Source organism: Vibrio sp. 10N.286.51.E5 (assembly GCF_041469125.1).
Lineage (GTDB): Bacteria > Pseudomonadota > Gammaproteobacteria > Enterobacterales > Vibrionaceae > Vibrio > Vibrio crassostreae_C.
Genome location: NZ_JBFRJZ010000002.1, coordinates 1 through 57,671 on the forward strand (window position 1 = coordinate 1; position 57,671 = coordinate 57,671).

Annotated in this window: 40 protein-coding genes, 2 pseudogenes and 1 riboswitch; of the genes and pseudogenes, 22 read left to right on the forward strand and 20 right to left on the reverse strand. The window is 45.5% G+C overall.

Annotated features, from left to right (window positions below):
• Positions 1–81: 81 nt before the first annotated feature.
• From bamE to nadK, 3 genes are all read right to left on the reverse strand, one after another.
• Positions 82–441, reverse strand: coding sequence for an outer membrane protein assembly factor BamE (gene bamE, locus AB4161_RS00120; RefSeq protein ID WP_010438918.1), 360 nt, complete (start codon positions 439–441; stop codon positions 82–84).
• Positions 442–608: 167 nt separating this feature from the next.
• Positions 609–2,273 (reverse strand): DNA repair protein RecN, encoded by a 1,665-nt coding sequence (gene recN / locus AB4161_RS00125; protein ID WP_017059862.1) that lies wholly within the window; start codon positions 2,271–2,273, stop codon positions 609–611.
• Positions 2,274–2,552: 279 nt separating this feature from the next.
• Complete coding sequence (nadK, locus tag AB4161_RS00130; protein WP_017059863.1) at positions 2,553–3,437, reverse strand: NAD(+) kinase; 885 nt, start codon at positions 3,435–3,437, stop codon at positions 2,553–2,555.
• A 143-nt stretch (positions 3,438–3,580) separates the two neighbouring features.
• Between nadK and grpE the strand changes: the two genes are divergently transcribed.
• From grpE to dnaJ, 5 genes are all read left to right on the forward strand, one after another.
• Positions 3,581–4,162: a nucleotide exchange factor GrpE gene (grpE, locus tag AB4161_RS00135; RefSeq protein WP_017059864.1), complete on the forward strand. Its 582-nt coding sequence runs from the start codon at positions 3,581–3,583 to the stop codon at positions 4,160–4,162.
• A 392-nt stretch (positions 4,163–4,554) separates the two neighbouring features.
• Complete coding sequence (locus AB4161_RS00140; RefSeq protein ID WP_372082504.1) at positions 4,555–5,829, forward strand: dicarboxylate/amino acid:cation symporter; 1,275 nt, start codon at positions 4,555–4,557, stop codon at positions 5,827–5,829.
• A 257-nt stretch (positions 5,830–6,086) separates the two neighbouring features.
• Positions 6,087–7,124, forward strand: a complete 1,038-nt coding sequence (locus AB4161_RS00145; protein ID WP_017059866.1) for a polysaccharide lyase family 7 protein — start codon at positions 6,087–6,089, stop codon at positions 7,122–7,124.
• Positions 7,125–7,516: 392 nt separating this feature from the next.
• Entirely contained in the window at positions 7,517–9,430 is a 1,914-nt protein-coding gene (dnaK, locus tag AB4161_RS00150; protein ID WP_017059868.1) for a molecular chaperone DnaK, read from the forward strand.
• Between the two features lie 284 nt (positions 9,431–9,714).
• Positions 9,715–10,863: a molecular chaperone DnaJ gene (dnaJ, locus tag AB4161_RS00155; protein ID WP_017059869.1), complete on the forward strand. Its 1,149-nt coding sequence runs from the start codon at positions 9,715–9,717 to the stop codon at positions 10,861–10,863.
• A gap of 124 nt (positions 10,864–10,987) precedes the next feature.
• Here the strand turns inward: dnaJ and AB4161_RS00160 are convergent, their stop codons facing one another.
• Positions 10,988–11,425, reverse strand: coding sequence for a type IV pilin protein (locus AB4161_RS00160; RefSeq protein ID WP_017059870.1), 438 nt, complete (start codon positions 11,423–11,425; stop codon positions 10,988–10,990).
• 102 nt (positions 11,426–11,527) lie between these two features.
• Between AB4161_RS00160 and AB4161_RS00165 the strand changes: the two genes are divergently transcribed.
• The 7 genes and pseudogenes from AB4161_RS00165 (at position 11,528) to tadA (ending at position 18,488) form a co-directional block, all read left to right on the forward strand.
• Positions 11,528–12,076, forward strand: a complete 549-nt coding sequence (locus AB4161_RS00165) for a GspH/FimT family pseudopilin (protein WP_017059871.1) — start codon at positions 11,528–11,530, stop codon at positions 12,074–12,076.
• Positions 12,060–12,686, forward strand: coding sequence for a PilW family protein (locus AB4161_RS00170; protein ID WP_029236419.1), 627 nt, complete (start codon positions 12,060–12,062; stop codon positions 12,684–12,686). The genes AB4161_RS00165 and AB4161_RS00170 overlap by 17 nt, the downstream gene beginning before the upstream one ends.
• Positions 12,683–13,993, forward strand: coding sequence for a hypothetical protein (locus AB4161_RS00175; RefSeq protein WP_372082507.1), 1,311 nt, complete (start codon positions 12,683–12,685; stop codon positions 13,991–13,993). Before AB4161_RS00170 ends, AB4161_RS00175 begins: the two co-directional genes overlap by 4 nt.
• Positions 13,983–14,432: a prepilin-type N-terminal cleavage/methylation domain-containing protein gene (locus AB4161_RS00180; protein WP_017059874.1), complete on the forward strand. Its 450-nt coding sequence runs from the start codon at positions 13,983–13,985 to the stop codon at positions 14,430–14,432. Before AB4161_RS00175 ends, AB4161_RS00180 begins: the two co-directional genes overlap by 11 nt.
• A 298-nt stretch (positions 14,433–14,730) precedes the next feature.
• Positions 14,731–16,293, forward strand: a complete 1,563-nt coding sequence (locus tag AB4161_RS00185) for an AbgT family transporter (RefSeq protein ID WP_017059875.1) — start codon at positions 14,731–14,733, stop codon at positions 16,291–16,293.
• A gap of 214 nt (positions 16,294–16,507) precedes the next feature.
• Positions 16,508–17,797 carry a hemolysin family protein gene (locus AB4161_RS00190; RefSeq protein WP_372082508.1) on the forward strand — a complete coding sequence of 430 codons (1,290 nt, stop codon included), beginning with the start codon at positions 16,508–16,510 and terminating at the stop codon, positions 17,795–17,797.
• A gap of 86 nt (positions 17,798–17,883) precedes the next feature.
• A pseudogene (tadA, locus tag AB4161_RS00195) lies at positions 17,884–18,488 on the forward strand (tRNA adenosine(34) deaminase TadA).
• Between the two features lie 61 nt (positions 18,489–18,549).
• Here the strand turns inward: tadA and AB4161_RS00200 are convergent.
• Together AB4161_RS00200 and mltF are read right to left on the reverse strand one after the other, a co-directional pair.
• Positions 18,550–18,681: a hypothetical protein gene (locus AB4161_RS00200; RefSeq protein WP_017059878.1), complete on the reverse strand. Its 132-nt coding sequence runs from the start codon at positions 18,679–18,681 to the stop codon at positions 18,550–18,552.
• 316 nt (positions 18,682–18,997) lie between these two features.
• Complete coding sequence (mltF, locus tag AB4161_RS00205) at positions 18,998–20,566, reverse strand: membrane-bound lytic murein transglycosylase MltF (RefSeq protein ID WP_372082509.1); 1,569 nt, start codon at positions 20,564–20,566, stop codon at positions 18,998–19,000.
• 329 nt (positions 20,567–20,895) lie between these two features.
• Between mltF and purL the strand changes: the two genes are divergently transcribed.
• A complete protein-coding gene (purL, locus tag AB4161_RS00210) occupies positions 20,896–24,819 on the forward strand; it encodes a phosphoribosylformylglycinamidine synthase (RefSeq protein ID WP_372082510.1) in 3,924 nt (1,307 codons plus the stop codon).
• 372 nt (positions 24,820–25,191) lie between these two features.
• Here the strand turns inward: purL and AB4161_RS00215 are convergent, their stop codons facing one another.
• The 9 genes and pseudogenes from AB4161_RS00215 to AB4161_RS00255 all read right to left on the reverse strand — a co-directional run bounded on the left by AB4161_RS00215 (position 25,192) and on the right by AB4161_RS00255 (position 36,183).
• Positions 25,192–28,296, reverse strand: coding sequence for an efflux RND transporter permease subunit (locus AB4161_RS00215; RefSeq protein ID WP_372082511.1), 3,105 nt, complete (start codon positions 28,294–28,296; stop codon positions 25,192–25,194).
• Positions 28,293–29,615: an efflux RND transporter periplasmic adaptor subunit gene (locus tag AB4161_RS00220; protein ID WP_032545691.1), complete on the reverse strand. Its 1,323-nt coding sequence runs from the start codon at positions 29,613–29,615 to the stop codon at positions 28,293–28,295. The genes AB4161_RS00215 and AB4161_RS00220 overlap by 4 nt, the downstream gene beginning before the upstream one ends.
• A 124-nt stretch (positions 29,616–29,739) precedes the next feature.
• Positions 29,740–30,090, reverse strand: a complete 351-nt coding sequence (locus tag AB4161_RS00225) for an EF-hand domain-containing protein (RefSeq protein ID WP_017059884.1) — start codon at positions 30,088–30,090, stop codon at positions 29,740–29,742.
• 523 nt (positions 30,091–30,613) lie between these two features.
• The gene (gene dapD / locus AB4161_RS00230; RefSeq protein ID WP_017059885.1) at positions 30,614–31,645 is read right to left on the reverse strand and encodes a 2,3,4,5-tetrahydropyridine-2,6-dicarboxylate N-succinyltransferase; all 1,032 of its coding nucleotides are present in this window, start codon (positions 31,643–31,645) and stop codon (positions 30,614–30,616) included.
• 258 nt (positions 31,646–31,903) lie between these two features.
• Positions 31,904–32,536: pseudogene (locus tag AB4161_RS00235) on the reverse strand (MarC family protein).
• Between the two features lie 228 nt (positions 32,537–32,764).
• Entirely contained in the window at positions 32,765–33,754 is a 990-nt protein-coding gene (locus AB4161_RS00240) for a GGGtGRT protein (protein ID WP_372082513.1), read from the reverse strand.
• A 24-nt stretch (positions 33,755–33,778) separates the two neighbouring features.
• Positions 33,779–34,471 (reverse strand): iron-sulfur cluster assembly scaffold protein, encoded by a 693-nt coding sequence (locus AB4161_RS00245; RefSeq protein ID WP_017079913.1) that lies wholly within the window; start codon positions 34,469–34,471, stop codon positions 33,779–33,781.
• Positions 34,472–34,665: 194 nt separating this feature from the next.
• Positions 34,666–34,749: riboswitch (Fluoride riboswitch) on the reverse strand.
• A 155-nt stretch (positions 34,750–34,904) separates the two neighbouring features.
• Positions 34,905–35,198: a YebG family protein gene (locus AB4161_RS00250; RefSeq protein ID WP_004735185.1), complete on the reverse strand. Its 294-nt coding sequence runs from the start codon at positions 35,196–35,198 to the stop codon at positions 34,905–34,907.
• An 88-nt stretch (positions 35,199–35,286) separates the two neighbouring features.
• Positions 35,287–36,183 (reverse strand): LysR family transcriptional regulator, encoded by an 897-nt coding sequence (locus AB4161_RS00255; protein WP_048608012.1) that lies wholly within the window; start codon positions 36,181–36,183, stop codon positions 35,287–35,289.
• A gap of 208 nt (positions 36,184–36,391) precedes the next feature.
• On the opposite strand from AB4161_RS00255, the gene AB4161_RS00260 reads away from it, so the two are divergent.
• From AB4161_RS00260 to recD, 4 genes are all read left to right on the forward strand, one after another.
• Positions 36,392–37,342 (forward strand): TDT family transporter, encoded by a 951-nt coding sequence (locus AB4161_RS00260; RefSeq protein ID WP_017071043.1) that lies wholly within the window; start codon positions 36,392–36,394, stop codon positions 37,340–37,342.
• Between the two features lie 127 nt (positions 37,343–37,469).
• Positions 37,470–40,946: an exodeoxyribonuclease V subunit gamma gene (gene recC, locus AB4161_RS00265; RefSeq protein ID WP_372082514.1), complete on the forward strand. Its 3,477-nt coding sequence runs from the start codon at positions 37,470–37,472 to the stop codon at positions 40,944–40,946.
• A gap of 409 nt (positions 40,947–41,355) precedes the next feature.
• Positions 41,356–45,030 (forward strand): exodeoxyribonuclease V subunit beta, encoded by a 3,675-nt coding sequence (gene recB / locus AB4161_RS00270; protein WP_372082515.1) that lies wholly within the window; start codon positions 41,356–41,358, stop codon positions 45,028–45,030.
• Positions 45,030–47,240 carry an exodeoxyribonuclease V subunit alpha gene (gene recD / locus AB4161_RS00275; RefSeq protein WP_017064195.1) on the forward strand — a complete coding sequence of 737 codons (2,211 nt, stop codon included), beginning with the start codon at positions 45,030–45,032 and terminating at the stop codon, positions 47,238–47,240. The genes recB and recD overlap by 1 nt, the downstream gene beginning before the upstream one ends.
• Positions 47,241–47,321: 81 nt before the next feature.
• Here recD and AB4161_RS00280 read toward each other — a convergent pair whose 3' ends face one another.
• Both AB4161_RS00280 and argA read right to left on the reverse strand, forming a co-directional pair.
• Positions 47,322–47,513, reverse strand: coding sequence for a hypothetical protein (locus AB4161_RS00280; RefSeq protein ID WP_046224581.1), 192 nt, complete (start codon positions 47,511–47,513; stop codon positions 47,322–47,324).
• 283 nt (positions 47,514–47,796) lie between these two features.
• Positions 47,797–49,134, reverse strand: coding sequence for an amino-acid N-acetyltransferase (gene argA, locus AB4161_RS00285; protein WP_017065782.1), 1,338 nt, complete (start codon positions 49,132–49,134; stop codon positions 47,797–47,799).
• A 161-nt stretch (positions 49,135–49,295) separates the two neighbouring features.
• On the opposite strand from argA, the gene AB4161_RS00290 reads away from it, so the two are divergent.
• From AB4161_RS00290 to csdE, 4 genes are all read left to right on the forward strand, one after another.
• Positions 49,296–49,769, forward strand: a complete 474-nt coding sequence (locus AB4161_RS00290) for a DUF2850 domain-containing protein (protein WP_372082521.1) — start codon at positions 49,296–49,298, stop codon at positions 49,767–49,769.
• An 81-nt stretch (positions 49,770–49,850) separates the two neighbouring features.
• Entirely contained in the window at positions 49,851–50,963 is a 1,113-nt protein-coding gene (gene mltA / locus AB4161_RS00295; protein ID WP_017059898.1) for a murein transglycosylase A, read from the forward strand.
• Between the two features lie 113 nt (positions 50,964–51,076).
• Complete coding sequence (tcdA, locus tag AB4161_RS00300) at positions 51,077–51,886, forward strand: tRNA cyclic N6-threonylcarbamoyladenosine(37) synthase TcdA (RefSeq protein ID WP_372082517.1); 810 nt, start codon at positions 51,077–51,079, stop codon at positions 51,884–51,886.
• A 37-nt stretch (positions 51,887–51,923) separates the two neighbouring features.
• Positions 51,924–52,352: a cysteine desulfurase sulfur acceptor subunit CsdE gene (gene csdE / locus AB4161_RS00305; RefSeq protein WP_017059900.1), complete on the forward strand. Its 429-nt coding sequence runs from the start codon at positions 51,924–51,926 to the stop codon at positions 52,350–52,352.
• 68 nt (positions 52,353–52,420) lie between these two features.
• On the opposite strand, the gene csdA is transcribed toward csdE, so the two are convergent.
• The 3 genes from csdA to AB4161_RS00320 all read right to left on the reverse strand — a co-directional run bounded on the left by csdA (position 52,421) and on the right by AB4161_RS00320 (position 55,606).
• Entirely contained in the window at positions 52,421–53,632 is a 1,212-nt protein-coding gene (gene csdA, locus AB4161_RS00310; protein ID WP_372082518.1) for a cysteine desulfurase CsdA, read from the reverse strand.
• Positions 53,633–53,691: 59 nt separating this feature from the next.
• A complete protein-coding gene (panE, locus tag AB4161_RS00315) occupies positions 53,692–54,612 on the reverse strand; it encodes a 2-dehydropantoate 2-reductase (RefSeq protein ID WP_372082522.1) in 921 nt (306 codons plus the stop codon).
• A gap of 109 nt (positions 54,613–54,721) precedes the next feature.
• Positions 54,722–55,606, reverse strand: a complete 885-nt coding sequence (locus AB4161_RS00320) for an outer membrane protein OmpK (RefSeq protein ID WP_372082524.1) — start codon at positions 55,604–55,606, stop codon at positions 54,722–54,724.
• A gap of 513 nt (positions 55,607–56,119) precedes the next feature.
• Here AB4161_RS00320 and AB4161_RS00325 point away from each other — a divergent pair.
• Positions 56,120–57,466, forward strand: a complete 1,347-nt coding sequence (locus AB4161_RS00325) for a DUF4397 domain-containing protein (RefSeq protein ID WP_372082520.1) — start codon at positions 56,120–56,122, stop codon at positions 57,464–57,466.
• Positions 57,467–57,671: the final 205 nt, after the last annotated feature.

Here is a 57,671-nt window from a genome sequence, read left to right on the forward strand (position 1 = left end):
GATTTGTGTATAAGAGACAGGCTCATATGAGCAGGCTTTTGCGATTCTTGCTTTTGACTGGAAAGCTTTGTTAGTTGAAAGCTAGCGAAGGCTTTCGAAGAATTCATCACTGGCTTCAAAATCACCATTGATCGTCACTAAGGTGCCCGTTGCATCAAAGTTAACAACAAGATTTTTTTGAATCGAGTCTTCATGGCCTTTTGTGTGGTGGTAAATGTAGTACCACGTATCTGGGTAGCCATTTTCGATAAGCATAGGTGAGCCCATAACGTAACGAACTTGTGTTTTTGTCATGCCAAACTTGAGCTGATCGACAGCTTCCTGTTCAACATAGTTACCCTGATTGATGTCAATTCGATAAACCAACTTCTCTAATAGAGAGCAACCGGTCAACATTGTTAGTGCAAGTGGAACTGCAACTAACCACTTTTTAATTCGCATAGTTTGAGATCTTTCTTCGCTAAAATACTGCCTGATAATAAACAAGCTCCAGCAAGAAGTAAAAAGCTCCTTGCGCTTTGAGCTTGTTATGACTGGCAATTTTGAATTAAGTTGCAAAATTGCCAAGAATTTTCGGTAAATTATCAGAAAGTTGCTGAATATGTAACCTATGCTGCGATTAATAACTCTTTTGCATTGGCAAGCGTCGATTCGGTAATCTGGCTGCCACCAAGCAGTCGAGCAAGCTCTGAAACGCGTTGTTGCTCATCAAGCGTGTGCATTTGAGTCTCGGTTTTACCTGATTTAGTGTTCTTCGCTACAAAAAGTTGTTGGTGACCGCAACCGGCAACTTGAGGTAAGTGAGTCACGCACATAACTTGTGTCGATTCGCCTAGCTTACGTAGCATTTTTCCGACAACCGCAGCGGTTGGTCCACTGATACCCACATCGACTTCATCGAAAATCAGGCTTGGTGTATCCACTTTTTGCGCTGTGATCACCTGAATCGCTAATGAGATTCGTGATAACTCACCACCAGAGGCCACTTTCGCAATCGGCTGCATCGGTTGGCCTGGGTTGGTCGAAACAATGAAGGTCACGTTATCCATACCCAATGGAGAAGGGTGTGTGTTGGTGTTGTTCACTTCAATGGCAAACTGCGCTTTTTCCATGCTCAGTTCGTGCATGCTTTGCGTGATCAGCTTGTTGAGCTCTTTTGCGTAACGAGTTCGAGATTTATGAAGCTTTTCTGATTTAGCAACGAACGATTGGTATTGGTTTTCCACCTCGTTGGCCAGTTCTTCTAATTTTTCATCAGAGCAATCAAGCGCTTCAACTTGTTGTAGTAAGTCTTGATGGTGCTTATACAGCTCTTCAGGTAACACGTGGTGTTTACGAGACATCGACATCACTTTAGAGAAACGCTCCTCAACGTAAGCCATACGACCGGGATCAACATCAATGCTGTCTAGGTAGGTTCTTAACTCGTTGTTGGTCTCTTCGATCTGAATAATGGCTTCAGAAAGCAAGTTCGGTAACTCGGCCAATCTTTCATCTAGCTCAGCTAGCTGAATTAAGGAGTTATTGGCCGATTGCAGAATACCAAGCGCATTAACTTCTTCGCCTTCATAAATAAGCTCGATAGCTTGCTGACAGGTTGTGGCCAGTTCTCCGCTATTGGAGAGGCGCTTATGCTCTTGTTCGAGGTCTTCATATTCTTCCTCCCCAATAGACAGCTCATTTAACTCTTTGATTTGGTATTCAAGAAGTTGTTTTTGAGCTTGGTTTTGCTGGCTATTTTCACGTAACTCTTTTAAGTGGTTATCCGCTTGTCGCCATGCTTGGTAAGCATTACGTGTCGATTTCAATAGGTTCAAGTGGCCTGCGTATTGATCAAGCATGGCCATTTGATAATCGCTTTTCATCAACTGGTGATGCGCGTGTTGACCATGGATGTTGATCAACAGTTGTCCAAGTGATTTCAATTGCGAAAGAGGGACAGGGCTACCGTTGATGAATGCACGAGAACGACCTTCTTTTGAGATGGTTCTGCGCAGGATGCACTCACTGCCATCAAGCAATTCGTTGTCTTCTAACCAGCGGGTTGCATGCAGATTGTTCTCAAGTAAAAAAGCGGCACTGACTTCGGTTTTTTCTTCACCTTGTCGAACCATTCCTGCATCGGATCTTCCCCCAAGACATAAGCCTAAAGCATCGATAGCGATAGATTTACCCGCACCAGTTTCCCCGGTGATTGTTGTCATGCCTTTAGATAGTTCTAGCTGTAAAGACTTAACAATAGCGAAATTATTAACACTTAAATGAGCCAGCATTTTTATTTACCTGTATAACTGAACAATACTGTATATAAGTTCAGTATATACTGTTTCTTTATACAGTAAAGTCGACAGGTGAAAATTTTTTGCGACCGTTATCAGAATTGAGGTTGTTCGTAGATCACTGAAACCGCTATAGATTCCCAACTCAGTCGTTCCTCCCTCTTGGGAGTGGAGGTATAAGGAACTGCAGAGAAGCTAGAGCCGACGGGCTTTTACTGGCAATAAAAAGGCTGACGAATGTCGTCAGCCTTTTTAAAATCGTTCGCTTTTCACTTAGAACAGCTTGCTCGACCAGCCTAGCTTGTTACGTAGAACGTGGTAGTAGTTGTAGTCTTTAGGGTGGATCAGTTTGAGCACATTTGGGCTTTGGTAAATGTGGATCTCATCACCAGGAGAAACCGGTAGCGAGATTTGACCATCACAGCTCACTTCCTGAGTTCCACGGTTATCAGGCGATACGATAAGCTTAATACGACGCTTGCCATCCACCACTAATGGGCGGCTTGAAAGGGTGTGCGGGAACATTGGCACGAGTGAGATAGCATTTAGGCTTGATGACAGGATAGGGCCGCCGCCGGAAAGCGAGTAGGCGGTAGAACCTGTCGGTGTTGAGACGATTAAGCCATCAGAGCGCTGTGAGAAGGCGAAGCTGTCATCGATATACACTTCGAACTCGATCATGTGAGCAACTTGGCCGGGGTGCAGTACAGCCTCATTAAGTGCTGCATTGTGGCTTTTTACCTGGCCGTGACGATGAATTTCCGTTTCAAGTAAGAAGCGCTCTTCTTCCATGAACTCGCCTTTGAGTACATCAGTAAGCGCACTCTGGAAGTTTTCAGGGTTGAGATCGGTTAGGAAACCAAGATTGCCTCGGTTAACACCAATCACTGAAATGTCGAAACGTGACAAAATTCTAGCCGCACCGAGCATATTTCCATCACCACCCACAACAATTGCGAGATCGGCACGTTTACCCAATTCAATCAGGCTAGAAAAATGTTCTTGTGGGATATCGTCCAAAATGCTGGAGAGCCTATCATCAACAAACACTTGATAACCCTCAGTACTTAACCACTGATAGAGCTCTCTATGAGTCTGAATTGCTTGCTGATCTCGAGGTTTACCAATAATTGCGATGACTTCAAATGGCTTTTTCATAACGTTTCCAAACGAATTAGGCTTGAATCAAAATTCTTCATCCCCATAATAAAGGCAAGTTGAACGTCTATGCGAGTGTTTTATATCAATTTGAGGCGCAAACACGCCTGTCACTGGCATTGAAAACGAATTCTGGAGATATCATGAGCAACGAAGAAAACAAAGTAACCGAAGAAGAACTAGATCAGATCATTGCTGAAGCTGAGAAAGTTGAAGAAGCTGAACTGAATGAAGACGCGGCTGATGAGCAGGAATCAAAAATTGCTCAACTAGAAGCCGCACTGCTTTCTAGTGAGTCTAAAGTGAAAGAGCAGCAAGATTCTGTTCTTCGCGCAAAGGCTGAAGTTGAGAATATGCGTCGTCGTACTGAGCAAGAAGTGGATAAAGCACGTAAATACGCGCTAAACAAATTCGCTGAAGGCCTACTACCTGTTATCGATAACCTAGAGCGTGCAGTACAAGCTGCAGATGCTGAGAACGAAGCGGTTAAGCCGATTCTTGAAGGTGTTGAGCTAACTCACAAAACGTTCGTAGATACAGTGGCTAAATTTGGTCTTACAGAGATCAACCCTGAAGGTGAAGCATTCAACCCTGAATTCCACCAAGCCATGTCTATTCAAGAAAGCCCAGACCACGAGTCAAACACTGTGATGTTTGTTATGCAGAAAGGCTACGAGCTTAACGGCCGTGTTATTCGCCCTGCAATGGTAATGGTTGCTAAGTAATTGAGTGGCCGCTTGCTAAGCAGTTGATTATTGCAGTTGTGAAGTAAGACAATAGCGGCGACAAAACAATTCACTGGTTAACGTGAAATGAAAAGAGAGGCATATGCCTCTCTTTTTTTATGCCTGTAACTTGAGAGTCCACGTGAATAGTCACCAAAATCGCATTAAGAATGTCGTTCTTTTTATTTTATCCAGAACAGTAATTTAGAGTTTTATATTATGAAACTGGTTGTTAATGAAGAAATGTTTTGATGTCACACTTGTAATGCTTTTGTAAATAAATGCTTTTAATTGTTACCTTTGTATGTAAAATCCACTGCAATATAGCGATTTGGGTCGCATATATAACTATAAAAGTACAATTTTTAAACACAACAAACTGGAGAAGAACGATGGATAAATCGCTCTCAAGTAAGATTTTTGTAGGCTTGTTTGCCGGCCTTATTATTGGTACTGCTATTCAGTACCTATTCAGCGGCATTGCTATTTTTGATACGTACCTACTCGGCGCAGCTGAAGGTGCTGGTGGTATGTTCGTATCACTTATCAAGTTGCTTGTAGTACCTCTTGTATACGTATCTATTGTTTGCGGTATCGTTGAGCTAAAAGATATTCGTTCATTTGGTCGTCTTGGTGGTAAAACCTTTGGTCTTTACATTATTAACACCATCATCGCGATTTCAGCAGCGCTAACGATTGGTCTTATTTTCCAACCAGGTGCAGGTGCGAACCTTGCGGGTACGGTTTCTGAGACAATTGCGCTTACAACAACTGAAACACCAGACATCTTCTCTCTTGTTGTTAACATCGTTCCTAGCAACCCTGTAGAAGCGTTCGCAAGCGGCGACATGCTACAAATCATCTTCATGGCAATTTTGACAGGTCTTGCTATTCAAGCGCTTGATTCTCGTGGTGGCCCAGCTATCAAGACATTCAAGATGGCTAACGAAATCATGATGAAGCTTATCGGCCTAGTAATGAGCTTGGCGCCTTACGGTGTATTTGCTCTGATGATTCAACTGGGCGCAACACTGGATGCAGACACGCTAATGTCAGTTGCTGGCTATGTGGCGCTTGTGGTTGCAATGCTTGTGTTCTGGATTTTCTTCTTCTATCCAATGATGGTTGGTTCATTCACTGGTATTTCTCCAAAGCAGTTCCTACGTGCAACTCGTGAGCAAGTTCTATTCTCACTATCTACAGCAAGTTCGAATGCAACAATCCCAGTAACAATGCGTACTCTTACTGACAAACTAAACGTATCTAAGTCAGTAGCAGGTTTCGGTGTACCACTAGGTGCAACAATGAACATGTCTGGTGTATCTATCTACATCGCACTAGCAACTATGTTCGTAGCAAACGCGTTTGGTCAGCCAATCAACACTGCTGATATCTTCACTCTTGGTCTAACTATCCTGCTACTGTCTATCGGTGCTGGTGGTGTTCCTGGTGGCGGTGTTGTGATGGTAGGTGTTCTATTGCACCAACTAGGTTTACCACCAGAAGGTCTAGCGATTGTTGCTGCTGTTGACCGTATCTGTGACATGTTCTGTACTTCTTCAAACGTAGTGGGTGACACAGCGGTGAACACTATCGTTGCTAAATCTGAAAACGAAATTGGCGTTGAAGCTAACGAAGAAGCTGAGCTGCAAAAAGCAGAAGTTTAATTCTTAATTAAGACTCAATAACTGCGAAGCCCCGCTCAACCAGAGCGGGGCTTTTTTGTTTCTGATGATAAGTGCTTTGGGCTATCTGATAACCTGGCTAAAAATATCTTTGATTGGTGTTAAGTCTCATTTTTTCTTTTTACTCGTGCCGAATTGGCCATCAGTTTTCAATCTTTAATATAGATCACATATAATAATACAATATTATTTTATTGTTCTGACAACCTACATTATGACGACATAAAGGAAACCCAATAATGAAGCTGTCTTACCTTAGCCTACTGACTGCCAGCCTTTTAGCCGCTCCCGCTCTTGCTTCTAATCACGATATTGGTCAACAGTTCAATCTTGACCCTGCAAAAGCACCAGCACAAAACTTCGATTTATCTAAATGGAAAATTAACTTACCGGAGCTGACGACTGAAGGGTCTAGAAAAGGTAAAACGCTGGAGATTGGTAAAAAGGAACTGTCGAATGTAGACACGCCTTACGTTCACCCTAAATGGTTCTACACGGATGCTGAATCTGGTGCGATGGTGTTTGTGGCTCCGAATACAGCTCCAACGACGCCAAACAGTAAAAACACGCGTAGTGAGCTAAGAGCGATGCTAGCGGATAGCTACTCTGCGCCGAGCAACAACTTCGCGATTTCAAGCCATAAGAACGCGGAAGAGTTTGGCTCTATCGGTGGCCAGATGACGGCAACACTTTCTGTTGATCAGGTGAGCACCAGCGGTAATTATAAGAAAACCGGTGCATTCTCTGTGGTTATTGGTCAAATCCATGGGTCGGATAATGAGCCACTGAAAATTGTTTACCGCAAGTTGCCAGAACATGAGCATGGTTCGTTAACGTGGAACTATGAGTTAAACCCGCCGACAGAGATGAAAAACGCGAAGGATGAAAACGGAAAGAAACTTCGTAAAGACATTCGCCATGATGTATTTGGTCAATACAATCTGAAAAAAGGCAGCTCGGACCCTGCTGATGGCATCAAGCTAGGTGAAGTGTTCTCATATGATGTGAATATCAAAGATAACATCATGCACTTAACCTTTACTAAAAATCCAAATTCAGCCGATCCTATTGTGAAGACCTATGATGTTGACTTGGCAAAGGGCAAATATCAGGGACACGATATCGATCTTGGTTACGGTCAAGACTGGATGTACTTCAAAGCGGGTGCGTATAACCAGTGTAATACTAAGAAGTCGAGTTCTGCCTGTGAGTGGCGTGGTATGGAAGCGGGTGACTACACCCAAGCAAGCTTCTACCAGTTAGTTCTTAATCAATAATATTGCCGAATCAAAAATAGTGCAGAATCAATAACGGTTCGACTCGCTGTTAGTTGAAAAAAGACCTTCCATATGAAGGTCTTTTTTTATGGCATCTGGAATAGGGTTGAGGTTTCAATGTGGCGACAAATGCGAGAGTTTCTCAACATTGGAGCCTTAATTGGCAAGGGATCGGTCACTTTTTACCTTTATGTAAAAAGATACGGGAAAAAATAGATTTTTTTTACTTATTCCCTTGAAAACCAGTTTGCAGCCCTTATCTATGGTGCATACGAAAGCAAATTACATTTGCACTTAAATTTTGTGTATTAGGGTTGAATCCCTGATTACCGCCCCCCACATATGTGGGTATAGCAAAAAACTAATATAGATTATATTTCGGAGATAGCCTGATGGGTCGAATCATTGGTATTGATTTAGGTACTACTAACTCTTGTGTTGCTGTTTTAGACGGCGACAAACCACGCGTACTAGAAAATGCTGAAGGCGAACGCACAACAGCATCGGTAATCGCATACACTGACGGCGAGACGCTAGTTGGTCAACCTGCGAAACGTCAAGCAGTTACTAACCCTCAAAACACGCTATACGCAATTAAGCGTCTAATCGGTCGTCGTTTTGAAGATGAAGAAGTTCAACGCGATATCGAAATCATGCCTTTCAACATTGTTAAGGCTGACAACGGTGATGCATGGGTTGAAGCGCAAGGCCAAAAAATGGCTGCTCCTCAAGTATCTGCTGAAGTTCTTAAGAAAATGAAGAAAACAGCTGAAGACTTCCTAGGCGAAGAAGTAACTGGCGCAGTTGTTACTGTTCCTGCTTACTTCAACGATGCTCAACGTCAAGCAACGAAAGATGCTGGCCGTATCGCTGGTCTAGATGTTAAACGTATCATCAACGAACCAACAGCTGCTGCTCTAGCTTACGGCCTAGACAAGCAAGGTGGTGATCGCACTATCGCTGTATACGACCTTGGTGGTGGTACATTCGATATCTCTATCATCGAAATCGATGAAGTAGAAGGCGAGAAAACTTTCGAAGTTCTTTCAACTAACGGTGACACTCACCTTGGTGGTGAAGATTTCGATAACCGCATGATCAACTACCTAGTAGATGAGTTCAAGAAAGAGCAAGGTATCGACCTTAAAGCTGATCCACTAGCAATGCAGCGTGTTAAAGAAGCAGCAGAAAAAGCGAAAATCGAGCTTTCTTCTACTACTCAAACTGACGTAAACCTACCTTACGTTACTGCTGATGCGACTGGTCCTAAGCACATGAACATCAAAGTGACTCGTGCGAAGCTTGAGTCTCTAGTTGAAGACCTAGTTCAACGTTCTCTTGAGCCACTAAAAGTAGCTCTAGCAGATGCTGACCTATCTGTAGGCGAAATCACTGACGTTATCCTAGTTGGTGGTCAAACTCGTATGCCTATGGTTCAAGCTAAAGTAACTGAATTCTTCGGTAAAGAGCCACGTAAAGACGTGAACCCTGACGAAGCTGTTGCAATGGGTGCTGCTGTTCAAGGTGGTGTACTAGCTGGTGACGTTAAAGACGTTCTACTACTAGACGTTACTCCTCTATCTTTCGGTATCGAAACGATGGGCGGCGTGATGACTAAGCTTATCGAGAAAAACACAACTATCCCTACTAAAGCGGATCAAGTGTTCTCTACAGCTGAAGACAACCAAAACGCAGTAACTATCCACGTTCTTCAAGGTGAGCGTAAGCAAGCGACTTACAACAAGTCTCTTGGTCAGTTTAACCTAGAAGGTATCCAACCAGCACCACGTGGCATGCCACAAATCGAAGTAACATTCGACCTAGATGCTGATGGTATCCTGAACGTATCTGCTAAAGATAAAGCAACAGGTAAAGAGCAGAAGATCACTATCCAAGCATCAGGCGGCCTGTCTGAGGAAGAGATCGAAGCAATGGTACAAGAAGCAGAAGCTAACAAAGAAGCGGACAAAAAGTTCGAAGAGCTAGTAACTGCACGTAACCAAGCTGACCAAATGATTCACGGCACTAAGAAGCAAGTAGAAGAAGCTGGTGAAGCTCTACCTGCAGACGAGAAAGCTAAAATCGAAGCGGCTATCACTGCACTAGAAGAAGTTAAGTCTGGTAACGATAAAGAAGCTATCGACGCTAAAGTTCAAGAACTTATGCAAGCAGCTCAAAAGCTAATGGAAATTGCTCAACAGAAAGCTCAAGCTGAACAAGCTGGTGCTGACGCTGGTGAACAACCTAAGCAAGACGACGATGTTGTAGACGCTGAGTTTGAAGAAGTTAAAGAAGACAAAAAATAATTTCGTCGCAGAGTAGCCTGATTTCGTTATCGGAAGTGTCCACCTACTAACGTAGGCTCCGCGCTTCCACTTAGGACTCAAGCTATCTGCTTAGAAATTTGTCTCAAAGACTTATTATTGCGGGCGTCAGAGGTAACTCTCACGCCCGTAAATTTGTATTTAGACTTGTCGATCTAGATAATAGCTTTATTCGGCATTTCAGCCGGCAGAACTTTTATCTAGATTGATACACAGACTACTGAAGTGATCATTCGGTAGTAGCAATTATTTTGGTGACCTAGAACATGTCAAAACGTGATTTTTACGAAGTATTAGGCGTAAGCCGCGATGCATCAGAGCGCGATATTAAAAAAGCGTACAAACGCTTAGCGATGAAATTCCACCCGGACCGTAACCAGGGTGATGAGACCGCAGCAGATAAGTTTAAAGAAGTAAAAGTAGCGTACGAGATCCTAACCGATTCTCAAAAGAAAGCAGCTTACGACCAATACGGTCATGCAGCCTTTGAACAAGGTGGCATGGGCGGCGGCGGTGGTTTCGGCGGCGGTGGCCAAGGTGACTTCGGCGATATCTTCGGTGACGTATTTGGCGACATCTTCGGCGGCGGTCGTCGTGGTGGCGGTCAACAGCGTGCACAACGTGGTTCAGATCTACGTTACAACATGGAACTTTCTCTAGAAGAAGCGGTTCGTGGTGTTTCTAAAGAAATCGAAGTACCAACACTTGTAGAGTGTGATACTTGTGACGGCAGCGGCGCGAAAGCGGGTTCTTCTGCACAAACGTGTGGCACTTGTCATGGCCACGGCCAAGTACAAATGCGCCAAGGTTTCTTTGCGGTTCAACAGACTTGTCCTACTTGTAACGGTAAAGGCAAGATCATCAAAGACCCATGTAACTCATGTCATGGTCAAGGTCGCAAACAGAAGACGAAAACACTTAACGTTAAGATCCCTGCTGGTGTTGATACTGGCGATCGTATTCGTCTATCAGGCGAAGGCGAAGCGGGAGAGCAAGGCGCTCCAGCTGGCGATCTGTACGTACAAGTACACGTAAAAGAACACAACATCTTTGAACGTGACGGCAACAACCTTTACTGCGAAGTACCAGTAAGCTTCTCTATGGCTGCTCTAGGCGGTGAAGTTGAAGTTCCAACACTGGATGGTCGTGTAAACCTTAAGGTACCAGAAGAGACACAAACGGGCCGTATGTTCCGTATGCGTGGCAAGGGCGTGAAAGGCGTTCGTGGTGGCGGTGTGGGCGATCTAATCGTTAAGCTAGTGGTTGAGACTCCAGTTAAGCTAAGCGCTCGCCAGAAAGAATTACTGCGTGAATTCGAAGAAACCTGTGGTGGTGAAGCGGCAAGCAAGCATAAGCCAAAGTCTGAAGGTTTCTTTAGCGGCGTTAAAAACTTCTTCGATGACCTAACTAAGTAATTAGATTGTTGATACTTTAAGTTGTTGATAAAATTAAAAAACCTGCTCATGTAGCAGGTTTTTTTTGTATCTCAAACCTGGTTCTTTCTCTTTCTCTTTCTCTTCACCTGAAACCCTCATCACACTACATCCAGCAGGCTTCTGGGTATTCGACATTAGCACTGTCGAGAGTGAGCACTTTATGGTTTTGTCCATCGAAGCAGTTGTCTTTATCTTGACCTACTCCCGACTGAGGTGTTGCTGTAATCGTATAGGCAGCAGAAGCCGAACTGGTGACACTGAAAACAAAACGACTCGCTTCGGTATCGCAGATCAAACAATCGCTTCCCGAAACAATACCACTCCAGTCATAACCGCTGTCATAGGCTGCTTCTAGTTCTAATTGAATTCGAGCTATGTCAGCGAGTGCGCTAGTTCGATGTCCAGTCACTACGTGGTTGGTATAGCTCGGATAGGCGATAGCCCCCAAAATCCCAATGATGGCAACCACAATCAATAACTCGATCAATGTCATCCCTTTTACGCGCGTGTTGTTGCTGTTGCATTTATTTTTTCGAATCATCACGAGGACTTCCTTTTCACTTATCTGGCTATTTTTCCTTAGTGTTAGCATGTGCGCAAGGTTGAGTACGGTTGCTCAAGTTATTACATAGGAATTTGGGAAATGACTCGCGGGTTTACGCTATTAGAGCTGCTGATTACTGTAGTGGTGCTTTCAGTGCTACTGGCTGCGGCTGCCCCTAGTTTTAGTTCTTTGTTGGCTTCTTCTAAACTGCAGCGCTTAGCCCCTGAGGTTCATAGTTTTCTTATTACTGCCCGATCAGAAGCGGTCACTCGTAACCAAGAGCTTTATGTTTTGTTCTTGGTTTCAGGTGCCTTAGGTGGAACCGAAAGTTCTGATGGTGATTGGGATATGGTGTTGAGCAGTTCAACATTTTACGTTTCTGATAATGTACTTATGCATCTTGATGGTTCGGCATATAGAGGTATAAAAGTAGACTTTAATTTCTCCAATAGTACTTCAATTGCGATCGATAACGTCAGGGGACGTTTTCGAGACGGTAATGTTTCACTCGCCTCCACGAATGCGCTGTCGGATGTACTTTCAATCATCGCATCGAAAACGACAGGGCGGATCCGAATTTGCAGCAGTGACCCAAACAGCGATGGGCGCAATAGCATAGGTCATTATGGTTATGAGATCTGTGGCTAGGAGTGTTCAAGGTAGTACCTTGGTCGAAATGTTAGTGGCCTCTGTGATCGGTGTGATTGTTATCGGTACTATCGGCTCGGTATTTGTTACCAACCAACGTTTGAGTTCAGAAAAGAGCTTGGAGCTGCTCTTATCTCAGAACCTATTCGCTACTACTCAAATGATGAAAGAGGAGCTCTGGCGAGCCGGTTATGATGCAGACTCTGGACAATCAGTGAAGCTATCGGGCGCTGCCAATACGATTTATACCTTTCAATCCAGTGCCAGTGAATCTTACGTTGGTTTTGTTTATCGACAAAACAGCGCATCTTCGGCCTATCGAAACATTGTCTATCAATTTAAGGGTAATAAGCTGAACTATTGCCAAGAAGAATCTTCTTATTTATTAGATATCACTCAGATTACGTCATCTGGTTTGGGAGCAATGACATGTGAAAGTTTGTTTTTCGAAAAGCAAATAGAAGTAGAACTTTTTTTGGTTTCTGTAACTGAGTTATCTAACAGTCTGGCAACCTCGCAAAGAGTCGATATCGCTCTAGAAGCTTCTCTTGTGAATGCAGATGAAAGTCAGAGAGTAGTGACTTCAGTGGTACAAAGGAATTGGCAATGATGCGATTAAAGCAAAATGGAGCGGTAACACTACTTCTAGTCAGTATTCTATTGATTGGTGTGCTGATCGTTTCTCTTGGTAGCTTTAAAACCACTTTTTACCAAATAAAGCGTGCTCAAAACGAGGTTCAAGCTCGCAAAGAACATTGGACCGCCGAGGGGGGATTGGAGTGTGGTCTAAGCGTTATTATTGAAAACAGCAGTACCGCGATCCCAGGTGATCTCCTGGATTCCTGTAGCAACAAGCTTTCTTCATTAGATAAATCATCCGATAACGCTAATATCCTTGTCTCAACCGCCAACAGAACATCGATTAATAAAGAAATTCGATTTTCTAATGATTCGGGTTTGGGGGCCATACAAGCAATATCGGCTCTCGAAATTATTTCCGAGGACATCATGGATATCGACCCTGAACTCAGTGAAACCAGTAACAACGGTGTATATGAGTGTGTGGCAGTTCGGTTTTTCGACTCTGTTATACACACCAAAGGTACAGGGGGGAGCTTAACCACCGTTTCTAATCCTGAGAATGCACCTGCAGATTTTAGCGCTTGTAAAGATGCGGTAACTGACTTGAGTGAGAGCGCAACGATTACCGCATCGGGTAGTGATCCTAGCGGTGCTTTTATGAGTGATTACGTTCATGACACCAATCTAAATGGTTTCGAAAACTACTTCGGGGTAAAGAAAACAACGGACAATATCAACGCCCTTAAAAGTAATGAATATGAGGTAATAAACCTATTAGAGACGGATTCTCACGGGAATACCGTGCATGTAGATTTCGATTCAAACACAAATAAATACGTGGGCAAGGAGTGCAGTACTCGAATCAATGATGCCTTTTCAGCTGGTAAAACTAAGGTGTGGGTCATTGGGGACTGTGTAGTTTGGCACCCAGCCATTAATATTGTGGATAGTGCAGGAACGATCACACCACGATCTTTAGTGGTCGAAAATGGGATTTTCGCAAATGGAAACGCCAGTGTACTTGATGGTGCTTTTTATCACTTGAATGACATGAGTGTCTTCAAGGACGCTTCAGGTGCTGAAAAAAACACGGACTTTCTTGCTGATAGTTGGGATAAGTTACCAGCAACGATGGATTACTCTTTATTGGTTGAAGAAAATAGTACCTATATAGCTAACGCTTCCTTCTTCCCTAAAGGAGGCATATTTTTGGATTCAATCGGGGGGCTTTCTACGATTAAAGGCTCGATGAATCTAGATTATCGAGGAGAATACAACCCGCATGATGAACCTGTCGAAATACAGTGGAAAAAGGGCTCATGGAGTGATTTCTAACCAGCGTGGTTTTAGTTTACTTGAAGTACTTATCTCTTTTCTACTGGTGGGCGTGGCCGCGTTAGGCATGGTCAAGCTGCAGACCTACACTGAGCAGAAAGCCGACTATGCGATTCAGAGTATCGAAGCGCTGCATTTTGCAGAAAGGCAGATGGAGTATTATCGAACTCGGGCGTCTAATGCGAGTGGGGCGGTAGGTTTAATTCCTTTTTCAGAACTAAATCAGGCGAGTCATTGTCTCAACACAGCAAGTTCAGATCCTTTATCCGGTTTGTCGGGGTCTGCCTATGCCATGACTTGTGAAGTGACTAATGCAAACGGTGCTCTGTCTAGCGCATTAAAAAGCATTACTGTCACAATTGCATGGCAAGATCGTATGAACCACGCACAAAGTATTTACCTCGAAACTATGCTCTCCAAATACAGTGAGTTTGATTGACCCTCAAGCAAACGTTTACTGCATGCCAAGGCTCATGCTACCCCTTTTACTGATAATTTTCACTCCTCGGACATTGTTTACGTGCTAGTTAAAACTCTGTATATGGAATGGTGTTTTTTATGTTTTTATATTGTTGTGGTTGTATGGTATTTTTGCAAAATATGTCTCCATTTATGGAAAATTAGGTGGAATCTTGTGCTTTTTAACAACGACTTTAATAGAATATGTGCTGTACCAATAGGCCGTGGTCAAAACTTATATTAGGCCTAAACAAAACAACATCACATATGGAGTTACAATGAGTAACCAAGCCGTAAAAAAAGCACCATCGACTGAGAAGATCAGTGGTATGGACCGCTTTCTAAACTTCATTGAACGCGCCGGCAACAAAATTCCAGATCCAGCAATCCTGTTCTTCTGGGCTCTAGTTATTGTATGGGTAGCATCTGCACTTTTATCGAATCTTTCATTCGACTTAATCAACCCTCAAACGGGTGCTGCTCTTGAAGTAAACAACCTACTAACTGGTGAAGCGCTTGCTAGCTTCCTAGCGAATATGGTTACCACGTTCACAGGCTTCGCACCTCTAGGCATCGTACTTGTTGCTATGCTAGGTGTTGGCGTTGCAGACTCTTCAGGCTTCATTACGACTGGCCTTAAGAAGATGCTTAACTTCACGCCAGCTAAGCTACTAACGCCGATGCTAATCTTGGTTGCTATCGTGTCTCACACAGCAGCTGATGCAGGTTACGTTCTAGTAATCCCTCTTGGCGGTATCATCTTCCACGCTGCGGGTCGTCACCCTCTAGCGGGTATTGCAGCAGCGTTTGCTGGTGTATCAGGTGGTTTCTCAGCGAACTTTATCCCTTCAGGTATTGATCCGCTACTAGCTGGTTTCACTCAAACAGCGGCAAACGTTCTTGACCCTGCATATGTGATCAACCCTCTAGCGAACATCTTCTTTACTGGTTTGTCTTCAATTCTAATTGTGGCAATTGGTTGGTACGTTACAGAGAAAATTATCGAGCCTCGTCTTGCTAATACGCCTGTAGATGAAGATGCAGAACAAGCACCTGATCTAGGTACGTTCACAGCCATTGAATCTAAAGCATTCAAATTCGCTGGTTGGGCAATGGTTGCCGGTATTGGTCTGCTTATCGCGGCTCTAATGCCTGAAAACTCAGCACTTCGTTCACCTGAAGGCGAATTAACGGCGTTCTCAGCACCAGTAATGAAGTCTATCGTTCCTCTGATCTTCATCCTGTTTATTATTCCGGGTATCGTCTACGGCCGTGTAGCGGGTACATTCAAGAATAGTAATGATGTTATCAAAGCAATGTCTGAGACGATGGCAACGATGGGCGCATACATTGTAATGTCGTTCTTCTGTGCTCAGTTCCTATCTGCATTCGCTCAATCAAACATCGGTACTATGCTGGCACTTTACGGTGCTGAAGGCTTGAAAGCGATGGACCTTCCAGGTGAAGCAACGGTTGTTGGTATGATTCTACTAACGGCTGCAGTTAACCTTCTTGTTGGTTCTGCTTCAGCTAAGTGGGCACTGATTGGTCCTATCCTAGTTCCAATGCTAATGGTTGTGGGTATCTCTCCTGAGCTATCTCAAGCGGCTTACCGTGTAGGTGACTCAGTGTCTAACATCATCTCTCCACTAATGGTGTTCTTCCCACTGGTTGTTGTTTACTGTCAGCGCTACGTTAAGTCGACAGGTATCGGTACTCTAGCTTCTCTAATGATGCCATTCTCGATTGCGATGTTAATCGGTTGGTCTATCTTCTTGCTAGCTTACTGGGCTCTTGGTATCCCACTAGGTATCCAAGCACCTTATACTTACACAATGTAAGATTGAACTAAGCAAAACTAAGCTTTATTCATTGCTAAGCCCGCACCGAAATGTGCGGGCTTTTTTTCGCTATTTTTTCCGTTTTTTATATCCAAGGTTTTTATATCCAAAACTTTCTATATCCAAAACTTTTTATATTCAAAATAAAGGCACTCAGCTTATACTCCGGATTACGGCTAATTGTTGGCCGGTAAATTTAGGAAATCCAAGCCACATGAAAATTCTGCTTTTAGTAGGGTTAATTGTTTTAAATGGTCTGTTTGCCATGTCTGAGATTGCATTGGTAGCAGCAAAAAATAGTCGGCTGAAACGCTTAGCCAAAAAACACCGCTCCGCTCAGGTTGCTCTTGATCTCAAAGAAAACCCAACCCGCTTCCTCTCTACAATCCAAATCGGTATCACGGTAATCGGCCTACTCAGCGGGATTGTGGGTGAGGCGACGCTATCGGCTCCACTAGCCGTTCAACTTGAACTGTGGGGAGTAGACCCAACACAAGCGAACATCTTGTCTACTGCGGTTGTGGTGGTAGGTATTACTTATTTCGCTATCGTTGTCGGTGAGTTGGTACCAAAGCGTTTTGCTCAGTCTCAAGCTGAAAACATTGCTGTGTTAGTCGCGCTGCCAATCTTCTGGTTATCTAAAATCGCGACGCCGTTTGTGTTTGCGTTGTCGGCTTCAACGGAAGGTATTCTTAAGTTGATGGGCCGAGGCGGTGAAGAAGATAGCGTTACCGAAGATGATATCCATGCACTTGTGAAAGAGGGCTCAGAATCGGGTGTGATTGAACGCGGCGAACAAGAGATGATTCGTAATATCTTGCAGCTTGATGATCGTCTTGTGAGCTCATTGATGACTCCGCGTCGAGACATCGACTTTCTGGATGTCGACCAACCCGTTGAGCAGATATTAAAGAAACTGCGTTCATCAAAACACAGTGTGTTTCCATTGTGCCAAGATCACCTCAATAAAGTGGTGGGTACAGTGTCAGCCAAAGCCTTGCTGAATCAGGCGGGCAATCTAAGCATTCAAGTGATCATGGGGCTGTCTCGCTCGCCGATCTATGTTCCAGAATCGATGAAAGCTCTGCGTCTACTTGGCTACTTTAAAGAGTCGGGCACCGAGATGGCATTCATTGTCGACGAGTATGGCGATGTTCAAGGTCTTGTGACTCATTACGATATTCTTGAGGCGATTGCTGGCGAGCTATCGAATAATCCGAACGATCTTTGGACCGAGCAAGTGGAAGACGGTTTGTTGGTGGATGGATTGATTCCTATCAGTGAACTGAAAAACCGTTTAGAGCTATCGGATTTTGAGGGCGAAAGCGAGAGCTTCCAAACGCTGAATGGCCTTGTGACATGGTTAATAGGGCGCTTACCGGATGCAGGCGAAGTTGTTCAATACCAGCAGTGGCAGTTTGAAATTATCTCTGTTGAGAACAATCGCATTGTGAGTATCAAAGCGACGCCAATAGCTGATGACATAGAAGACGCTAATAGCTAACAGTTCGACCAACCAGCAAGCGGCAATGGTTCATTGTCTGTTGTTGTCTATTACCTCTTTATTGTTCATTATCTCTAAGATTAGGTATGCTTCACCGCATACTTATTTTCGTTTTTATCCTTTGTTTCTGGAGTTCCCTTTGTCAGACCATCAATTCACCCCTCAAGATGAAATCTTCATGCGACGCGCCATTGAGGTAGCTAAGCAAGCAGAGAGCGAGGGAGAGGTTCCTGTTGGTGCAGTATTAGTAAAAGATGGGGAGATTATCTCTGAAGGATGGAACCGTTCGATTGGCAGCCACGATGCTACGGCACACGCAGAAATTGAAACCTTGCGTAAAGCCGGTCAAACCTTAGAAAACTATCGGCTACTCGATACCACTTTATACGTTACGCTAGAGCCTTGCCCAATGTGCGCAGGTGCCTTGCTACACAGCCGAGTAAAGCGCATTGTGTTTGGTGCTCCAGACTTAAAAGCAGGCGCTGCAGGTACAGTGTTGAATTTGTTTGAAAGCCAAGCCTCATACCACTATGCCGACGTTGAACATGGTTTGTTAGAGGAAGAGTGCCGTGAGCAATTACAAGCGTTTTTCAAGCGTCGTAGAAAAGAGATAAAAGAGAAGCGAAAGCAAGAACGTCTGTTGGAAGAGCAGCGTTTAGAAGCAGAGATGAAGGCTGGCAATAAGAAATAGCAGCGTACTTTCGGCACTCTCTATCGCAAGAGTGCCAAGCAAACTGACTGAGTAACTACATTTACTCAGCAATCATCTGCATGAAAGCGCGATTGCGCCAAATGATCTTCTTCTTATTATTTGAAAGCATACGCTTACGACGGTTTGCAGCAACGGTCTTATCAAGGCGTTTCGATTTCAGTTTCTTCATCATTTCAATGATTTCCTATTTGTCGTCTGACTTTTTAGTTTGGACTAACGATTTAATTATAGTGTTATTCGTTTGTTTGGCCTGTCGCACGCTTGGCTTAAATAGAAGAGCAGTTCTAGTCTAAAGCCAGCATTGCAGTGCAACAGAGCATAATCTTGATTGTGGTGTGCCGTTGTAAGGTTCGATTGTTACTGCAATATGACACTCTAGATCTCATCATCATTTTCTTGCCTGCTTCCCTTATCCCTTAGTGACGAAAGAAGAGTCGAAAAAAGACAATAAAAAAGAGCAATGCTAGATGGCATTGCTCTTTTGGGTTTTACTGTGAAGGCTCAGAACTGCTTACTGTCGACTGAGCTGCGCTGATACTCGATTCAGCACCTGAGGTTTCTAAAGGTGGGATCACCACCAAACCTTCAAGGGTCGCTTCTTGTTCTTTATTGCGCTTATTTACATGGCCAATAATGCTTTGGTAATAACGGCGAATGTTTTCAACGTAGTTTCTCGCTTCATCACCACGCGCATACCCATATCGAGTTTGGCTGTAGTACTTCTTCTGTCTTAACAGAGGTAATCTGTCTTTCACATCGCCCCAAGCATCAGGATCTCCTCCTTGTGCCTTCGTGAGGCGACGCGCGTCCATCATGTGCCCGTAACCGACATTGTATGAAGCAAGTGCAAACCAGATCTTTTCGTGTTGAGTGATTGAATCTGGTACTCGGTTCACGATACGACGCAGGTACTCAACACCGCCTTGTACCGACTGGTTCGGGTCGAGACGGTTGGTTACCCCAACACTCTTCGCGGTGGGCAGTGTCAACATCATCATGCCACGAACACCCGTTGGTGAGCGCGCAACAGGGTTCCAGTGTGATTCTTGGTAGGCCAAAGCGGCAATCAAGCGCCAATCAAATTCTTGAGAGTACCTTTGAAATAGCGGCGACCATTTTGGCAACTTGCTGTCCAGTGCGCGGATAAAGGCACGAGTATCAACGTAGTCAAAAGTGCCGATGTGGCCGATGTATTTCTCTTCTAGTGAAGCCAGTTCACCAGACTGTTTTAGGTTACCGAAGAACTCAATCAGCAAAGCATACAGGCTTTCATCTTCCGATCTATTTAGGTACCAAGAGATAGGTTGGTCTTCTGTCAGCTCAAATGCCAAGGCAACATCTGGGTACAAACGTTGCGCCAGTGATAGCTCGATAGAGTCGGCCACTGTGAATAAACGTTCGCCTGTTGATACTTCTTTTAGCAGGTCATTGATGTCTGCATTGCCAACCGCGTCATAGATGAAGTCATCGTGCGTTTTCTGCAGCAGTTTGAGTGTTGGTTCAAAGTGTGAGTCTTTCACCACAACCAAAGATGGCGTTAATGTGTCAGTAGACGCCGCCTCTTCTGATTCAGTTTGTGCTTTAACAAAGTCAGCCTGACGCTCATTCTCGAAATTGATCAGTTGTTCAAGGTTTCTCGGTCGCCACTGGCCTTTTTTGTATACGACCTGTTGGCTTACGTAGTAATAAGCAGGTGCGGCGCGATAAGCTCGTGTCAGTTTGTTGTTTTGCGTTAAGCCGGTCGCGATAAGATCGATTTCGCCTTTCTGCAGTGCAGGGAACAAGCCAGACAAACGGTAAGCGGGTTTAACCTCAAGCTTTACACCAAGCTCCTGCGCAAATTCACGAGCTAATTCGTAATCCAAGCCAGCAGGACCATCAGGACCGATGTAATAAGAGAGTTGGTTATTTAGGGTGCCGACACGAAGAACGCCACGATCTCGTATCTGCTCAAGGACACTTTTAGGTTCAGATTCAATCTGGCATCCAGCCAACCCAAATAGGGCGATGGCGAGCAGAAGGAACTTAGACGAAAAGATGAGCGTAAATTTAGGCATCAAAATGAAATCTCGAAAAGTGGAAGCTCCTTTATACCAAACCCCGCAAGGCTGGCAAAGCAGGTTTAATTAAACAGTTGTAAAAGTGGTGATAAATGCAGCAAAAGTACCATTTACGCAGAAAGTTAAAAAAAATCACGCAAACGGTTGCTTTTGGTGTTACGTCACAAAAAGAAATGCTTTATAATGCGCTCGCATTGAAGAGGTGGGATCGGCATAGGTTTTTAAACCTTCGGGAATAGCTTCGAAGAAAACAGTTAGGTTTTTCCTTTAACCCACTGAATTTATTCCAATACTACCTTAATCAACTGCATAAGAGACGTAAGCACATGAGAATTTTGCGTGGCTCCCCAGCTCTATCTGAGTTTCGTGTTAACAAGCTTTTAGAGCTTTGTCGTGAATTAAGCTTACCTGTAACAGGTATTTACGCTGAGTTTGCCCACTTTGCTGATCTAACGGCAGACCTAGATGAGTCTGAAGTTGAGAAGCTAGAAAAGCTACTGACTTACGGTCCAACGATTGAAGAGCATGAACCTGAAGGTTTACTGCTGCTTGCAACGCCACGCCCAGGCACTATCTCGCCTTGGTCTTCAAAATCAACAGATATCGCACACAACTGCGGACTGGCTAAAGTGTCACGTCTAGAGCGCGGTACTGCTTTCTACATTGAAACCTCTGCTGAACTTTCTGAACTTCAACTTGTTGAGCTGAAAGCAATCCTGCACGACCGTATGATGGAAGTGGTTTTCACTGACTTCGAATCAGCGGCGGCACTATTTACCGTTGCTGAGCCTGCTCCTTATGCGGAAGTTGACCTATTAACTGGCGGACGTAAAGCGCTTGAAAAAGCAAACGTTACCCTAGGTCTTGCACTTGCAGAAGATGAGATTGATTACCTTCTTGAAAGCTTCACTGAGAAGCTAGGTCGTAACCCGACGGACATCGAGCTAATGATGTTTGCACAAGCGAACTCAGAGCACTGTCGTCATAAGATCTTTAACGCTGATTGGACTATCGATGGCGTTAAGCAAGAAAAATCATTGTTCAAGATGATTAAGAACACCTTTGAAACGACACCAGAACATGTTCTGTCTGCTTATAAAGATAACGCAGCGGTAATGACAGGTTCTGAAGTTGGTCGTTTCTTCCCAGATCCAGAAACTCGCCAGTACAGCTACCACCAAGAAAAAACACACATCTTGATGAAAGTTGAAACGCACAACCACCCAACGGCAATCTCACCGTGGCCAGGTGCATCGACAGGTTCAGGCGGTGAAATCCGTGATGAAGGCGCAACCGGTATTGGTGGTAAGCCAAAAGCGGGTCTTGTTGCTTTCTCTGTATCTAACCTTAAGATCCCGAACTTCGTTCAACCTTGGGAAACTGACTTTGGCAAGCCAAGCCGTATCGTGACTGCTTTGGATATCATGCTTGAAGGTCCTCTTGGTGGTGCGGCATTCAACAACGAATTTGGTCGTCCAAACCTACTTGGTTACTTCCGTACTTACGAAGAGAAAGTAAACTCTCACGCAGGTGAAGAAGTGCGTGGTTACCACAAACCAATCATGCTAGCTGGTGGTCTTGGCAACATCCGTGATGAGCACGTTCAGAAGAAAGAGATCCCAGTAGGTGCAAGCCTAATCGTTCTTGGTGGTCCTGCGATGAACATCGGCCTTGGTGGCGGTGCGGCATCTTCAATGGATTCTGGTTCTTCTTCTGAAGATCTTGATTTCGCTTCTGTACAACGTGAAAACCCAGAAATGGAGCGTCGTTGTCAGGAAGTTATCGACCGTTGTTGGCAGTTAGGTGATGCGAACCCAATCGCATTCATCCACGATGTGGGCGCGGGCGGTATCTCGAACGCACTTCCTGAGCTAGTAGACGATGGCGAGCGTGGCGGTATCTTTAACCTACGTGACGTACCAAACGATGAGCCGGGCATGAGCCCACTTGAGATCTGGTGTAACGAATCTCAAGAGCGTTATGTAATGGCGGTTGCTGATAAAGACATGGCAACGTTCGACGCGATTTGTAAGCGTGAACGTGCACCGTACGCAGTGGTTGGTAAAGCAACTGAAGAACGTGATCTGAAATTAGAAGATTCACACTTCGACAACACGCCAATCGACATGCCAATGGACATCCTATTAGGTAAAACACCTAAGATGCACCGTGACGCGAAAACGCTAAAAGCTAACAACCCTGCGATTGACCGTTCTGGCATCGAGATGAACGAAGCGGTTGACCGTGTTCTTCGCTTGCCAACAGTCGCTGAGAAAACATTCCTTATCACCATCGGTGACCGCTCGGTAACAGGCCTTGTAGCTCGTGACCAAATGGTTGGTCCATGGCAGGTTCCTGTTGCTAACTGCGCAGTAACAGCGGCAAGCTACGACTCTTACCACGGTGAGGCTATGTCTCTTGGTGAGCGTACGCCAGTGGCACTTCTAGACTTCGGCGCATCGGCTCGTCTAGCGGTTGGTGAAGCAATTACTAACATCGCAGCGACCAACATCGGCGATATCAAACACATTAAACTGTCGGCTAACTGGATGTCTCCAGCAGGTCACCCAGGTGAAGATGCAGGTCTTTACGAAGCGGTTAAAGCGGTTGGTGAAGAACTATGTCCAGCTCTGGGTCTAACTATCCCAGTGGGTAAAGACTCAATGTCGATGAAGACTAAGTGGGAAGAGAATGGCGAGCAGAAAGAAGTAACGTCTCCGCTATCTCTTGTTATCACTGCGTTTGCACGTGTTGAAGATGTTCGTAAGACGATTACTCCTCAGCTTCGCACCCCTGATAACCTTGAAGGACTAGGTAATACAAGCCTAGTTCTTATCGACCTAGGTAACGGCAAAAACCGTATGGGTGCAACAGCACTTGCACAGGTTTACAAGCAGCTTGGTGACAAGCCAGCAGACGTAGACAACGCAGCGCAACTAAAAGGTTTCTACGAAGGCGTTCAAGCACTTGTAGCGAACGACCAAGTTGTCGCTTACCACGATAAAGGCGATGGTGGTCTATTCGTAACGCTAGCAGAAATGGCATTCGCAGGTCACTGTGGTGTTAATGCAAACATTGAAGCGTTAGGTGAAGACACGCTAGCAGCACTGTTCAACGAAGAGCTAGGTGCAGTAATCCAAGTCCGTAACGACGACCTAGACGCAGTACTTTCTACTCTTGCAGCTAACGGTCTAGAAGCATGTTCTCATGTGATTGGCAGCGTTGTTGGTGAAGGGGAAGCTTCTGATGAGCTAGTGATTAAGTCAGGCGCAGACGTTGTAATCCAACGTAACCGTACTGAACTACGTACTATCTGGGCTGAGACAACGCACAAGATGCAAGGTCTGCGTGATAACCCAGTATGTGCTGACCAAGAACACGAAGCGAAGAAAGACAACTCGGACCCAGGTCTGAACGTGAAACTGAGCTTTGACGTAAACGAAGACATCGCAGCACCGTTCATCAACACAGGTGCTAAGCCTAAGATGGCGATTCTACGTGAGCAGGGTGTTAACTCTCACGTTGAAATGGCAGCAGCATTCGACCGTGCAGGCTTCGAAGCAACTGATATTCACATGAGCGACATCCTAACAGGTCAAGCGGTACTAGAAGAATACAACGGCCTTGTGGCATGTGGTGGCTTCTCTTACGGTGATGTACTAGGTGCTGGTGAAGGTTGGGCGAAGTCGGTTTTGTTTAATGACTCGACTCGTGACCAGTTTGAAAACTTCTTCAAGCGTGAAGATACCTTCTCTCTAGGTGTGTGTAACGGTTGTCAGATGCTGTCGAATCTACGTGAACTTATCCCAGGTGCGGAGTACTGGCCACGTTTCGTTCGCAACGAATCTGAGCGCTTTGAAGCACGTTTCAGCCTAGTAGAAGTTCAGAAGTCAGATTCTGTATTCTTCAACGGCATGGAAGGTTCTCGTATGCCAATCGCTGTTTCTCACGGTGAAGGCCGCGTAGAAGTACGTGATAACGACCACCTAAACGCGATTGAAAACTCAGGTACGGTTGCTCTACGTTACGTTGATAACAACGGTAACCAAACGCAGCAATACCCGAATAACCCGAATGGTTCGCCAAACGCTATCACAGGTTTAACAACGACTGACGGCCGCGTGACAATTATGATGCCTCACCCAGAGCGTGTATTCCGTACTGTTGCTAACTCTTGGTCTCCAGAAGGTTGGGGCGAGAATGGTGCTTGGATGCGTATGTTCCAAAACGCACGTAAGAATGTGGGTTAATTGAAAACGATTTAAACAGTGTTATCGGGACAATAACCACAAGCGCAGATCGAAAGGTCTGCGCTTTTTTTGGTGGTGAGTGTGGTGTAGGGATCACCGTATAGTGGATGTGTGTATAACAAACTTTTGGACAGAAATGAGTTTTGGAAAATCAAACATTAGCAAATGACTAATAACTTCAGGTATGACAAATAACTAAACCTGATAGAAAAACTGCCACCAAAGAGCAAAAGACAAGACCTGACCCTATTGTTTTTTGTACGCAAAAAAACAGCAGTCAGTGATAGGGTTTAATCGCCAAATAAATTCTACGCAAACTACCATTTTCATGCCGGGCTAAATGACATGGTTCAGCATGCACTCCCAAGGGCCTCAAAGGGAAGATTGAGCACCTTCTGCCCATTTGGTCAGCTTTAAATCGTCCAAAATAAGCAGCACGCAAGGCACAACAATTGACGCTAGTAACGTAGCCGAGACTAAGCCAAACGCAATACTGGCAATTAACGGGATCAGAAATTGCGCTTGCGTACTGGTTTCGGTTAACAGTGGAAGCAATCCTGCAAATGTGGTTAACGAGGTGATAAATATCGCTCTAAATCGGTCACGTACCGCCTCTCGACAAGCGTCTATCAAGCGCTCGCCTTGGGCGATATTCTTCTTAATAAAATTGACCAACAGAATGTTATCGTTAACGACGATACCCGCTAAGGTAGCAAAGCCAACCAAGCTTGGAATAGTCAAATCGAACCCCATGCCCAAGTGCCCCCATACCACACCAATCCAGCCCATAGGGATTGCCAGCAGCACAGCAATCGGTTGAGTGTAGCTTTGTAACAGGAACACTAAAATAAGATAAATCCCCACCACGCCAAGAGCAAAGAAGGTCGCCAGCGAGGAGCCCGTATCTGAGCTTTCTTTATCCTGACCTTGCGAGGTGAAGGTGATGTCTGGGAATTTGTGTTGAGTTTGCGAGACAAATTCGCTATTGAACTGCAGCATGATTTCACGCGCATTGGCAACCCGCGTATCGATATTGCCTTGCACAACCACAGTGTTCATCCCATTAATGCGGTGAATTCGCGAGAAGGCTTGTTTTCTGTCAAACGTCGCAACACTTGATAATGGAACTAGGGTTCCATTGCCTGCAGTCACCATCAAGTTATTCAACTCATACAGGCTAGCTTGGTGCGTAAACTCATCCAGTCTCACACTAATATCCACCAGCTCGCCTTGTTGGAAAACCGTCAGATCAGTACTGCCTTTTACCGCGCTGCGCAGCGTTTGAGCAATGTTGGAAGCATTAACTCCCATCACGCCAGCTTCATCTTTAAGGTTAACGTGAAATTCGGTTCTGCCCTCACGCAGATCGGTGGAGAGGTTATAGACACCGTCAAATCCCTTCAACCATTTCACCAGCGAGCGGCTGACTTGATTGAGCTCTTGTAACGACTCACCCTGAACCCGAATATCAATGCCATTGCCAGCAATGCCCCGTTCTTTATCGGTAAACTTGAGTGAAACCACATCCGCCGTAGGGCCTACTTTTTGTTTCCAATCTTGGATCAGATCTTTAATGCTCTGCTGCCTAAATTGCGCTGGCAATAGATCGGCACTGACGGTTGCCATATGCGGCCCCGACTCATTAGCATCAGCATTTGAGTTGAACATGATCGTGGTGCTCGCGACCAAAGGTTTTGAGCTTGGGTATTTCTCTGCGTATTCTTGGTTGAGTTCATCAAGCGCGTTTGAAACCTTCTCCACCACCGCCTCTGTCTGGCTCAGTAAACTGCCTTGAGGGAGCAAGATACGCGCCTGCAGCACATCACTTTCCAAGGCAGGCATGGCTTTGAATTTCAGCCAACCTGACGAAATGGAAGCGGTTGAAATCATCACCACCATCACCAATATCCCTACTGAAAGATAAGGTGCATTCATCGCCTTGACACTCACTGGCACAAAGAATCTGTCTCTGATGTTTTCAAAACCGGCAATGAACTTGTCCCGTATAGGATTAGAGCGAGATTCAGTATGGCTATGTGCCAAATGAGACGGCAAGATCAAGAAAGCTTCTATCAGACTAACAAGCAAGGTAATCAATAACACGATGGGAATATAGCGTAGTACTTCGCCCATCTTGCCTGTGAGAAACATCAGCGGCCCTATCACCATGATGGTGGTAGCAAACGATGCAATCACACCTGGGAAGACTTGTTTGGTACCTTCAACTGCAGCGTCAAACGCGGGTAGCCCTTGTTGCCTCTTGGCAGCGATGTTTTCTGCAATGATCAACGAGTCGTCCATTAGCAGACCAATCGCGACAATCAGCCCGGCCAGCGTCATCATATTCAGGGTATAACCGAGAAGTTGTATCGCAAAAATGGCGCCAAGGAATGAAACCGGCAGCCCCATGGTGACCCAAAAGCTAAAGCGAATATTAAAAAACGCCCACAACATCAAAAATGCCAGTGCTAATCCCTGTGCGCCATTGCTGGTGAGGATTCTCAGACGCTCAATAATATTGGTGCTGGAATCTTGGGTGATGGTTAAAGCGACGCCTTCAGGGGCTCTCGCCTGTTCTTTTTCAACGATGCTGACGATCGCATCTTTGACCGTTAAGGTATCTTGAAATTGCGTTTTGGACACCTGAAGCAAAGCGGCACGCTGACCATTGAACAGGATTTGATTTTCATCGCTAGTGAACTTCTGCTGAATAACGGCAACATCACCGAGGCGAACCTGAGTCCCCGTCTCACTGGATTTAATCACGATATTTTCGAAGTCTCTGACGTTGCTGCCTAAGTGGTCGAAGCGGACGCTGATCTCTTCCAAGTCATTACTAAATACGCCAGCAGGAGTGCTGATACTTTGCTGTTGTACTAGATTGGACAAGTCGGACACACTCAGGCCGTACTGCTGCAACTTCCACTGCGATACGCGAATTTCTATTTCTTGATCCGCAAAACCGCTCACGGTCACCTGAGCGATCAATGGGCTCTCTTTTAACTTGTGCTTAATTTGTTGGGCATAGAGATATAAGTCCCTATCTGACATATTGCCGGTAATCGCGACACTGGCCACCGTTGCCACTCGGTCCAGTTTCGACACCGTGATCTGCTCAACTCGATCCGGAAAATCACTGATGGCGTTAACCTGCTGCTGAATATCGCTGGTTAAAGTGTCAATGTCTTCATCATCGCCGATTTCCACATTGGCGATGACCAAACTCTCTCGGGCATCACAGCTTAACTCTTTAATTCCACTCAGCTTATCGAGAGAATCTTCCAACGGGTAACACACTTCTTCCATCATCTCAAAAGGTGACGCGCCCGGATAAACGATCCGAACCTCAATATTTTTGGTCGGCGTCAACGGAAAAGTGTCTTTCTGCAGTTTGGGCAAGGCAAAAGCCCCTAACAGCAGTACCGCCATCATCAGGACATTGGCGCCAGTGGTGTGCCGAGCAAAAAAAGCGATCATAATTTGCCCTCTTTCTGAATCGCGTTTAGGGCTTTAAATCCGCTCTGCGTATCCAACCAAAGGCCGATTTTCTCATCCGGTTGCGGTTGTAAAGCCATCCCCTCAACGGCGGGTGAAAGTTTACTTAGCACAACCACATCACCGAATTCCACGCCAGATTTGATCACCGCAACCTGCCCTTGGACGAAATCTATCCTGACAGGTTTGCTTTTCAGTTTACCTTCAGAGACAGTGTAAACTTTACCATCATGGATGGCGTTTATCGGTAGCAAGACTTGTTGCTCCATCATTGGTGCTTTAATCGTGACTTTAACGAAAGTCCCACGAATAAGTGGTGGCTTCTCCCCGGGAATGGCTTGCTGATAGGGCTGATTTACTTGTGCAACCAGGCTTTGGCTTTGAGTCTGAGCATCGATTTCACCGCCGGAGCGGCTGATCTCGGCAGGCCAAGTAATTACTTTATCGCCTGCTTGGAGCTCGACTGTCGCGCTCAAGTTGCTATGAACATCTTCGTCAAGCGAGTCAAAGCGATTGGAATTTCTTAGCGGACGCATTTTACCAAGCGGAAACTGCGCGCGAACCTCAACGGCATCAATGTCATCCGCTTTGAGCAGCAATTCCCCCTTGTTGACATACTCGGCGAGTCCAACCAAGGTTTCGACAATGCGAATATCAAATGGGGCTTTAATTACGGTTTGTTCGAGATCTCGGTTTGCAAGTGCTAGTTCCGTTTGCAAAACCTTTTGCTGCGCTTGATTAATTGCCAGTTGGTTTTTCTGTGTCTGGAGCTGTTGCTGGCTGCTGAGCAAGTCTTTGGTCGCGCGGTCTTTCTCTGTTTTGGAGATATGCCCGGTTTCACTCAATTTGATTGAGCGGGCATATTCTGACTGTTGTACCTCAAACTCTTTCTCTGCAATCTTGAGCGAATCGATAATGGTCTGATTCGTTAGCATTAGCACTTCAAGCTCAGCTTGCAAACGGGCAATAGTAAGTTGATAAGCGGTGGGGTCAATTCTAAGGAGTTCGCTGTCTTTGCGGATAATAGCGCCCGTTTTGTATTGCTCAGAAACCCACACAACCGCGCCGTCAAGTTCAGACTGTGCCTGCCAGTCTTGAACAGACTCGGTATGTCCATATCCGATGGCAGAAGGTTGGATATTTCGCGGCTCGACTTTCAACACCCGAACCACCTTTTTAGCAGCCGTATTACTCGCATTAGGCGGTTCAGCCTTCATCCCTGGTGCGATCACCAATAACGCGATGCCCAACAAAACAGGAGGAACAAACAGAGCCCTTTGTAACCAGCTATACCTAGTCATAGCGATTCCCTTACTATATATTAGCTTTTCCTTAAGCAAAAGGTAGCACACCAACATAAGCGGATTTGCTTCCTTGATCTCAAAATAAGTCAGGCCTCACAAATGGAGGCCTGATTGAATTGAGCTACTGATTGTTTTTGCCTTTGCCCATGGTATTTTTGGGGTTCACCATGCCTTGATGAGCATTAAACTCTTGTTGAGAGATAGCGCGATCCGCGTTGCTATCTAACGAAGCAAAACTGTGGCTTTGATTGATATTTTTCAACGTACGTCCCTCTTCTGCTCGCTGGGCAATACGTTCTGAGCGTGCTTGATTGAACTCGGCTTCGGTTATCTTGCCATCACCATCGAGATCAAACTGTGAAAATACTGGGCGTGACATATTGTTATTCATGCCTTTATTCATTCCACCAGCCATTGCTCCGAAGGCAATAACGATACCGAGTAACGCGATTATCGTGCTTTTGATTTTCATGACGTTTTCCTTCTCTTTGTTTCACTACTTAAGAATATACTAATGTAAGTAAGATAACGTCATGTGATGTAAAGGTATGTAAAGATGGCTAAGTAGATATCGATTTATGTTCTTATCGGTTTGTAAGCGCAGCGCAACAGAAATTATGAAACTTCTGCCGCTAGTACTCTGGTAAGAGTACAGGCATAGCTATGTCCAAATGGTTTTCAAATTATCCCAAACTTTCAGCCACCGAAACCGAAACCGAAAAGCCAATGATATAAAATCCCTAGTTTCGAAAAATATGGCGATTTTTAGACATTCAGAGTGTTTTCGAACTTTTGCCCAGCAGTTTGCCTTGCAAATATCCAACAGACAAGGGATTACTTTTAGTAGGGCAAATGCATGTTAACATTCTGTTAACTCTGACTGGTAATGGGGCAATAATGATTCCCAGAACATACAAAAAAGCCGCTGGATTGAACCCCAGCGGCTTATTATTTTCTAGCATCTAGCATCTAGCATCTAGCATCTAGCGCTTAGATTAGTTGTTGCTGTGTAGTTCGCTGTTTAGCTCAACAGCAGACTTGTTCGCAAGACATTCAATTTGGCCAGTGATTGAGTTACGACGGAACAGAAGATCAGAAACGCCAGCTAGATCGCGAGCTTTAATGATCTCTACTTCGTTGCCTTCTTTATCTAACATGCGAACCTTAGTACCCGCAGTCACGTAAAGACCAGACTCAACCGTACAACGGTCGCCCATAGGGAAGCCAAGACCAGCGTTTGCGCCTAGTAGGCAGTTTTCGCCGATAGAGATAACCATCGTACCGCCACCAGACAGAGTACCCATGATAGAAGCGCCGCCGCCGATGTCTGAACCGTTACCTACAACAACACCCGCAGAGATACGACCTTCAACCATGCTCACGCCAGTTGTACCAGCATTGAAGTTGATGAAACCTTCGTGCATTACTGTTGTGCCTTCGCCTACGTGTGCGCCAAGACGAACACGAGAAGTGTCAGCAATACGAATACCTGTTGGTACTACGTAGTCCACCATTTTAGGGAACTTGTCTACGCAATCTACAGACAGAGCACGACCTGCAAGGCGAGCTTCGATTTGACGCTCAGCCAGCTCAGGTAGGTCGATAGGGCCTTCGTTTGTCCATGCGATGTTGTGCAGTAGACCGAAGATGCCGTCCAGTACCGTACCGTGTGGTTGTACTAGGCGGTTAGAGATAAGTTGTAGCTTTAGGAAGCCTTCAGCAACTGATGCTGGCTTCTCGTCAGTAGCAAGAACAACAAGAACAAGTGGCTGTTCAGACGCTGCCGCTTTTTCTGCGAAAGATGCGTTAGCTGCATCATCGTTTGCTGCGAATGCTTTCGCCAGTTCTGCGCTTTGTGCAGCAGAGATTTCGATAGCTTGGTTGCCTTCAGCGTAACCTGACACTTCAGCTACAGCTGCTACAAGAGCGTCGCTTGGGTTTAGAAGCGGGTTAGGGAAGAACGCTTCAATGATTTTATTGTCGCGATTTTTGGTTGCCGTACCGAAGGCTAGTGAAAAATAAGCCATGTTGAATCTCCATGTGTTGAGTCTTGATTTTGCTATTCCAAAACAACGGCTCGAATAACAAGCGCTGCCGTTAGCAAAGTTAATTTAATTGCGTTCATCATAAAGAGAGCGCCCTCGTTATGAAAGGGCGTATCGGGATAAAGTCTGTAAAATGATATTGCTTGTCTTTTGAGAGATAGTTTTCTGCAATGAGAAAACACTGCAGATCAACACAAATTGATTGGTGCGTTAATCAACATTCTCCTGTGAATCCCCTCTTTAGATAAACAGTGCCTTATAAGCTTGCTCAATCCCTTCAATCAACATCTGCATACCGATTACCGCGAGTATCAACCCCATCATTCGAGTAATCACGTTCAGTGCGCTTGGTCCAACGGCTTTAACGAAGCGCTCGCCAAATACAAACAATACGTAGGTTAAGGCGCATAGTAGGCCAAAGGCGACGATGGTTTCGTAGATGCCTTCGGTGCTGGCAAAGTTCATCGCGGTGGCAATGGTGCCCGGTCCGGCTAATATTGGCATTGCCAGTGGCGAGACGGCGATACTGAGCGCCGCATCTTGTTGAGCGTCTGAGTTGACCTTCTCTTTTGCTTTAGAGTGTGTTGAGTCACCTTGCAGCATATGAAAGCCAATCAAGAACACGAGGATCCCGCCGGTGATACGAAGCGCGTAAAGCGTGATACCAAAGAGGTCGAAGATGAGTTTACCCGAGACAGCAAAGGTGCTGACGATGATGAAGGCGATGAACACTGAGCGGAAAGCGATAGACTTGACCGTTTCCCTATCATTATCACCTGTTAATCAAAGAAAGATCGGTGTGTTGGCGATCGGGTTCATGATGGCAAAAAAGCCCATGAACACGGTAATGGTATGAATGATGAGCTCTTTCATATTATTCCTTTGAAAATATGTAGTTAAATACGACAGCAGAATGTATTTAATCTTAGATACAAATAATTATTAGAAATAGATAGTAGAGCAAGTGTGAATAAAAAACAGCCAGCATAAGGCTGGCTGTTTGGTTTTAGTGATAGGTGTAGAGTTTTAGTCGTCCGTTATTGCTTGATTCTCAACTAACAGACTCTACATAACAGGCAGATTGTGGGACTCACTTTGTCGTTATGCGTGTTGAGATTCACTCACTGCCACAGCCAATGCAACCGTCGATCCGACCATTGGGTTGTTGCCCATGCCGATGAAGCCCATCATCGCCACGTGAGCAGGAACTGAAGAGCTACCTGCGAACTGAGCATCAGCGTGCATTCTGCCCATGGTATCGGTCATGCCGTAAGACGCTGGGCCTGCTGCTACGTTATCTGGGTGCAATGTTCGACCTGTACCGCCACCTGAAGCAACTGAGAAGTATGGCAAACCTTGGCGAGTGCGTTCTGCTTTGTAGATACCAGCAACAGGGTGTTGGAAGCGTGTTGGGTTGGTTGAGTTACCCGTGATACTCACATCCACTTCTTCTCTGTGCATGATCGCTACACCTTCACGTACATCATCAGCGCCGTAACACAAGATCTCGCCACGAGGGCCTTGTGAGAAGCGGCGACGTTCTGTTTCAACTAGCTCACCCGTTTGGTAATCAAATTGAGTGCGAACATAAGTAAAACCATTGATGCGAGAAATTAAGTAAGCCGCATCTTTACCTAGACCATTGAGTATTACCTTCAATGGGTTGTGACGTGATTTGTTGACGTTGAGTGCGATTTTAATCGCACCTTCTGCAGCAGCAAAAGATTCATGGCCCGCAAGGAAAGCAAAGCAGTGGCTTTCTTCATTTAGAAGACGTGCAGCCAATGCGCCGTGGCCTATACCCACTTGACGTTGCTCGGCAACACTGCCGGGTTTGGTAAATGCTTGGAGGCCTTCACCAATAATATTAGCGGCTTGTTCTGCGCTGGTGGCTTTGCGAAATAACGCCAGTGCTGAGCCAAGGATATAAGCATCGGCAGCGCTTTCAAAAGCAATAGGTTGGGTATCCATCACTAACGCTTTTGGGTCGACTTTGTGTGATAGACAGTATTGGTTCGCTTGCTCCAAAGAGTCGAAGTTCATTTCTGCCAATACGCGAGTTATTGATTCATTAAATTGAGTGTTCATCATATCTTTCCTCTAAATTGGCAAAAATTACTGTTGGCGTGGGTTAATAGTGGTAACGGCTTCATCGAAGCGCCCATAAGTACCCGTCGCAAGGTCAGCAGCTTCATTGGCTGACACGCCTTGATTGATCGCCTTCATCATTTTGCCGAGGTTGAGATACTCGTAGCCAATCACTTCGCTGTGGTCATCAAGTGCAAGCTTGGTCACGTAACCTTCGGCAAGCTCTAGGTAACGAACGCCTTTCGCAGCAGTTGAGTAACTGGTACCCACTTGGCTGCGCTGTGTTTGACCTAAGTCTTCTAATGCGGCGCCAATTTCTAGACCGCCTTCAGAGAAAGCAGACTGAGTTCGACCATAAACAAATTGCAGAAAGATCTCGCGCATTGCTACGTTAATAGCGTCACACACTAAGTCAGTATTTAGGGCTTCAAGAATGGTTCTTCCGGTGAGGATTTCGGCTGCCATCGCGGCTGATTGAGTCATGCCTGAACAACCAATCGTTTCGATTAGTGCTTCTTCGATGATGCCGTTTTTTACGTTCAGCGTTAGTTTTGCTGCACCTTGTTGTGGTGCACAAGTGCCGACGCCATGGCTTAAGCCAGAAATAGCGATAACGTCTTTTGGACTAACCATAGCGCCTTCAACTGGAATTGGCGCTGAAGTGTGCAGATCACCCCTTTGAATAGGGCACATTGATTGAATTTCTGAAGAGTAGTGCATAATGTTTTCTCACAGTTAGAGTCATTGAAGACCTAGAGTGTTGAGAAAACAGGACGTGTTGGAAGAGGTGCGGCTAATTCACTACAGATCTTGAGTATCGATAATCCAAAGGTGTCATGAAGCTCGGCCTTAAGAGACTAAGTCCATTTCAAAATGGAGGAATAGCGATACATCCAACAGTATTACCTGTTTTCGATTCTGTAGGAGTCATTAGCACTGTTCGAAAGAACGGGCGGTTGAAGCAAAAGCTTAGGTGGAACCCCATCACCTGATGGCTATAGATTAGATCTTTATCACACTTTCATGCAAGCGAATGTTTAGAGCGATTTCGACTATAAACAGAGTTCATTATATTTCGATAAGTATAAAAAAACGCCAATAACGAGCTCTAATTAGAGGTGTCATTGACGTTTTCAACAGAGGTATCAGCTAGTTACGCTGCATCTTCTTCTGCGTCTTCAACAGCTTCAAGTTTCTTTTCTTTTTTCGGAGCTGGTTTGCGCTTAGCACCTAATGCATAAAGAACTTCTTCTTTATTCTTCGCTAGGTACATTGCAAGTTCTTCTTGCTTGCCTTCATCTTCAACTAAGTCGCTTTTGCTTAACAGTTCAAAAAGCTCATCAGCCATATCCAGCATTTTGTCGTATGCGTCAGCTTCGGCTTTAGAGGTAAAAGTCATTTTCTCTTCTCCGTTGCGTTCGACCACGTACTTGACGATAACAGCCATGGTTAATCCTCTAAGTTTGATAAATTTTACTGGCTTTTTATACAGTTTCTGATGTTAAAAGTCCAGTTGGAGCCCTAACAATGCGGCCTCAATCTTGATGTGTAGCCCAGTCTTCACAATAACTCATGAAAGATTTCAGCAGCGGGCTCTGGTATTTGTCTTTGTGTACCAGCATCCAGAAACGTCGTTTCATGTCGAGTGGGACATCGAGTGCTTTCACTCGGCCTGAGTCAATTGCTCGTTGCGCCGCCAGTCGTGATAAACACGCGAATCCAAGATTGGCAGAAACTGAATTGATGATCGCCTCGGTGGTGTTGAGTTCAAAGGATTCATACCAGTGTTCGATACGCGGTGCGACTGCACGAAGGAAAAACTCGCGAGTCCCTGAGCCTGATTCACGTAGAATCCAGTGACTATCTTCTAAATCGCTTAAAGTCACTTTTTCTTTTGAAACGAGAGGATGTTGATTACTAACAATAATACACATTTCATCGCTGCTAAACTGACTCGAAATGAGTTCAGGGTGTAATGTTTTTCCTTCAATTAGCGCGATATCCAGTTCATAATCCACCAACTTTTGGCAGATCAGTGCACTGTTTGAAATGAACAAGCTTTGATCCTGATGTTGAGTTCGTTCGCGAAAGCCTGACAAAATAAACGGTGCGACCTGATTACCAATCGTGTCACTCGCGCCGACCTTTAGATTGCCACTTAAAGGCTGATCATCACGGAACAAAACATCAATACCAGCAGCACGATGTAATATTTCATCCGCCAATGGAAGTAACTTATGTCCCTCTTGGTTGAGAATTAATCGGTTGTTGACCCGGTCAAATAGAGAGTGGCCGAGTTGTTTCTCCATTTCGCCTAGTGCCATGCTGACCGCAGCTTTAGACAGAAACAGAGCCTCAGAGGCAGCAGTCAATGTCGAGTGCTGAGTAATAGTGACGAACACTTTGAGCTGTTTTATTGAAATATTAGCCATCAGATTCCTAGTTTTACTCTGCTGGTGAAAATGGATTCTGTTCAGTATTGATGAACACTTGTTATATATAATTGGATATTGTTTAACGAAGCGCAAGCGTATTATGGCTTCAACAAGCTGATGAGTTCACAAGTTTAGTGAATTAGGTTTAAGAGAGGCTGACATGATTCAACGTATTAAATATAGATTAACAGGAGCTCCAACACCCATGGCAGGGTTAGCACTCGCAATTGCAAGCTTAGGCTGGTGTTGGGATGGTGTTCTAGTCGCACAAGGTATCTTACACACACCGGGTTTGGTGCAGTGGATCAGTGCTGGCATTGCGGCGGTATTACTTCTTGTTTTAGCTGTGAAATTTTTGATTCATGGTCACCTATTGCGTGAAGATCTTGCTCACCCTGTTGTCGGCAGTGTGGTACCAACATTTGCAATGGGGTGCATGGTGGTGTCAGCGTCTTTGGCGCCAATCTCTCAATTCTTACAAGAAGCTATGTGGTTGGCTTCTGTGGCTTTGCATGTTGTGTTTCTAACGAGCTTTTTGTACCACAGAGCTAAAAACTTTGAGATTCACCACATGGTGCCAAGCTGGTTTGTGCCGCCAATCGGTATCATTGTGGCAGACGTTTCTTTTTCTGGTAATCCAGTTTTAGAGCCAGTAGCGAACGCGACTTTGGTATTCGGCTTATTGGTTTACGCAGTAATGCTACCAATCATGGTTTACCGTTTGATCTTCTCTCACGAAGTGCCAGATGCTGCAAAACCAACGATTGCGATTATGGCAGCACCGGCAAGCCTATCTTTGGCGGGTTACTTAACCGTTACTGCTAACCCTTCACCTGTGATCATTGGTTTACTATTTGGTATTGCAGTGTTGATGACGTTCATTATCTATATGGCGTTTTTCAAACTACTTCGTCTTCCATTTAGCCCTGGTTATGCAGCGTTTACCTTCCCAATCGTGATTGGTGCAACAGCCTTGTTCAAACTGGCTGCGTGGATGCAAGCACAAGGTATTGAAGCGCATTACATCAATCAAGTGTTTGGCCTAGCGTATCTAGAATTGATTGTGGCAACGTTTGTAGTGGGTTATGTGGCGGTTCGTTATTACATGAATTACAAACCTCACCGTGTTCTAAGCGCGGTAGGCAGTAGATTGTAAGAAGCAATAGTTCAAAAGATAAACGGAGCTTAAGTTTTCAGTATTTCATAAGCTTATATTCCTAATCCAAACTCGGCACTTATGCTAATCTGGCAGTATATTGTGGCAAGATTAGCGTGAGTGCACTTTGTTTACTGTTTACCATTCCAATAAAGTCGATACTTTAAAAATCCTTCTCGTTCATTTAATCAAAAGTGATCCTTTAGCCAACCCTTTCGAAAAAGAGCAGATCTTGGTTCAGAGCCCAGGTATGTCTCAATGGCTTAAGATGGAACTCGCCAAAGAGTTTGGTGTAGCAGCAAATATAGACTTTCCTCTTCCAGCAACCTTCATTTGGGATATGTTTACCCAAGTGCTTCCTGATGTACCTAAACGCAGTGCTTTTAACAAGGAAGCGATGACATGGAAGCTGATGAGTTTGTTACCCGCTAAGCTTGACCACCCTGATTTTTTACCTCTACAACGCTACCTTGAAAACGACGAAGATGATTCGAAGTTGTACCAATTGGCAGAGAAAATTGCCGACATCTTCGATGGTTACTTGGTGTATCGACCGGAGTGGATGGCGATGTGGGAAGCGGGAGAACCCGTTGCAGAATTGATTGATAGTGAAGGGCAACAAGAGCACCCTTGGCAGCCGATTTTGTGGAAGGCACTCTACGAGCAAACGCTCTCTCAAGGCCAATCGAAATATCACCGTGGTAACTTGTATCACGACTTCATTGAAGCGTTAGCTAATCAACAAGGCCAGTTACAACACCTGCCGAAACGTCTGTTTGTGTTTGGTATTTCGTCACTGCCTCCTCGTTATATGGACGCATTGAAAGCGCTTGGCGAGCAGATTGATGTCCACCTGATGTTTACCAACCCTTGCCAACATTACTGGGGCGATATTCGTGACCGTAAATACTTGGCGAGAGTGGAAGCGCAGCGTCGTAAGCAGTTTGCTTTGGTTGATGGTTTACCTCAGCTAGAAGGCGAAGTCTCACCATTAAAAGATGGCATTGAAGCCAATATTGAAGACGAACTGCATACCAGCCAAGCGGTCGGTAATAGCTTACTGGCGTCTATGGGTAAACTGGGCAGAGATAACCTGTTCTTGCTGTCTCAATCAGACAGCGAAGAGCATGAGTTCTTTATTGATGTCGAGAGAGACAGCCTGCTGCATCAACTGCAAGCCGATATTCTTGAGTTAGAAGAGCACCAAGACGATCACATCTTAGACTCCAGCAACCACAAACAAGTGGTTGAGCTGGGCGATCGTTCGTTGACGGTACACGCTTGTCACAGCCCAATGCGCGAGGTGGAGGTTCTCCATGACCAGTTGTTAGCGATGTTTGATGCTGATCCAAGCTTAAAACCACGCGATATCATTGTGATGGTGGCAGACATCAATGCTTACAGCCCTGCTATTCAGGCGGTATTTGGTAATGCTCCGGGTGAGCGTTATATCCCTTACTCGATCTCTGATAGAACTGCAGACCAAGAGAGCCCAATTCTGACCGCGTTCATGCAGTTGGTCGCGTTACCGAACACGCGTTGTCTAGCTTCTGAACTTCTAGAGCTATTAGAAATCCCAGCGATGATGGCACGCTTCGGTATTGATGAATTTCAATTTGAACAAGCTAAGCAGTGGGTTGAAGAAGCGGGTATCCGCTGGGGCGTCGATTCTTCTACGGCAACAGAGTTTGATTTGCCTGCCACCGAGCAAAATACTTGGCTATTTGGTATCCAGCGTATGTTACTGGGTTATGCGATGTCGGATTCCGCAGGTTTGTTTGAAACTGGACACTCTCCAATTGCAGCTTATAACGAAGTTCAGGGCATTAACGCCGAACTTGCTGGTAAGTTAGCGCACTTTATTGATCGTATTGCCCATTACCGTCAACGCCTTGCTGAGACGCAATCCATCGATATGTGGCGTGAAACCTTGCTGCAAATGATTGATGATTTCTTCGCCGTTGAGCTAGAAGGCGAGGTGGTGCTTAAGTCGATTCGTGATGCACTTTCTCAACTGAATGAACAGCTTGATGATGCCTTGTACGAACAAGAACTATCGCTAAGCATTATCTATCAGTACTTAAACAATAAACTGTCGGGTGCGCGTATCAGTCAGCGTTTCTTAGCGGGGCAAGTGAACTTTTGTACCCTGATGCCGATGCGTTCTATCCCGTTCAAAACTGTTTGTCTATTAGGCATGAATGACGGTGTTTACCCACGCTCAATGCCGCCGGAAGGTTTTGATTTGATGAACGGACGCACTCGTCCGGGAGATCGTTCTCGTCGTGATGATGACCGTTACCTATTCTTAGAAGCGATGTTGTCGGCGCAAGAGTGTTTATACATCAGTTATGTCGGCCGCTCGATTCAAGATAATACTGAGCGAGTACCGTCGGTATTGGTTTCTGAGTTGATTGAGTACTGCCACCAGAACTACTGCCTAAGTGCAGATCAAGCGTTACCAAGTGATGATTCTGGTATCAAACTGACTCAAGCAATCAGCTTTGAACACACCATGACACCATTTAGCCCAGCAGCCTTTACGCAAGGTGATGCAGGTCATGTATTGAGCTACGCCAAAGAATGGCTTCCTGCGGCAAATCGTTCTGGTGAGCGCAGTGGTGAATTCAATCGTGCATTGGATGACTATTTGTTGGGGGCAACGTACCCGTTGGAATTGGACCTGGTTGAGTTACAGCGTTTTTGGCGTTTGCCAGTGCAGTACTTCTTTAATCGCCGTCTCAAAGTGGTGTTTGAACCGCCACTTCCTGTAATGGAAGACGATGAGCCATTCGTACTCAATGGCCTAGAGAGCTTCCAGCTTAAAGATGCGCTGCTGCAAGTGTTGCTGGACCACCCAGAAGGTGCAGACGAAGCGGTGCGACTGTTTGTCTCTGAGCAAAAAGCCCAAGGTCGATTACCGGTCGGCGCCTTTGGTGACATCGAATTTGAAACCAATCGTGTTCAAGCGGAAGACTTAGCCAAAGAGATTAGATTTGTGAGCGGATCACCGCAGCAAGATCTCGAAGTGAATATCGAGTTTGACGTGTTAGGCGAAGGTAAGCCTGTTCGCTTGATGGGGTGGTTAACTCAAAACTATCAATCAGGTCTAGTGCGTTTCCGTAGCGGCAAAATACGCTCTCAAGATTACTTGGCTGCGTGGATTGATCATCTATCCTGCGCTGTTATGGGACACGGAAAAACGACCCATATTATTGGCTATGACAGAAAAGAGGGCGTGGTTCACCAAACGCTACAACCTATCGGCGATGCGCAGCAAGCGAAGAGTATATTAGCTGAGTTAGTACGACTGTTTTATCAAGGTATGACTGCACCATTGCCATACTTCCCGAAAACGGCATTAGCTGGTGTTGAAGCGGGCTTTAGCCGTGGTAAGTGGGTCGATGATGAAGAAAAGTCACTCAAGAAAATGGCCGATACCTTTAATGACAGCTTCGCCTTCACGGGCGAGGGTAGAGATACCTACATCTCACGAATCTGGTCTAAATGGGACGATGAATTGGCTACTGAGTCGCGTATGTATTCAACGCTTGTGCTACAGGCGGCAAGGTTGGCTACTGCCGATCTGGAAGATCAGGAGTAGGTGGCTGTGATCGATAAGATCAATAGCGAGTGCGCTGAATTAATGAAAGACAAAAGAGAGTCGCTGGTAAGCGTTTGGTACGCTTGCTTTCAAGATGAAGGGAATCAAGGTGAATAGAAGCAAGGTACAGGAAATAAAGTGGCCGCCAGTAAATCATTATTAGTGTAGGGCGTTCGCTGTACGGCCACAGGTCAGAGGGACCATTATTCTGTGGTTCAAAGTAACGCCGTAAAGTACAAAACTCGTACGTGCTCCTGAACTCGTGGGCGCATAGTAGCGAGGCGATCCGAATTGATCCGTGAGAGAGATCGCACTAACTATTAACAAATCAGCGTAGGACGTAAATTGAATGACGTTTTCCACGCTAGGTCACATTTGTAACAACATATTTATCAGAAGGCAGTAAGGCATGACGACCACAAGCAGTGTTCAGGTAATTGCTCCACAGACACTCAATACCATGACGTTTCCACTTCATGGCGCGCGTTTAATTGAAGCATCGGCGGGTACTGGTAAAACATTTACTATCGCTGGCTTGTACTTACGCTTACTGCTCGGACACGGCACGGCAGCACCAACAGGAGAGCTTACAGAAGCTACCCGACATCATGAGCCACTTACCGTAGATCAAATTCTGGTCGTGACTTTTACCGAAGCGGCAACCGCAGAGCTGCGAGATCGTATCCGTGCACGAATCCATGATGCACGCATTGCGTTTGCTCGCGGGCAAAGTGATGACCCAGTGATTGCGCCTCTGTTGCAAGAGATCGAAGACCACGCAGGCGCTGCGAAAACACTGCTCAATGCCGAAAGGCAAATGGATGAAGCGGCGGTCTACACCATTCACGGCTTCTGTCAGCGTATGTTGACTCAAAATGCCTTCGAGTCTGGAAGCCGCTTTGATAATGAATTTGTGACCGATGAAAGTCACCTAAAAGCGCAAGTGGTTGCTGACTACTGGCGTAAGCAGTTTTACCCGCTGCCGACTCAACTGGCTGGTGAGGTTCGTAATATTTGGGGTTCACCGGCTGCGTTATTAGCAGACGTAAATCGTTATCTGACAGGATCTCCGCTGAAATTGACGGTAGATGCGATGTCGGGCGACCTGCAAACTCTGCACAACCAAAACCTAGATAAAGTGAAGCAACTTAAAGCGCTATGGTGTGAATCCGAAGCGGACTTTTTGGCTTTGATCTCTGCTTCGGATGTGAACAAACGTAGCTACACCAAGAAGTCTCTGCCGACATGGTTAGAAGCGGTGACAGCATGGGCGCAGAGCGACACTCATGATTATCAATATCCAGATAAGTTAGAGAAGTTCTCGCAAGCCACTCTCATTGAAAAAACACCGAAAGGCACTGCACCTCAGCATGCAGTTTTCGGAGCGATTGAGGATTTCTTAAATCACCCAGCTGATTTGAAAGCTCCGTTATTGGCGCATGCGATTACTCATTGTCGAACTATGCTCGTCAAGGCGAAACAGCAAAAGCAGTGGTTGTCGTTTGATGACCTACTGACCCAGTTATCTGCGTCGATCGATGTCGATGAGCAGTCACTGCTGGTGGAAAGGATTCGCACGCTCTACCCGGTGGCGATGATCGATGAATTTCAGGATACCGACCCACTGCAATACAGTATTTTTAGCCGAATCTATCTTGATAATCCGCAGTGCGGCTTATTTATGATCGGTGACCCAAAGCAGGCGATTTATGGCTTCCGTGGCGCAGATATCTTTACCTATATCAAGGCGAGAAACCAAGTTAGTGCTCACTACACCTTAGGCACTAACTGGCGCTCAAGTGCCGATATGGTCAGTGCAGTAAACCAAGTGTTTATGAATTCGGACAGCCCGTTTATCTACGATCAAGACATTCCATTTTTGCCCGTTGCTGCCAGTCCATCAGCCGACAAACGCCAATGGGTGATGAACGGAGAAACTCAGCACGCACTTACCTTTTGGCTGCAAGAGGCTGAAGATAAGCCATTGCCGAAAGGTGAATATCACAAGGCAATGGCAGAAGCGACAGCGAGTCAAATTCAAACTATTCTGACCGCTTCTCAAAATCAACAAGCCTATTTTGATAACGGCAAAAAACAACATGCCGTGAATGCGGGTGATATTGCTGTTTTGGTTCGAACCGGTAGTGAAGGTCGTCTGATTAAGAACGCGTTGTCGGAACAAGGCATTGCGAGCGTGTATTTATCCAACCGAGACAGTGTGTTCACCAGCTTGGTCGCACAAGATATTCAACGTTTGTTGCAGGCGGTGCTGACACCTGAAAATGACCGAGCATTACGCGCCAGTTTAGCGTCGGAGTTGTTTGCTCTGGATGCCGCATCATTGGATGAACTCAACAACGATGAAGTGGTGTGGGAAAACGTCGTTAACGAGTTTAGAGAATATCGTAAGTTGTGGCTTCAGCGCGGCGTGTTGCCAATGCTTCGCAGCGTGATCAGTAAACGACACCTCGCGGAACGCTTACTGGAAGAAGAAAATGGTGAGCGCTCACTCACTGATTTAATGCACATTGGCGAATTGTTGCAACAAGCAAGACAAGAACTCGACAGTGACTATGGCTTGTTGCGTTGGCTGGCTGAAGCAATCTCAGATGCACAAAATGGTTTAGGTGGCAGTGACGACGACATTCAACGCCTTGAATCAGAAAGAAACTTGGTTCAAATCGTTACCATTCATAAATCGAAAGGCTTGGAATATGACTTAGTATTTTTGCCGTTCGTTGCAAGCTATCGTGAAGCGAGTGAAGGTAAGTTCTACGACCATGACTCAGATACCACGGTACTTGATATTACGGGTAGCGACAGTGCCTTAGCTCAAGCCGACAAAGAGCGATTGGCGGAAGACTTACGTTTGATTTACGTGGCGCTGACTCGTGCTGTTTATGGATGTTTTATTGGCATGGCACCACTGCGTAAAGGGCGTTCAACCAAAGAGCCGACCGGCGTTCACTTGAGTGCCATGGGCTACTTGGTTCAAAACGGACAAGAGCAAGGCATCGCCGAGTTACATCAAGCTCTGTCAGCGATTGAGGGTAAGAATTCAAGCGTATTGCTGTCTGAAACACCAACCGCTCACGAGCAAGTGTTTGTACAAACCGAGCAAGTGAGCGAAGACTTACATGCGAGCGAACTCAAGGCTTCAATCGACCGGGCTTGGCGTATCACCAGTTACTCGGGGCTTGTAAAGCAAGGCAGTCACGGTGCGAGTCATGACGCGACCATTGAGGTGTCTGGCTTTGATATTGATTCGGCTGATGAGCAGGATGAGTCTGAGTTGATTGAGCCTGAACGCTCTATCTTTACGTTCCCTCGTGGTGCTCGCCCAGGTACTTTCTTACACACCTTGTTTGAGGAGGTTGAATTTACCGAGCCAGCAACCAGTGAACATAACACGCAAGTAATCACTCACTTATTAGAATCAGAGCAATACGAACTCGAGTGGCTACCTGTGCTTCAGCAACTGGTCGATACGGTACTGAACACCGCGTTGGATGGTAAGAGCTTAAAACTAAGTGAGAAAGACTCAACACAACGATTAGTTGAGATGGAGTTCTTACTGCCGATCGAAGTATTGGCTGCATCTGAACTGAATCAAACCATTCAATATCACGATCCATTGTCAGCCAAAGCGGGCGATCTAGGTTTCCAAACCGTGCAAGGTATGTTGAAAGGCTTCATCGATTTGGTGTTTGAGCACCAAGGTAAATACTATGTACTCGACTGGAAATCGAATCACTTAGGAGATGATGTTGCTGTCTACCATGGCGAGGCATTGAAATCGGCGATGGCCGACCATCGCTATGATTTGCAATATCAAATCTATGCATTGGCGTTGCACCGTTTCTTACGCAGCCGCGTTGCCAATTACAGCTACGAACAACATTTTGGTGGCGTGTACTACTTGTTCTTACGAGGAATGGACGGCCAATCTCAGCAAGGTATTTTCTCGGCGAAACCAACACTGGTTTTACTTGATGAAATGGATCAATTGATTGACGGTAAAGTGATAGACAGACGTTCGGCACAATTGAATGACGATGAAACTGGACAGATGGGGCTTTTATAATGACAACAACGACCACTAATACCGGCATAGATACTGCGAACACAGCAAAGCCAGTTTCACTTATTCCTGAGCAACTGATGGATGTACTCCAGTTTCTTGCGGATAAGGGTTCTATTCGTCAGTTGGATTATCAATTTGCCCGTTTTCTTGCTCAGCAAGCCACGAGCTACCCTCAAGAGATCGGCTTTCTCGCGGGGGTAGTGAGCCATGAATTAGGCAAAGGACACATTTGTACTCAGCTTATACAGCAGCATACGACAGGCCCTGAACTAGCGGCAGATCTTGCTCAGTTACTTGGGTTATACGGTGAAACTGCACTGCAATTGAACCAAAAACTGTTGGGTATTGATTGGGTGGCTGTGCTTCAATCATCAAACTTAGTGGGAACGACCAACGATTGTGTTAAGCCTCTAATGTTCGATGGGCAGCGTGTCTATTTACAGCGTTATTGGAACTACGAAGTTGTGTTGGCTGAGACCTTAAACCGTTTAAGTAAGCCGGTAGAGTTCAATACTGAGCAGAAAAAAGCGCTGACTGAAACGCTCAATCTGCTTTTTGCACGTAGCTATCATTTTCTGTTTAACGCCTTAGCCAGGGCTGAAGCAAATCAGCAGACGTCTCAGGTATTACGCCAACAATTGGTGTGTGACCATCTTGATATTGTGAATGAGCAAGCTTTAGATTGGGGATCAATCGACCAAGCGATTGTACAAGCTAAGCAGGTGACGGACTTAGATGTGTTGGACGACTTGGTGCCGTTATCGGCATGTTTGAACTGGCAAAAAGTCGCGGCAGCGGTGGCGCTGAGTCGTCGTTTTGCGGTGATTTCTGGTGGGCCGGGTACTGGTAAAACAACCACGGTAACCAAATTACTGTCGGCGATGGTCGAGCAATCTCTCAGCCAAGGTAAAACACCAACGATTAAGCTAGTGGCACCAACGGGTAAAGCGGCGGCGCGTTTAACCGAGTCGATCGGTAAAGCAATTGAACAGCTGCCATTAGCGCCTGAAGTGAAAGCCAACATACCGACCGAATCGAGCACCTTACACAGATTACTCGGCGCGATTCCTAACCGTGCTGAGTTTAGGCATAACCGACGCAATCCACTCCACCTTGATATCTTGGTAGTGGATGAAGCTTCAATGGTTGATCTGTCGATGATGTATAAGCTGGTGGATGCACTTCCTGAGCACGCAAGGCTCATCTTATTGGGTGATAAAGACCAACTCGCTTCAGTAGAGGCAGGTGCTGTGCTCGGTGATATCTGTTCATTCAACTCTGCAGGGTACAGCACAGCGCAAGGCAATTTGATTGCAGAGATGACAGGTTTTGATGCGATAGCTAAACCAAGACAAGACAAAGCTGGAGCGGTGAATCCGCCTGCGATTGCGGATAGCTTGTGTATGCTGCAGAAGAGTTATCGTTTCGATGCGCGCTCCGGTATCGGTCAGCTGGCAAAAGCAATCAATAATGGTTCTGCGAATCAAGTAGACCAAGTGTTTGCCAAAGGTTTTGGCGATATCGAAAACCACCCTCTGTCGAGTGACAGCTATAACCTGATGCTGCGTACTTTGGTTAACGAGTATGGTGCGTACCTCAATAGAATGAATGTGCCGTTGGAAGAGTTAGAAACTCAAGAAGCGAGAGCGAAATCGGTACTCGATTTGTTCAGCCAATGCCGACTGTTGTGTTCCATTCGTGAAGGGGATTTTGGTGTTAAAGGCCTCAACCACAGAATTGAAAGAGCACTGGCCGCAAGGCGTTTGGTGAGCCCTCATAATGATGAGCTGTGGTATCACGGACGTCCTGTTATGGTGACGCGAAATGATCATGGCTTGGGTTTGTACAATGGTGATATTGGTATCTGTATGCTTGAGGCGGGTTCTAGTCAACCTGACTTAACCCCTCGTTTGAAGGTCTATTTTGAGTTGCCCGATGGCAGCGTAAAAGCTGTGCTACCAAGCCGAGTGCCCGATCATGAAACGGCTTATGCAATGACAATACACAAATCTCAGGGTAGTGAATTTGATCTGACCTTAATGATCTTGCCGCCAGATTTCAGCCCTATTTTAACGCGGGAGCTTATCTATACAGGTATTACACGTGCGAAGAAACGACTGATGATGTTCAGCGATACAAATGTGTTGAAGCGTGGGATTAAGGTGAAAACAGAGCGAGTGAGTGGTTTAGGCAGTCGCTTAACGAATTAGTCGTTATGGACGGCTAGAGAAGGTTTTGAACTTAGGGCTAGATAAACACAAAGCAACCATCCTTGGTTGCTTTGAGCGTTATTAGGAATCAGAGCCTAAAAACGCTCGAGTAAACGATATGTGGTTTATCTTGTACTTTGCTTGGCAATTCAAAATAAACTCTTTTAGATTCTCGCTAACAGGGAACACGCAGTGTACGTCTAGCCCTTCTAAGAATTGGTTATCAGCCATATCCCAAAAACTTTGCAGCGAGTTACAAACAATGGTTCTCATATCAATATTGCTCTTTTTGCTGTTTATATTAACGAGCAGAGCTAATGTTAGCGTGCTGGCCGTCAACGGGTATAGCAATCCGTGCAGTGACCACCTCAATGAGTTCGACATGACTATCGAGAGGGCAATTCCAATAAAAACATTTGTTAAGATTATTAAAGCGTCTAAATTCTATACAATTATACGTGTGAGTGAAAGTGCATAGTTAATAAATCTCATATAGAAAACGATTACATTTGCAATTATTTTTCTGTCGAAGTGAGATTGTGCTCCAAAACTTTATTTATACGTTGAGCGCCAAGATCTTTGAGTTTCTCTGATAGTTGTATAACCCTTGTTTTTCCATCGGTAATTCATCAACCGCTATCTCGTAAAAACCCTGTTCACGGAACCAGTGAAGGCTGTGCGTAGTAAGGACAAAAATCTGGTCGATATCACGAGATTTTGATTGGTGACGCATGTAATCCAGCAACAATTGCCCACGGTTTCCATCGCGATAGTCAGGGTGAATCGCCACACACGCCATCTCTGCCATGTGATCTTCCGGATACGCATATAGTGCAGCGCAACCAATAATCAGTCCGTCTTTTTCGATAATCGTAAAGCGGTGAATCTCTTGTTCCAATTGTTCTCTTGAGCGACGAACGAGAATGCCTTGTTCTTCCAAAGGACGAATAAGGTCAAATATGCCACCAATATCGTCAATCTGAGCTTGTCTTACTTGCTCGGCACTAGCCATGACCACTTGGGTTCCAATACCGTCAAAAGAGAACAACTCTTGGATTAATGCGCCATCTACCTTGTAGCTGATTAGATGACAACGAGGCACACCAGCTCGACAAGCGGAGATCGCTCCTTTCAAGAAGCGCAGTGTTCCTGTGCTCATGTCTTCGGCAGGATTTTGAGATTCCGTTAATCGTTCTAGAATTTGCTTGGCATCTTTAGGGAAGAGTTCGGCGAGCACGTTACCGCGTTCATCTGTTACCCCTTGTTCGGAGCAGAAGCCAATCAGCTTGTCGGCCTTTAGACGAATAGCAACTTGGGTAGCGACCTCTTCAGAAAGTAGGTTAAAGCTTTCGCCTGTCACGGAGCTGGCAATAGGGCCAAGCAGTACAATTGAACCTTGGTCAAGCGTGCGATTGATCCCTTCGATATCGATTCGACGAATACGCCCGCTATGGCAATAATCCGTACCGTCATCCACGCCAAGCGGTTGAGCCGTAATGAAGTTACCACTCATAACATTGAGTTGAGTGCCTGCCATCGGCGTGTTGTTTAAGCTCATTGAGAGGCGTGCGGTGATGGCAAGTTGAAGCTGTCCAGCAGCCTGCATAGCGACGCCCAAAGAATATTCATCAGTGACCCTAATATTCTTGTGATAAGGCGTATGGCAATCTTGCTTGGCGAGCAATTGGTTGATCTGCGGTCTTGCCCCGTGAACGAGAACAATCTTTACTCCAAGGCTGTGGAGCAAGGCTATATCACTAATAATGTTACCAAAGTTCCTGTCGGCAACGGCTTCGCCTCCCAGCATAATGACCATGGTTTTGCCACGGTGAGCATTTACGTAAGGGGTTGATTGTCTGAAACCTTTTACTAGCGCTGTACTTCTTAATTTCACAGAACAAGTCCATTTTGTTTATTTATTCGATAATTTAGCATTTAAATTCAAATGTAAACAACACCTTTTTGGAATAAAGCGCAAACTATTCTTATCTAGGCTTCAATATATAAACTGTCTCAGTGTAGAATGCGCATAGCATCCTTATGAGTAGTCACCGAATGCAACAAGCTCCAGCAACAAAGAACAAAATCGATGAGATAACCAAAGGTCTCTACAGCGAAGCTGATCAGCGCAATCAATCTAAGTTGAAGCGTAAGATCATTGAACGCTGTTTAATGGTTCTAGCCTTAGTGGGTTCGTTTGCGGTGGTTTCTTTGTTCGGCGATGTGCTTTCCCGAGTGCAAAATGCGGCGACGCCCGACAATCTGATATACGGCACTTGGATAGAGCAAGATGTTGCACATTATGCGACCGATGAATTTGTACTAAATGCCAACGGTGTCTCAGTCGGTGGCTCTGTTATTTCGACTAACTTTGAGTTCGATGGTAACTACTTTGAATATAAGGCGGGGGATAAAACGTATCGCTTCCGCATGACCAATTCTGACAATACAGAAATGGTGCTCGATTCTGACAGTCACTACAATCCCATCTTCCGCCTTAAGGGCCATATCGATAACTCCGTCCGATAGGTTATCTTCTTGTAAACTCTTACAATCTAAGATTGTGTTATCTGACTGTTTTTGTCATCCTCGATGCATAGAATTTTTAGGATGACTCTTGTGATTAAAAAATGGCTTCCCCTTGTCGCTGCCTCTTTGTTATTTGGCTGTGCTCAACCCACTGATCTTGCTCAGCAACACCTTGATGACGAATTTCCTCGCACCTTGAATAAGGTCGATCAGGTTGAATCCAATAAACCAAGAGACTACACCGCATTTGCAGAACAAGCTGAGATGGTGGTTTCTAAATCCCCTTCGATGGCTAAAATCTATGAGCCGCTTTATCAACAACTCAATGAGTGGGCGATGCTGAGTGGAGATCCAAGCGAGCTAGCGAATTTTGGCGTTCAAACCGCTCAACTAGGTGGTGGTGATAAACAAGGCAATGTTTTGTTCACGGGCTACTTTTCTCCTGTGATGGAGCTGCGCCACGAAGCGAATGAAGAATACCGTTACCCTGTTTACGGGCTTCCTGAGTGTGGCAAAGAGTGTCCAACACGCGAAGAGATTTACAACGGCGCATTAGAAGGTCAAGGCCTTGAGCTAGGTTATTCAGCAAACCGCATCGACCCATTTATGATGGAAGTGCAGGGCAGTGGATTTGTGCACTTCGGTGATGATGACACGCTGCAGTATTTCGCCTACGCGGGTAAGAATAATAAAGCTTATGTGAGCATTGGCCGTGTTCTGATTGAACGAGGCTTAGTTCCACGCGAAAAAATGTCGCTAAAAGCAATCAAAGAGTGGGTATTGGCAAACGATCCTGAAGTAGTGAAAGAGCTGCTTGAGCAAAACCCTTCTTTCGTTTTCTTTGAAGCGAGAGACGACCTATCGGTAATGGGCAGCGCGGGCATTCCTCTATTACCGATGGCGGCGGTAGCGGGCGATCGCTCTATCTTACCTATGGGAACACCGATTCTTGCTGAGGTTCCACTACTGAATGCTGATGGTACTTGGAGCGGCGCTCATCAACTAAGACTGCTATTGGTTTTGGATACGGGCGGCGCGGTTAAGCAAAACCATTTGGACCTTTACCACGGCATGGGCCCTCGAGCGGGTACAGAAGCGGGCCATTACAAGCATTTTGGTCGTGTGTGGAAGCTCGGTTTAGATGGCAGCGCAACTGAAGCGCCTTGGGCTTTGCCTCCTGAAAAGGTTGAGTAAGCTACAATAAAATAGGGCATTGAAAGCGAATCGCTAATCCCCTAGACTTTTTATTCAAGAGTGCGTATAAAACGCACTCTTTTCTTTTTCTCAGAAATAAATTGGCGGCAACAATGCGTGAATTGACCACTCTAGCTTCAGAAAACTATGACCAACGATTTGGTGGCACCCGTCGCCTATATGGCAATAGTGAAGTCGACATACTTAGAGCAGCACACGTGTGTGTGATCGGTATTGGCGGTGTAGGTTCATGGGCGGTTGAAGCGCTTGCTCGTACTGGTTTAGGTGAGCTGACTTTGATCGATATGGATGATGTGTGTGTGACCAACATCAACCGTCAGATCCACGCAATGTCGGGTACCGTTGGTAAAAGCAAAATTGAAGTGATGGCAGAGCGCGTTAAGCTGATTAACCCTGAGTGTAAAGTTAACTTGGTTGACGACTTCATCGGCCCAGACAATCAGGCTGAATACCTATCGAAAGAGTTCGACTTTGTGTTAGATGCGATTGATAGCATGAAAGCTAAGGCTTCACTGTTGGCATATTGTCGTAGCAACAAAATTAAGGTGATCACCACCGGTGGTGCGGGTGGTCAAATCGATCCCACTCAAATCAAAGTGGCTGATCTGACTAAGACGATTCAAGATCCGCTAGCGAAGAAGCTAAAAGATACCCTTCGTCGTCATCATAACTTCCCTAAGAATCCAGCACGTAAGTTTGGTATCGATTGTGTGTTCTCAACTGAACAGCTGAAATACCCTCAAGCTGACGGCAGTGTATGTGCTGCGAAAGCGACAGCAGAAGGTCCAAAACGTATGGATTGTGCGACGGGTTTTGGTGCGGCAACAGTTGTAACGGCGACGTTTGGTTTTGTAGCTGTTTCGCGTATCGTTGAAAAGCTGATTCAAAAGCACGCTAAGTAACGTCTTTTACTCAATTAACAATCGACTGGATATTAAAATGACCACATTCCCAAGCTCTCCATTCGGCACTGAAATTACCAGTGATGATATCGTCGCGAAGATGCAGACATTCAGCGGCTGGGAAGACCGTTATCGCCAAGTGATTCAATGGGGTAAGAAACTGCCAACGATGCCTGATGAACTGAAAAGTGAGCAGGTGATTGTCTCTGGCTGTGAAAGCCAAGTGTGGTTGGTTTCTCAAAATATCGACGGTGTTTGGCACTTTTGTGCTGATTCTGATGCTCGTATTGTGCGCGGTCTGATTGCATTAGTGATGGCTGCGTATGATGGAAAAACATCAGAGCAGGTTCAAGCGTTCGATATTGATGGTTACTTTGAACAAATCGGTCTAATTACCCACCTTAGCCCATCTCGCGGTAATGGATTAAAAGCGATTGTTGCTCAAATCCAAGAGCTAAGTGCTTAACATCTCCTAGATACACAGAAGCAAAAGGGTTGACGTTAAACGCCAACCCTAAGTAATTTCGCTACTCGCTAAAGCATATCAACGGCTTTTTCTATCGCCGCTACGAGCTTTTCAACATCATCCATGTTGTTGTAAATACCAAATGAAATTCGAACCGTTCCTTTCACATTAAGTGCATCCATTAATGGGTGAGCACAATGATGCCCTGCACGTACCGCGATACCTTGCTGATCCAGTAGAGTCGCTATATCTTGATGGTGAACACCATCCATCACAAAAGTAATCACACTTGCGTTAGGTTGATAACCCAATACTTGAATATCATCCAGTTTACAGAGCGCAAGGTAGGTCTCGTTCTGTAGCTGGTGGATATGATTTTCGACATCTTGTTGTACAAAACCACTTAACCATTCTATTGCGGTGCTTAGTGCTATGGCTCCTGCCACATTTGGCGTGCCCGCTTCGAATTTGCCAGGCAGTTCTGAAAAAGTAGTGCCAGAGAAAGAGACGCGCTCGACCATTTTGCCACCACCATGCCAAGGTGGCATCGCTTCTAACAATTCAAGCTTGCCGTAAAGCACACCGATGCCCGCAGGGGCATAGAGCTTGTGTCCAGAGAATACGTAGAAATCCGCACCTAAAGCTGCAACATCAATAGGCTCATGGACGATGCCTTGCGCGCCATCGACCACAACAATCGCATTCATCTTGTGTGCTTTTTCTATGACAGCTTCAATTGGCTGACGAGAACCCGTTACGTTGGTTACCTGAGCTAATGCAACAATCTTGGTTCGTTCATTTAAAAGCGTATCAAACGCGACTAGGTCAAATTCGCAATCCGGTGTCATCGGTACTTTAACGACTTTAGCCCCGGTTTGTTCTGCCACAATTTGCCAAGGAACTATGTTAGCGTGATGCTCCATTTCACTCACTAAGATCTCATCGCCAGGCTGAAGAATACTTCTTGCGTAAGTTTGAGCAATTAAATTGAGCGCTTCGGTTGCACCGCGAGTCCAGATGATCTCTTTTGTAGAGCTTGCACCGATAAACTGAGCGACCTTATCTCTGGCAGCTTCAAACTGACTGGTCGCGTTCGCTGTTAAGCTATGGCTACCACGGTGCACATTGGCATTCTGCTTCGAGTAATATTGGCTAATGGCATCAATAACCACCTGAGGCTTCTGTGTCGTCGCCGCGCTGTCTAAGTAAATCAACGGTTGTTGATTGATGGTTTGGGATAGCGCAGGAAACTGCTCTCGGATGTGATTGATATCAAACATCTGTTCTTACCTAAATCTTGAAAGTGGGTGCTAGCATTATGCTGAGCGGTCTTGTTATTTTATCGCGACTTGTTAAGCGTTGCTGACGAATATTCATGATCCCAGCGCTTTTCTTGCTCTTTGACTTGAGCAAACAGCTTTTGGTTAACAGGAACCTTTATGCCGTGCTTAAGTGCTGTCTTGATTAGATGGCCGCTAATGAAGTCGACCTCTGTCTTACGCTGATAAAACATATCTTGCTGCATTGAAGAGTAGTTCTCTGCCGTCGCTAGGATGACGCGTTTGACGCTTGCTGCTAATTCATCGAATGAACAGGCGATCCCTTCTGCTTGCATCACTTCTGTCAGTTCTTGAACTATCGAACGCAACACCCCCTCAAATTGGTGATCAGCAAGTTCGCCATTCTTAATCTGCTTGAGCCCAGTGAGTGGATTTATGGCACAGTTAATCGCGAGCTTAGTCCAAAGCGCAGTTTTTATTTCAGGGTTCCAGCTTACCTCTGGCAGGGCATGGTTGAGGACATCAACTAAAAACGTGCATTGCTGACCGACTTGGTTAAAAGCACCCAATTGGGTGTGGCCTAACCCTGTATGAGATACATGATTACGGCTGGGTTTGAATGCGGCTTGAGTCGTGGTCGCCAATACAACGGGGTAACCATCGACTTGAGTAGCAATATTATCGACCGCGCCCATTCCATTGTGCATGAACATTAGAATGGTGTCTGGGTCGAGATGTTGGAGGAGCGGAGTGGTTGCGGTTTCGACTTGCCAAGCCTTGACGGTGAAGATAACCAGATCACTCGCGGCTAATCGTTCGATATTGTTGTTACTGATAGGGAGAGAGGGTTGTCCATCAAGTGATAGCTCAATGGAGTGGTCGGAAGAACGGCTCCACAAAGAGACATTATGACCAGCTTGAAGCAGTTTTATTGCCCATAAAGAGCCGATAGCACCAGGCCCTACAATCGTGATATTCACAGCAATACCGAGATAAGAAAATGATGCTGCAAGGATAACGAGGCCATAAATGAAAGCAATAAAAAATGGCACCGAGGGTGCCATTTAGGAAATTTTGTCAGAGGTTCGATTAGAACTTGTACGTCGCTGCAAAGTAGTGAGCTGCGCCAGACGTAGAGAAGCGACCATTTTCAGGAGCTGCATTATCGAAATAAGCTCCGTCTTGTAGGCCATAAACATTGCTGTAAAGTTTTAGACCATAACCTACTGCGTAGTTCTTGTAGTGCCAGTAAATACCATTGTACATTGCACCGCCGTGACCTGATAGGTTATCAGCAGTATCGTCCATACCGAATTCGTAATCTAGGTAGCCTTGGTATGAGATGAAAGAACCGTTTTCAAAGTTAATAAATGGTTTAAACCAGTTAGTCGAGATCTGGTAACCATTCCACTCATGCGATGTTAGTTCGTGGCGTGCATATAGGTTGAATTGCATTTTGCCAAACCAAGGCACCATGATGTCAGAACCGATACCCCATTTAGTAGTATAGCCATTATCACCACCATCAATGATGTTTTCGCTGGCAATGTAGAGCTCTTGTAGCGGACCAAAAGATAAATCAACACCTGTCGCTGCATCCAGTGACATACGTGGGTTAAACTTCATAAACAGACGGTCAGCACCATCTTTAGCGCTCGTTGAGTTATTTGTTGGGTTAAATAGATCAACGTAGCCATAAAGATCGAAAATTCCAGAACGACCGCCAAATTCCATTTCTAGGTAAGTGTGGTCGATATCTCCTGGCTTTTCATCAAGCACATGCATGATATTAAACTGCATCCATGAATAGTCGTTACTACGAACACCCTCTGAATAATCAGCTGCGATTGCAGGAGCTGAAGTTGCAGCAAGTAGACCAAGAGTTAAAAGTGATTTACGCATAATGGAACTCTCTATGTTTAAAATAAGTGACCCGCTAATCCGTGCGTGTTTGTGTGTCCGAATGCCGAGCATCATAGCGATTTTGTTCTCAAATAAAAGTGAGACAGAGTGAAAATTGCAATTATTAAAGTGAGATCGATCACACTAATGATCTAAATGATGGAACTTTACGGTGGCAATGCATCCTGATGCACCTCTAATTCTATTGATTTTGTGAAATTCGATTATTTTGTGGATAAATAGGTGGAATACTGCGCTAAGCAAACGATTCTACTAATTAGAGTGATATGCATATCAAAATCAACAGTATTCTTTTCTAAGCGTTTTCTCTTAAAAAATGACTCATTCAAACCACCTCTTAACCTCGTCTTTGATCTATTTTTGACCAACAGCGTAGTGGAGTTGGAATCAATTGATGGACAACTCATGTGATGACTGCCTAGGGATTTGAACCTAGCTACTTTTTGAATCACGGAGAATTAAAGACAGTTCACTGCACTAGATTTTGAAATACTTTTTAAAGATTAGTTATTGGACTAATCATTTGTGTGACGAACTGGTCTAACTTTTTTGGAGAGAAGACCGATGAAATATTCACCTATACTCGCTGTAGCGATATCAGCCCTTTTCATTGTTGGGTGTGATGATGACGACGAACCAACAACTCAACTGCAAGCTGTACATGCATCGCCAGATGCTCCGTTGGCTAATGTGTTAGTCAATAGTCAGGCTCGTTGGAGCGGTGTCGATTATGCTCAAGCATCCGGATATGCCTCAGTAGATCAAGGACAGACAACCCTGCAAGTCGATGTCCGCCTCCCAGGTGACGCAGTAGCGACTGTGATTCCGCCAAGCCAATTCGATTTGAGCGGTGATCTAGATTACACCGTAATGGTGGTCGGCGATGCTGATGGTTCGAATAACCCGGTTGAGGCTTTAGTTGTTACAAGGCCTGCTGAGGGAACGGCAACGAGTTCAAGCTTAGATGTGCAAGTTGTTCACGCGGCAACAGGGGTTGGGGATGTGAACTTATACGTAACGGCACCGAATGATCCATTGGGCGCTCCGCTTGGCACTCTCGGTTATAAAGACTTTACTGACGTACTCAATATTCCAGCAGGGCAATACCGAGTGAGATTAGAAACCGTGAGCGGTAGTGCTATTGCTTTTGACTCTGGAGAAATCACTCTTTCTGGCGGTAGCGAGCTAACGATTGCGGCGGTGCCAAGAGCTGATTCAAACAGTGCATCTCCGGTGAAGTTGATGGTGATGGATGGTCAGGGTTCATCTTTAATCTACGATATGGCAGAAAAGGCAGAAGTGAGAGTGGGGCATTTGGTTGATGGTGCGCCGGATGTCGACCCATTTGTCAACGGTTCTGCATTTGCTCCACTTGCTGATTTAATGTTTAAAGAGATCCGTGGATTCTTAGATTTAGCAGCAGGGACTTATGATATTGACATCTTTGCCGATGGCACAACGACCAATGCATTGATTGATGCTGACGGGGTGGCTGTATTTGCCGGAATGGATTACAGCATTTATGCCGTGGGTACGGTAAGTCCACTCAATTTGGAAGCACTCGTTGTTCCTGAAAGTCGACGCCCAGTTGCAACCAGTGCGGTGTTAAATATTACTCATGCGGCGGCAAACCCAGTCGCAGCATCTGTTGATATCTACTTGACTGAGAACGTGGGAATCTCTGGTAGCACTCCGGCACTAAGTGATGTGAAGTTCAAAGATTACGCGAATGGTATTTATGTTGCAGCGGGATCTTACTACGTGACAATTACTGTCGCAGGAGACCCAACTACTGTTGCCATTGACTCTGCGCCTGCAACTTTGGCTGACGGTGTTGTTTATCAAGTCGTCGCGATTGATGATTCGATGGGAACAGGCTTTAACTTAATCGTAAGTGATACAACAGATTAGCGTTTAAGTCTCTGCTGGCAGAAAGTAAAAGAGGGTAGCACTGGGCTACCCTCTTCTCTTTGTGCGCCGAGCATGGCGTTGATCTAGGAGGTGAAAGTCCTCTACGGGCTCAGTCGAGCGAGAACCGTTAGCCTATGCAAGGGTGTTCACCGTGAGGTGAAATCTGAAGGAAGCAAATGGCAAAACTTGGTTGTGACGAACAGAA

Excerpts from the sequence above, each read along its gene's own strand:
- purL (WP_372082510.1), top strand. The coding sequence starts at position 20,896 with ATGAGAATTTTGCGTGGCTCCCCAGCTCTATCTGAGTTTCGTGTTAAC.
- AB4161_RS00250 (WP_004735185.1), bottom strand. The coding sequence starts at position 35,198 with ATGGCTGTTATCGTCAAGTACGTGGTCGAACGCAACGGAGAAGAGAAA.
- dapD (WP_017059885.1), bottom strand. The coding sequence starts at position 31,645 with ATGGCTTATTTTTCACTAGCCTTCGGTACGGCAACCAAAAATCGCGAC.
- AB4161_RS00140 (WP_372082504.1), top strand. The coding sequence starts at position 4,555 with ATGGATAAATCGCTCTCAAGTAAGATTTTTGTAGGCTTGTTTGCCGGC.
- AB4161_RS00260 (WP_017071043.1), top strand. The coding sequence starts at position 36,392 with ATGGCAGGGTTAGCACTCGCAATTGCAAGCTTAGGCTGGTGTTGGGAT.
- mltA (WP_017059898.1), top strand. The coding sequence starts at position 49,851 with ATGACTCTTGTGATTAAAAAATGGCTTCCCCTTGTCGCTGCCTCTTTG.
- recN (WP_017059862.1), bottom strand. The coding sequence starts at position 2,273 with ATGCTGGCTCATTTAAGTGTTAATAATTTCGCTATTGTTAAGTCTTTA.
- bamE (WP_010438918.1), bottom strand. The coding sequence starts at position 441 with ATGCGAATTAAAAAGTGGTTAGTTGCAGTTCCACTTGCACTAACAATG.
- AB4161_RS00185 (WP_017059875.1), top strand. The coding sequence starts at position 14,731 with ATGAGTAACCAAGCCGTAAAAAAAGCACCATCGACTGAGAAGATCAGT.
- AB4161_RS00240 (WP_372082513.1), bottom strand. The coding sequence starts at position 33,754 with ATGATGAACACTCAATTTAATGAATCAATAACTCGCGTATTGGCAGAA.
- csdE (WP_017059900.1), top strand. The coding sequence starts at position 51,924 with ATGACCACATTCCCAAGCTCTCCATTCGGCACTGAAATTACCAGTGAT.
- recB (WP_372082515.1), top strand. The coding sequence starts at position 41,356 with ATGACGACCACAAGCAGTGTTCAGGTAATTGCTCCACAGACACTCAAT.
- mltF (WP_372082509.1), bottom strand. The coding sequence starts at position 20,566 with ATGCCTAAATTTACGCTCATCTTTTCGTCTAAGTTCCTTCTGCTCGCC.
- AB4161_RS00280 (WP_046224581.1), bottom strand. The coding sequence starts at position 47,513 with ATGAGAACCATTGTTTGTAACTCGCTGCAAAGTTTTTGGGATATGGCT.
- AB4161_RS00220 (WP_032545691.1), bottom strand. The coding sequence starts at position 29,615 with ATGACTAGGTATAGCTGGTTACAAAGGGCTCTGTTTGTTCCTCCTGTT.
- AB4161_RS00225 (WP_017059884.1), bottom strand. The coding sequence starts at position 30,090 with ATGAAAATCAAAAGCACGATAATCGCGTTACTCGGTATCGTTATTGCC.
- AB4161_RS00175 (WP_372082507.1), top strand. The coding sequence starts at position 12,683 with ATGATGCGATTAAAGCAAAATGGAGCGGTAACACTACTTCTAGTCAGT.
- recD (WP_017064195.1), top strand. The coding sequence starts at position 45,030 with ATGACAACAACGACCACTAATACCGGCATAGATACTGCGAACACAGCA.
- AB4161_RS00320 (WP_372082524.1), bottom strand. The coding sequence starts at position 55,606 with ATGCTCGGCATTCGGACACACAAACACGCACGGATTAGCGGGTCACTT.
- grpE (WP_017059864.1), top strand. The coding sequence starts at position 3,581 with ATGAGCAACGAAGAAAACAAAGTAACCGAAGAAGAACTAGATCAGATC.
- AB4161_RS00190 (WP_372082508.1), top strand. The coding sequence starts at position 16,508 with ATGAAAATTCTGCTTTTAGTAGGGTTAATTGTTTTAAATGGTCTGTTT.
- AB4161_RS00255 (WP_048608012.1), bottom strand. The coding sequence starts at position 36,183 with ATGGCTAATATTTCAATAAAACAGCTCAAAGTGTTCGTCACTATTACT.
- AB4161_RS00290 (WP_372082521.1), top strand. The coding sequence starts at position 49,296 with ATGCAACAAGCTCCAGCAACAAAGAACAAAATCGATGAGATAACCAAA.
- AB4161_RS00170 (WP_029236419.1), top strand. The coding sequence starts at position 12,060 with ATGAGATCTGTGGCTAGGAGTGTTCAAGGTAGTACCTTGGTCGAAATG.
- csdA (WP_372082518.1), bottom strand. The coding sequence starts at position 53,632 with ATGTTTGATATCAATCACATCCGAGAGCAGTTTCCTGCGCTATCCCAA.
- AB4161_RS00200 (WP_017059878.1), bottom strand. The coding sequence starts at position 18,681 with ATGATGAAGAAACTGAAATCGAAACGCCTTGATAAGACCGTTGCTGCA.
- AB4161_RS00160 (WP_017059870.1), bottom strand. The coding sequence starts at position 11,425 with ATGATTCGAAAAAATAAATGCAACAGCAACAACACGCGCGTAAAAGGG.
- AB4161_RS00215 (WP_372082511.1), bottom strand. The coding sequence starts at position 28,296 with ATGATCGCTTTTTTTGCTCGGCACACCACTGGCGCCAATGTCCTGATG.
- nadK (WP_017059863.1), bottom strand. The coding sequence starts at position 3,437 with ATGAAAAAGCCATTTGAAGTCATCGCAATTATTGGTAAACCTCGAGAT.
- AB4161_RS00165 (WP_017059871.1), top strand. The coding sequence starts at position 11,528 with ATGACTCGCGGGTTTACGCTATTAGAGCTGCTGATTACTGTAGTGGTG.
- dnaK (WP_017059868.1), top strand. The coding sequence starts at position 7,517 with ATGGGTCGAATCATTGGTATTGATTTAGGTACTACTAACTCTTGTGTT.
- dnaJ (WP_017059869.1), top strand. The coding sequence starts at position 9,715 with ATGTCAAAACGTGATTTTTACGAAGTATTAGGCGTAAGCCGCGATGCA.
- AB4161_RS00145 (WP_017059866.1), top strand. The coding sequence starts at position 6,087 with ATGAAGCTGTCTTACCTTAGCCTACTGACTGCCAGCCTTTTAGCCGCT.
- tcdA (WP_372082517.1), top strand. The coding sequence starts at position 51,077 with ATGCGTGAATTGACCACTCTAGCTTCAGAAAACTATGACCAACGATTT.
- AB4161_RS00245 (WP_017079913.1), bottom strand. The coding sequence starts at position 34,471 with ATGCACTACTCTTCAGAAATTCAATCAATGTGCCCTATTCAAAGGGGT.
- AB4161_RS00325 (WP_372082520.1), top strand. The coding sequence starts at position 56,120 with ATGAAATATTCACCTATACTCGCTGTAGCGATATCAGCCCTTTTCATT.